This window comes from Roseomonas sp. TF40 (assembly GCF_057219975.1).
In genome coordinates this window covers 496400-551326 of record NZ_JBXVVR010000003.1, presented here as the reverse complement: position 1 = coordinate 551326, position 54927 = coordinate 496400, and the positions used below count along the sequence as shown (strand labels likewise).

Below are 54927 nucleotides of genomic sequence, written 5' to 3'. Positions count from 1 at the left end.
CCCCAGAACAGGTCGGGCTGCGCTTCGACCATGCGCGGGCCCGGCTGGATGCCCTGGATGATCAGCGCGCCGACCATCAGCGCCATCACGGCGTTGGCCGGGATGCCGAGCGTGAGCAGCGGGATGAAGCTCGACTGCGCGGCGGCGTTGTTGGCCGCTTCCGGCCCCGCCACGCCCTCGATCGCGCCGGTGCCGAATTCATGCCGGTGCGTCGAGATCTTCCGCTCCATCATGTAGGAACCGAAGGAGGAGAGCGCGGCGCCGCCGCCGGGCAGGATGCCCAGCACCGTGCCCAGCACCGTGCCGCGGAGCGTGGAGGGAACGGCGCGGCGGAATTCCTCGCGCGTCAGGAACAGGCTGCCGACCTTGTGGGTCAGCACGTTGCGGCTTTCCGGGCGCTCCAGGTTCAGCACGATCTCGGCGATGCCGAACATGCCCATGGCGATGGCGACGAAGCCGATGCCGTCCGATAGTTCCGGCACGCCGAAGGTGAAGCGCTGCTGGCCGGTCTGCACGTCGGTGCCGACCAGGCCGAGGCCCACGCCCAGCACCACCATGCCGATGCCCTTGATCACCGAGCCCTGCGCCAGCACGGCCGAGATGACCAGACCGAGGAACATCAGCGAGAAGTAATCCGCCGGGCCGAAGGAGAGCGCGACGGAGGTCAGCAGCGGGCCCGAGGCCGCCACCACGATGGTCGCCACCGTGCCGGCGAAGAAGCTGGCGAGCGCGGCGGTGGCCAGCGCAGCACCTGCCCGGCCCTTGCGGGCCATCTTGTAGCCCTCGAGCACGGTCACGACCGAACTGACCTCGCCGGGCAGGTTCAGCAGGATCGCCGTGGTCGAGCCGCCGTACTGCGCGCCGTAGTAGATGCCGGCGAGCATGATGATGGCGGTGGTCGGGCTCATGCCGAAGGTGATCGGCAGGAGCAGGGAGATGGTGGCCACCGGGCCGATGCCCGGCAGCACGCCGATGGCCGTGCCGATGAACGCACCCAGCAGGGCGAAGATGAGGTTGTCCAGCGTCAGCGCGACGCCGAAGCCGAGGATCAGGTTGCTGACAAGGGTTTCCATGGCTCGTGCCTCCTCAGCGCATGAAGGCCGGCCACAGCTCGATACGGATATCGAGCTCGCGGATGAAGACCAAGTAGCAGAGCACCAGCAGGAAGGCGATCAGCCCCAGCACGCCTTTCCATCGGTGCGTGTTGTCGGCGATGGTCGAGATGGCGATCGTGACGATCAGCGTCAGGAAGAAGCCGGCCCATTCCAGGATCAGCCCGAAGGTGGTCAGCGCCGCCAGCACGAGCAGCAATTCGCGCATCGCCCAGCGCTCGAGCTTGTCGGGCCCGTTGAACAGGCCGATGACGGCGATGACGACGCCCAGCCCCAGCAGGAGCCAGAAGGTGAGCATGGGCATGTAGCCCGGGCCCATGCGCCGGGCGGTGCCCAGCGTGTGGTCCTGGTTCAGCCAGAGCCCGGCGATCGCGATGCCGGCCAGCATAAGGCCGGCGACGACGTCCTTTGCGTTGATCTTCATTCCCACCTCGTTCCCCACCCGGCACTGCCGAGGTCAGTCTCTTCCCAAAACTCCGCGCGGACCGCCGATCGGGCGGCCCCCGCTTTTCGCCCAGCGACACGGCCGCCGCCGGTCCCCTGTCTTTGCACCCTAGGCATCGGCCGGCCCCTCACGCAATCGCGAGGCAGCCGGCTGAATGGCCGGATGACAAGCTTTCAGTCCACCGTGGCGCCGCTGGCACGCACAACGGGCGCCCAGGCGGCCACTTCGCTGGCCACGAAGGCGCCATACTGCGCCGGTGTCATGTCACCGGCCGAGCCACCGAGCTCGGCAAAGCGGGCCCGGGCCTCGGGCGTGGCGATCACCGCCATGATCTCGCGGTGCAGCCGCTCGACGATGGGGGCCGGCAGGTTGGCCGGGCCGGAAACGCCGAACCAGGAGGTACTGACCAGGTCGAAGCCCTGCTCGCGGAAAGTGGGCACGTCGGGGAAAGCGGGGTGGCGCTCCGCGCTGCTCATCGCGATGGCGCGCACGCTGCCCTGGCGGATATGCCCCGCCGCGGAGGGCAGGCTGTCCGACATCATCGGCACCTGGCCGGCGATCACGGCCGTCATGGCCGGGCCGGCGCCGCGGAAGGGCACATGGGTGTGCTCGATCCCGGCCAGGCCGCTGAAGCGCACCAGCAGCAGGTGGTTGGAGGAACCGGCGCCGGAGGAGGCCATGTCGAGCCCGCCCTGGCGGGCGCGGGCGGCCCGGACCAGATCATTGAGGTTGGCGATCTCGCTGCGCGGATTGACCACCCACACCGAGGGGTTGGTGATGACCATCGCGATATGCGTGAAGCTGCGCACCGGGTCGTAGCGCACATTGCGGTAGAGCGCGGGGCTGATGCCGTGGCTCGCGATGTTGCTCATCACCAGGGTCATGCCATCGGGCGGCGAATCCGCCACCACCTGGCTGCCCGTGGTCGCGCCCGCGCCGGGGCGGTTCTCCACCACCACCGAGACGCCGAGGCGTTGGCCCAGGCCTTCAGCCACGAGGCGCGCGGCGATGTCGGTGCTGCCGCCCGGCGCGAAGGGGACCACGAGGCGGATACTGCCCGAAGGCCAGGACTGGGCCAGGGCTGGCGTGGCGAGGCACGCGGCGGCTCCCCCCAGCAGGTGGCGACGACCCAGCATCACTTCCTGTCCGCTCCCTTTTCCTCTCAGCCCTGTCATGCAGGACCGCGCAGGCGTATGGCACGGTGCTTTGCGGAGCCGCAAGCGGCCATGCGAGGGCCGCGCCTTGCCATGACCACTTCTTCACCTATCCTGCCCAGCGAAAATGTCGCGGAGCAAGGCGCATGAGCACCAATCATGAGCATCAATGACCCTGGGCGCCTGATCCGCGAAACGGCCGCGGCGCTGGCGCCGGCGCTGGTGGCGATTCGCCGTGACATCCACGCCCACCCCGAACTCGCCTTCGAGGAGACACGCACCGCGGGCATCGTCGCCGCCGAACTCGCGCGCCTGGGGATAGCGCATCGCACGGGCGTGGGCCGCACGGGCGTGGTCGGCGAGATCGAGGGCGGGCGCCCGGGGCCGACGCTGGCCATCCGCGCCGACATGGATGCGCTGCCGATCCATGAGGAAACCGGCCTGCCCTATGCGAGCACCGTGGCCGGGAAGATGCATGCCTGCGGGCACGACATCCACACCGCCACGCTGCTCGGCGCGGCCGCCGTGCTGCGCGACATCGCGCCGCGCCTCGCCGGGCGCATCCGGCTGATCTTCCAGCCGGCGGAGGAGATTCTCGAAGGGGCGGCGGCGATGATCGCCGATGGCGCCGCCGAGGGGATCGACTACGCGCTCGGCTTCCACAACCAGCCCGATCTGCCGGTGGGCCGCTTCGGCTTCGCGCCCGGCGCCTGCCTTGCCGCGGCGGATCGCTTCGACCTCATCATCCGCGGCAAGTCGGGCCATGCGGCGCACCCCTATGCCGCGATCGACCCCATCGTCGCCGCCGCGCAATTCGTCGCCCAGGTGCAGACGGTGGTGAGCCGCGAGGTGAAGCCGCTGCACCCGGCAGTGGTCACCATCGGCATGCTCCAGGGCGGGACGACCTACAACATCATCCCCGAGCGCGTGGCGCTGAAGGGCAGTGTGCGCACCCTGCACCCGGCCGCACGCGACACCGCCGAGGCCGCGATCCGCCGCCTCGCCCAGGGGCTGGAGGCCGGGCTGCGCGTGGCCTGCCAGATCGACTACCAGCGCATGGTCCCACCTTTGCGCAATGATGCGCGGGTGCAGGACCTCACCCTCGCCGCCGTGCGCGCGCAGTTCGGCGACGTGCTGGATGAGGGCGAGGCCAGCATGGGCAGCGAGGATTTCTCCGAATTCGCGGACCGCGCGCCGGCCTTCCACCTGCGCATCGGCAGCGGCGCGCCGGGGCGCGACGACCGGCTGCACAATGCCGGCTACCAGCCCGACGAGGCCTGCATCCAGAACGGCGTCGAGGCACTCAGCCGCGCGGCGCTGGAGATCCTTTCGTGAGAATCTGTGTTTACGGGGCTGGCGCCATCGGCGGGCATATCGCCGCGCGCCTCGCCAGGGGGGGCGCCGAAGTCTCGCTGGTGGCGCGCGGGGCGCATCTTGCCGCGATCCAGGCGAATGGCCTGACCGTGCATGCGCATGACGGCACGCATCTCAGCCATCCCAAGGCGAGTGCCAACCCGGCCGATCTGGGGCGGCAGGATGCGGTGATCGTCACGGTGAAGGCGCCCGCCTTGCCCGATGTCGCCGCCGGCATCGCCCCCCTGCTCGGCTCCGACACGCCCGTCGCCTTCGTGATGAACGGCATTCCCTGGTGGTATTTCCTGGGAGAGCAGGGCCCCCATGCCGGCACGCGCCTGCCGGAGGTCGATCCCGGCGGCGTGCTGGAATCCGCCATCGGCATCAGGCGGACCATCGGCGGCGTGGTCTATTCCGCCACCGAGGTCATCGCGCCGGGCGTGGTGAAGTCCGAGCACGGCAATATCCGCGTCATCCTCGGTGAACCCGATGGGCGGATCAGCGACCGGGCGAAGGCGATCTCCGCGATCCTCGATGCGGGCGGGATGCCGAGCCCGGTCTCGCCCGAGATCCGGCTCGACGTCTGGTGCAAGCTGCTGGGCAACCTCGCCAATGGGCCGCTCTGCACCCTCTCGCGCCGCGGTGTGCGCGACACGCTGGCGGACCCGGTGCTGCGCGCCGCCGCCTGGACCAGCGCCAAGGAAGGCCAGGCCATCGCCGCCGGGCTGGGCCTCGCCGTGCCGGATGCGATCGTCGAGCGCGTGGCGAATGCGACCATGCAGCACAAGCCCTCGATCCTGCAGGACCTGGAACTCGGCCGGCCGATGGAGATCGACAGCCTCTTCACCCTGCCGCTCAAACTCGCCGCCATGACCGGCACGCCCGCGCCGCAACTGGCGCTGCTGGTGGGCCTCGTGAAGCAGGCGGCGATCGCGGCGGGGCTCTACAGGACGACCGTGTAGGGGATCGGCGCCAGGTCGGGCGCCACCCAGCCGCGCCGCGCCGCGACCGAGAACAGCAGGCCCTCCGACCAGTGGGGCGCCATCACCCGCTTGCCGGCGGCGAGCGGGCCGGTGAGCAGCGCATTCACCCGCGCATGGGCCGGCAGGCTGGCGTCGTCCTGCGCCAGCGCATCGCGCAGCGCGGCCAGGAAGAACAGCGTGATGGTGGCGTGGTAGCCGCGGCTGTCGCTGTTGGGCACGCCATGGCTGTCGTTCAGCCGGCGGATCAGGCCGGGCAGTTCGCGCTCCAAGGGCAGATCCGGGCGCAGCAGGATGAGCCCGGCCGTGGCGGCGAGGTGCCCGGCATGGGTCCAGCGCGCCTTGGGCAGGGTGGCGTCGCAGAGTGCCTGAACATGGGCCGTGAGCGCGGCGTCGTCTTCGAAGGTCATGGCGAGGCCTCCTTGGGCAGGTCCGTCTGGCCGAGCACCCAGCCCTCCCAGCGCGTGATCCAGGGGTCGTCGGGGATGAAATCGGGCTGCGCGCCCTCGATCACCGCGATCATCGCGAGCAGGCCCAGCACGCAGTCGAGGCGATCCTCCCCGGCCGCATCGGCGCCGAACCCGACCGCGATCTGCGCGGCGAGCGCCGGTTCGGGCACCACGCCAAGCCGCGCCATCGCCGCGCGCAGCGGCTCGGCCAGCGCGCGGCGCGGGCCCTCCGCCCGCTTGCTGCCCGCAAGCGTCAGGCCAAGCTGGCGCATCGCCTCGGCCGGATAGACCTCGGCCAGCACGGCGCGGCCGGGGGCGATGAGGTCGTGCAGCCGGCCCGCGAAGGGCCAGAGCGCCAGGGGCGCGCCGGCGGCCAGCGCGGGCGCGATCCAGTCGCGCCAGGCGGCGATGGCGGCCTTGCCGGATTGGTTGGCACCCAGCGTCCAGAACACCGGGGCCCCCGCCGGGCGGCGGGCCGTCGCGCGGTCGCACAGCCGCGACAGCGCCTTTGCATCGGCCAGCCCGAGCGCGGCGGCATGGGCCGCGCGGGTCATGCCCTTGATGCCGCGCGCCGGGTAGAAGGGCCGCGCCGGGCTCACCGTCTCAAGGCGGGGCGAGACCTCGAAGAAGCCGGGGTCCTGCACCCGGCCGGCCAGGAAGGCCGGGAAATCCGGCTCCGCCCGGCCGCGGGCGAAGCCGCGCGGCACGCCGAGCGGCAGGTCGAGCCCGAGCACGACAGGGGCGCCGGGCCGCAGCAGATCGGGCAGCAGGGCGCTTGTGTCCCCCGCCAGGCGCGGCGCGGCCATCCGCCAGCCGCCCTCGCGCCGCGCCAGCGCCATCCAGCGCTTGGCGGGATGCGTGCTCCAATCGGCATGGGCGGCGATCACCACGCTTTCGCTTTCAATCCGCGCCCGGCGTCATGCCATACTCGCGCGAGCCGAGAGGACCGACGCATGGATGCCACCGCCGCCACACCGCTGAAGGGCCAGGATGCCGCCCATCCGGACGGGCAGTATTCCACCGTCGCGAAGTGGTTCCACTGGCTGACCGTGCCGCCGATGTTCATCGCCATCCTCTCGGGCCTGACGCTGCGCTTCATGAAGGACGACGTGAAGTTCTCCTTCTACGCGCTGCACGAGAGCATCGGGCTGATCCTGCTGTTCCTCGCCGTCGCAAGGCTGGCCTGGCGGCTGGTGAGCAAGCCGCCGGCGGCCCCCGACCACCTGCCGGCCAACATGCGCGCGGCGGCGGCGGCGGTGCACCATGCGCTCTACGCCCTGCTGATCCTGCAGCCGCTGCTCGGCTTCTTCACCACCAATGCCTATGGCTTCCCGCAACAGGGGGCGACCGCCTTCCTGTTCTTCATCGACCTGCCGAAATTCATGGAGCCGTCGGAAGGGCTGGCCTTCGTGCTGCATTGGCTGCACAGCCTCGGCGGCTGGGCCCTGCCCTTCCTGCTGGCCGCGCATATCGGCGGCGCGGTCTACCACCACGCCCTGCGGCGCGACGGCACGCTGATGCGCATGCTGTGAGGCAGGGCGCTACTTGATCGGCTTGTGCGCCTTGTCGAGCAGCCGGCCGAACCAGCCCTTCGGGGCCTCCGCCTTGGGCTTCTCGGCCTCGGCCAGCTTGGCGGCCTCGGCCGCTTCCTGCTTGGCGCGCTTTTCCTTCTCGGCGAGCCATTTCTCGAGGCTCATGCCCGCCTTGGCGGCGCGGCGCGCCTCATAGGCGCGCTGGCCTTCGGTCAGTTCCGGTGCTTTAGCCATGGTGGTTGGTCCCCTGCGCGCCGCCTGTGATGGCGCGCCGCCGCGGCTTCCGCAATACCTTGCGCAAAGCGGCCGAGGGGCCGAGGCTGCGGCGCATGGATCCTCGTGTGAAGGCCGGCATCTGGGTGTCGATGGCGCTGCGTCTGGCGGATATTTCCGGCCGGTCGGGCGCGGTGCTGCGCAAGGGTGATGCCGATGCCGGCGGCATCCTCTGCGTGCTGCGCGGCCGGGGCGGGCTGATGGTGCTCGCCCAGGCGCGCGACTCGGAAGGCCGCGCCGCCTGGGTGCGCGGCACCGGTGATGCCCCCGTGACCGACGAGGTGGCGGATGCCTATGTCGCGCGCCAGGTGCAGCGCGACCCGGATGTCTGGGTGGTCGAGTTCGACACGCCCGACTTCAAGCCGCCCTTCGAGGCGCGGGTGATCTGACAGGCCGCGGGCCTACTCCGCCCGCGCCCCGACCGCACGGGCGATCTCGGCCCATTTCTTCAACTCCCGGCGCTGGAACGCCGCAAGCTCCGCGGGGGTGGACCCCACCGGCTCGGTCCCCGCGGCGCGCATCCGCGCCTGCACCTGCGGATCGGCCAAGGCCGCGACCAGCGCCTGGTTGAGCCGCGCCACCACGCCAGCCGGCGTGCGGGCCGGGGCGAAGACGCCATGCCAGGCCGTGCCCTCCACCCCCGGCAGGGTGGCGGCGATGGTGGGCAGGTCGGGCAGCGCCGCGCTCTGGCGCGGGCCGGCGGCCGCGATCCCGCGCAGCCGCCCGGCGCGCACATGCGGCAAAAGCCCCGCGACATCGGCGATCGCCATGCTGACATGCCCGGCGGTCAGGTCGATCAGCAACTGCCCGCCGCCGCGGAAGGGCACATGCTCGATGGAAATCCCACCGGCGGCGCGCTTGAGCATCTCGGTCAGCAGATGCGGCAGGCTGCCGGCACCGGCCGAGGCATAGGTCAGGGAAGTGGGGTGGGCGCGGGCATGATCGACGAGTTCCACCACCGTGGTCGCCGGGATCGCGGGATGGACCGCGAGCATGAACTCGATATGCGCGGCGAGCGTGATGGGGGTGAAATCGGCCACCGGATCATAGGGCATGCGCTCATAGACGGCGGCGTTGATGGCGTGGGTCGCGATATTGCCCCACACAACCTGGCTGCCATCCGGGGGCGCACGGGCCACGACCTCGCAGCCCAGCATGCCCCCGGCGCCGCCGCGATTCTCGATCAGCACGGGCTGGCCGAGCAACTCGCCCAGCTTCGGCTGGATGATGCGGCTGACGATGTCCACGGAACCGCCGGGCGGAAAGGGCACGACGATCCGCAGGGCCGACGCCTGTGCCACCACAGGGGCAGCCAGCATGGCACCGGCCGAAGCCAGCAGGACACGTCGCGCGACCCTCATGGCCGCCTCCTTCTCAGTCTTCTTCAACCTTGAAGGTATACACTTTACCGTGAGGCAGGCCCAGCGGTCAATGGACAAGCGCGGGTTGCATCTCATGCTGACGAATTGCCGCAGCGGCGAGTTGCAGGCTCGGCGCGGCACCGATCTGGGTGCCATCCGCCGCGTGGATCGTGAACACCACCGCGCCGTTCAGCACCCCGGGCCGGACATAGGCCACCGCATTGGCGCCGAGCCGGGCGAAATCGATGTGGGAAAGACCGCGCAGCGCCTCCGCGCTCAGGCGTCGGGGGAAAGACTGCTCATCGCCGTCGAAATCATCCATCACACGCTCCTATCGGCGCGGCCGGAAGCGGCCCGCGCCCAAGATGGGGCACCCTGGAACGGTCACCCCTGTTTGTCGTCCGCCCCCCCAGGAAACCCGGCATTGACCAGGGGGCGCTGCACGCCGTTGCCGCGGCCGGAAATCTGGATGGTCTTCACCCGGACCTCGGGCAGCGGGCGGCGCAGATCGACATGCAGCAGCCCGTTGTCGAGCCACGCACCTTCCACCTCGATCCCCTCGGCCAGCACGAAGGCGCGCTGGAACTGCCGCGCGGCGATGCCGCGATGCAGGAAGACCCGGCCCTCGCTGTCATCCTTCTGGCGGCCACGGATCACGAGCTGGTTGTCCTCCTGCGTGATCTGCAAATCCTCCATCGAGAAGCCCGCCACGGCCAGCGTGATGCGCAGCCGCGTCTCGCCGGTCTGCTCGATGTTGTAGGGCGGATAGCCATCGGCCGATTTCTGGACCCGGTCGAGCATCTGCTCGAGATGGTCGAAGCCCAGGAAGAGGGGCGAGCCGAACAGGGGGGAACGCGACATGTCTTGCAGTGCCTCCTCGCCAGGGAGCGAAGCGTCTCGGGAAGCGGGGCCACATGGCACCCCGCCTGCCGATGATCTTGGCGGGGTGGCCGGCCGTTGCAAGGGGGTGGGCGCGGGGCTACCTCTCCGGGCCTTGCCGGAAAGCCTCCCGATCGATGACCGACGCCACGCTGCTGCCCATCCTCTACGTCCCCGACCCGAAGCTGCGCGCCAAGGCCAAGCCCGTGGTGGCGGGCGATCCGCGCATCCCGGGCCTCGCGGCGCAGATGCTCGCGACCATGTACAAGGCGCCCGGCATCGGCCTCGCCGCACCGCAGATCGGCGAATTGCTGCGCCTCGTGGTGATCGACGTGCACCCGGACGACAAGCCCACGCCGTTGGTGCTGATCAATCCGGAGATCGTCGCCAGCAGCAAGGAAGTTGCGACGCGGGAGGAGGGCTGCCTCTCGCTGCCCAACCAGTTCGCCGAGGTCACGCGCCCGGCGCGGGTGAAGGTGCGCTGGCTGGACCTCGCCGGCGCGAAGCAGGAGGTGGAGGCCGAAGGGCTGTTCAGCGCCTGCCTGCAGCATGAGATCGACCATCTCGATGGCGTGCTGTTCGTGGACTACCTCTCGGCGCTGAAGCGCAACATGCTGCTGCGCAAGCTGGCGAAGGAATTGAAGGCGCAGCGGGAGGGGTGACCCCCATCCGATGCCCCACGGCAATATCTGAGCAGATGTCATCATCTGCTCAGATTTCTTGCCGTGAAATTCACACGTTTTGCAGCACGAGATCGGCCCGAAGAGGGCCGATCCTGCTGCCAGGTGCAGCGAAGCGAGCACCGGAGGGCTGAATCGGATGGGCAAGCTACGCATCGCCTTCATGGGAAGTCCCGACTTCTCGGTGCCCGCACTGCGTGCCCTGCATGACGCCGGGCATGAGATCGTCGCGGTCTACACCCAGCCGCCCAAACCGGCCGGGCGCGGGCAGCGCGAGACGCCCTGCCCGGTGCATCGCGCGGCGCTCGAACTCGGCTTGCCCGTGCGTACGCCCGCGCGGGTGAAGCGCGACGCGGCCGAACACGCGGCCTTCGCCGCGCTCGACCTCGATGTCGCGGTGGTGGCGGCCTATGGGCTGATCCTGCCCAAGGCGATGCTCGACGCCCCCCGGCGCGGCTGCCTGAACATCCATGCCTCGCTGCTGCCGCGCTGGCGCGGTGCGGGGCCGATCCAGGCGGCGATCCTGGCGGGCGATGCCGAAAGCGGCATCACCATCATGCAGATGGAGGAAGGGCTCGATACGGGGCCGATGCTGCTCACCGAGGCCACCCGCATCACGCCGCGCATGACCACGCCCGAACTGCATGATGCGCTCTCGGCCATCGGCGCGCGGTTGATCCTGCGCGCTTTGGCGGAAAACCCCGCACCGGTGCCGCAGCCCGAAACGGGCGTGACCTATGCGCCGAAGCTGACGAAGGAGGATGGCCGGCTCGACTGGTCGCAGCCGGCCGCGGCGCTGGATCGGCGCATCCGCGCCCTCACCCCCTGGCCCGGCTGCTTCTTCGCCCTCGGCGCGGAGGTGGTGCGCGTGCATGCGGCCGAGCCCGTGGCAGGGTCCGGCCCGCCCGGCACGGTGCTGGATGCCGCGCCCACCATCGCCTGCGGCGAAGGCGCACTGCGCCTGACGCGCCTGCAACGGGCCGGACGCGCGGCGATGCCGGCCAGCGATTTCCTCCGCGGCTTCGCGCTGCCGCCCGTGCTCGCCTGATGCCGCGCTACGCGCTGAAGCTGGAATTCGACGGCGCCGATTTCTGCGGCTGGCAGCGCCAGGGGGATCTGCCCACGATCCAGAAGGTGATCGAGGAAGCCGCCGCGCCGCTGAACCGCGGCGAGATGCCCACCGCCACCGCCGCTGGACGCACCGATTCCGGCGTGCATGCCGAGGCGATGGTGGTGGATCTCGTGCTCGCCATCGAGCTGGAGCCGCGGCGCATCCGCGATGCGATCAACATCCGCACCCTGCCCCACCCGATCGTCGCCACCGCCGCCGCGCTTGTGGCGGATGACTGGTCCGCGCGCTTCGCCTGCACCGGGCGCGCCTATCGCTACCGCATCCTCAATCGCCCTTCGCGCCCGGCGCTGGAAGCGCGCCGCGTGTGGCATGTGAAGCGGCCGCTGGATGCGGCGGCGATGCATGCGGCGGCGCAGATGCTGCTCGGCCGGCACGATTTTTCCGCCTTCCGCGCGGCCTCCTGCCAGGCGGCCTCGGCGCTGCGCACCCTCGACCGGCTGGATGTGGCGCGGCTGGATGATGTGCTGGAGATCTCGGTCGCGGCGCGCAGCTTCCTGCACCACCAGGTGCGCAACATGGTCGGCACGCTGGTCGAAATCGGCGCCGGGCGCCGGCCGGTAAGCTGGGCGCGGAGCCTGCTCGAAGGGCGGGACCGCACCAAGGCGGGCCAGACGGCCCCGCCCGATGGGCTGACTTTCGTGAGTGCGCGCTACGAGCCCGAGCCCGACTGGACGGGCGGGGCGAGAGAGTAGCGCGCCGCCAGCTTCGCCAGGGCCGGCGGGATCGAGGCATGCAGCGCCACGCCCTCGGCCAGCGCCTTCGCGCGTTTCACCATCGCCAGTGAGCCCGGCATGCGCGGCGCGCCCATGCCCGGGCGCGGCGGGTTGCTGCGCACGGCCTCCGCCATCCAGCCGGATTCGCGCAGGAACTTCTCGGCGCCGCCGAACTTTGCGGGGTCCAGCACCAGCACCAGCACGGAAGCGCCCCAGCCGGTCGGGGCATCGGCACGGCCCACCCCGGCGAGGCCGCTGGTCAGCGCCTCGACCAGCAGGCCGAGGGCGAAGCCCTTGTGACCGGCCTCGAGCCCACCGAGGGGCAGCAGCGTGCCGGGCGGGTCGGCCCAGAAGGCGTTGGGGTCGCGCGTCGGGTTGCCATGCCCGTCCAGCAGCCATTCATGGTCGAAGCTGCGCCCCTCCGCCCGGCGCCGCGCCGTCATGCCGTTGGTGGTGATCGACATCGACACATCGACCAGCACGGGCCCGTCGGGGCTGGGCCAGGCGGCGGCGACGGGGTTGGGCGTATGCGTGCGCCGCGTCCCGCCCCAGGGCGCAACCGAGGCCGTGGCCGGGTCCGAGCAGGTCAGGATCAGCATCTGCCCATCCGCCGCCACGGGCGGGCCATAGGCGGCGAGGCAGGCAATGTGGTGCGCCTGCGCGATGCTCACCGCGCCGAGGCCGAAGGTCCTGGCGGCGTTCTGGGCGAAGGCGATGGCCCGGCGCACCAGCCAGGGGCCGGGCAGCTTCTGGCCATGCCAGGCCTGCACCACCGGCGTCTCGGAGAGGATCTCGGGCTCGCCCGTCGCGCGCATGTCGCCGCTCGCCAGCGCGTCGCAATAGCCCGCGAGCAGTGCCAATCCATGCGTGTCGTGGCCCATGAGGTCACCCTCGACCAGCACCTCGGCCATGCTGGCCGCGCGATCGGGGGCGAGGCCGGCGGCGCAAAAGGCCTCGGTGGCGAAGCGGCGCAGATCGGCGGCGTCGAAGCGTGACATGTCCATTCCCTCTTCAGACCGACAGGCGCTGCACCAGCCCGCTCAGGAACAGGCCCAGCGCGAAATCCAGGCCCACCAGCGCCGCCGCCTGCAGCCCGCCAACCGAAAGCGCGCTGCGGACCACGAACCACTCGACCCAGATGGCGTAGGCAAGGCCGAGCAGCACCAGCACCTGCGCCAGCGCCGCCGGCAGGCCGAGCCCGCCGAGCAGGGCGAGCAGCAGCAGCACCAGATACTGCACGACGTTGGACCAGTTCCAGGCGACGATGAAGCGCGGCCAGGCGGCAAGCTGCCCCCAGCTCTGCAGGATCGGGCGCGAGGCGAGCGCGAAGGCGGTCCAGGCGAGGACGAAGCCGATCAACTCGGCCAGCAGCGGCCGGCCGAACAGGCCGCCGGCCTCGGGCATCTCCGCCCAGGTGAAGAAGCGCAGCGCGAGGAAGGCGGGCAGGCAGATCACCGCCGCCATGAAGCTGCGCTGCGCGCCCTCGGGCGTGTCCTCCATCAGCGCCATGCCGCGCTTGTCGCCGCGCGCGAGCAGGAAGGCGCCGACCAGCCCCGCGGTGACGGCGAAGCGCAGCGAGGGCGGCGGGGGCAGGCCGCCGCTCAACGGAGCAACGCCGCCAGGATCGCCCGATAGGTCGCCGCCAGCCGGTGCAGATCGGCGACCGAGGTGCGCTCATCCACCTGGTGCGGCGTCTCCCCCACCGCGCCGAATTCGGCGACGGGGCAGTAGCGCGCGATGAAGCGCGCATCGGAGGTGCCGCCACCGGTATCGAGCGCGGGGGTGACGCCGGTGCTCTGCGCGATCGCGTCGCTCAGCGCCTGCACGAAGGGGCCGGGCGCGGTGAGGAAGCTCTCGCCCGAGCAGGCGGTCTCCATCGTGTAGCGCGCGCCGGCGGCGCGGAAGGCGGCGTGCAGGCGCTCGATCAGTTGCGCCGATGTGTGCAGATCGTTGAAGCGGATGTTGATCATCGCCCGCGCCGATCCGGGGATGACGTTGGAGGTCGTGTTGCCGACATCGAAGCCGGTGACCTGCAAGGTGCTCGGCGGGAAGTGCGGCGTGCCATTGTCGAGCGGCGCGGCGAGCAGCGGTGCGAGGGCGGCGACCAGGCGGTGGATCGGGTTGTCGGCACCGGCCGGATAGGCGCTGTGGCCCTGCTTGCCCTCGATGGTCACCCAGGCATTGAGGCTGCCGCGCCGGCCGATCTTGATGATGTCGCCGAGCACGCGCTTGGAGGTCGGCTCGCCCACCAGCGCCATGTCCGGGATCTGGCCGTTCGCTTCCATCCATTCCAGCACCTTCGCCGTGCCATCGACGGAGCGCGCTTCCTCATCGCCGGTGATGAGCAGGGAGATGGAGCCGGGGTGGTTCGGAGTGGCGTCGAGATACTGCGAAAGCCCCGCGATGAAGGCGGCGATGCCGCCCTTCATGTCGCAGGCGCCGCGCCCGTAGAGCTGACCGTCGCGCACCACGCCGGCGAAGGGGTCATCGGTCCAGGCGGCGAGGTCGCCGGGCGGGACCACATCGGTGTGTCCGGCGTAGCAGAAATGGGGCGCGCCGCTGCCACGCCGGGCGAAGAGGTTGTCCACCCGGTAGTCATCGGGACCGAAGGGCAGGCGCGTGCAGGCGAAGCCCAGGCCCTCCAGCGCGCGCTGCACCACATCCAGCGCGCCGTCATCCGCCGGTGTCACGGACCGGCAGCGGATCAGCGCCTGGGCCAACAGAACAGGATCAACAACAGACACGAGGACCACCTTTCAGGGCCGCAAAGCGGCCCCGCGCGCAGGGCGACCGCATCACCCGGCACAGCAGTGCGTTGGCGCGTGAGCCAAGCCCGCGGAGCGGGCGCCCGGCGTCTGAGGGCACAATCAATCCCTCAACAGGTCGTTGATCGATGTCTTCGCGCGGGTCTGGGCATCCACACGCTTCACGATCACGGCGCAGTAGAGGCTCGGCCCCGGCGAGCCATCGGGCAGCGGCTTGCCCGGCAGGCTGCCTGGCACCACCACGGAATAGGCCGGCACGCGGCCGACGAAGACCTCGCCCGTCGCGCGATCGACGATCTTGGTCGTGGCCGAGAGGAACACGCCCATCGAGAGCACGCTGCCACGCTCGACGATCACGCCCTCCACCACCTCGGAGCGCGCACCGATGAAGCAGTCATCCTCGATCACCACAGGATTGGCCTGCAGCGGCTCGAGCACGCCGCCGATGCCCACACCGCCGGAAAGGTGCACGTTCTTGCCGATCTGCGCGCAGGAGCCGACCGTGGCCCAGGTATCGACCATGGTGTTGGCGCCGACATGCGCGCCGAGATTCACGAAGCTCGGCATCAGCACCACATTCGGCGCGATATAGGCGGAACGCCGCGCGATGGCGCCGGGCACGGCGCGGAAGCCGGCCTCCTTCCAGCGATTCGGGCCCCAGCCTTCCCACTTCAGCGGCACCTTGTCATAGGCGCCCGCGGCGGTGTCCATCGGCGCGCTGTCGGTCAGGCGGAAGCTCAGCAGCACGGCCTGCTTCAGCCACTGGTTCACATGCCAGCCATTCGCCGTCGGCTCGGCCACGCGCACCACGCCGGAATCGAGCAGGCCCAGCACCTCCTCCACCACCTGGCGGTCCGGGCCGTGGGTCCCGGCATTGAGCGTATCGCGGCGGGTCCACAGCGCTTCGATGCGGGCTTCGAGCCCGACAAGGCTCGGCGTCTTGTCCATGGCGGGGCGGGTATCCTGGTCTGGTTGCGGAGGCGGGCGGACCATGGGGAGAGAGCGCGCGCGATGTCAACGCGCGCTCGCTAACCGGACCTTCACCCAGGGGCAGGATGATGCGGCCATGCCTGCGATGCCGCCCCCCGACGCCCAGATGATCGCCTCGCTCCAGGAAAGCCGAAGCCGCTGGCGGGCGCTGGCGCTGCTGGAGGCGGAACTGGTCTTCGAACTGGATGCGGACGGGCGGATCAGTTTCCTCGCCCCCGAGGCGGTGCTGGGACGACCGGCCGAGGACTGGCTCGGTGAGCCGGCTGAACTGCTGCTGGGCGCGATGCCGCGCTTCACCGCGCAGCGCGGCCTGCGCTGCTGGACGACACGCGGCGATGGCAGCCCCTGCTGCCTCGACATCACCGCCATGCCCCTGCCCGAGGGCGGGCTGCGCGGCACGGCGCGGGATGTGACCCAGGCGGAGCGCGAGGCCGAGACCGCCGCCCGCGCGCTCCGCCGCGCCACCACGCTCGGGCGGCTGCTGCGCCTGGGCACACGCCAGCGCGGGGCCGAGGCCGGCGCCGCGGCGGCGCTCGAGGCCATGCTGGTCGCCCTGCCTGCTGCCCTGCCGGCGCAGGGCGTGGCGCTGCTCGCTCCCTCCGAGACCGGCTGGCGCTGGCTGGCGGGCAATCCCGCCCCCAAGCCCGACACGCATCACCGGCATGCCCTGGCCGAGAGCAGCGCCGGCCCCGCGCTCTTCGCCTGGCGCCTGCCGAGCCAGCCGCGCTTCGACCAGGATGAGCGCGACCTGCTGGCCGCACTGGCCATGCCGGTCGCCGCCCTGCAGGTAGAAGCGGCGCGGCAGGCCGCACTCGACCTCGCGGCGCGCTCGGATGCGCTGACCGGGCTGCTCAACCGCTACGCCTTCGACCAGGGCCTGGCGGATCGCCTGGCGGTGGGCGCGGCGGGATGCCTGGTGTTCCTCGACCTCGATGGGCTCAAGCCGCTGAATGACCGCTTCGGCCATGAGGCGGGCGACGCCGCGCTGCGCGCCATGGCCGAGCGCTTGCGCCAGGCGGCCGAGCCGGGCGACCTCGTCGCGCGGCTTGGCGGGGATGAGTTCTGCCTCTGGCTGGAAGGCGCGGATGCGGCGTCGGCCAGCGCACGCACCCTCCGCCTGGGTGCGCCTGGCCCGATCGCATCCCTTCCCGAGGCCGGGCCTGACGCGCTGCGCGCCAGCCTCGGCCTGGTCGAGCGCCGCACCGGGGAGGCCGCGGCCGAGCTGATCGCACGCGCCGATGCGGCGATGTATGCGATGAAGCGCCGCGGTGGGGCGGGGCGGGAGGCCCACGCCGCATGACATTGGCGCTACAGGATGCCGTCCACACCGCCCGGCATGGCGACGCCGCCGCGCGCACCGCCGTTGCCGCAGCCGAGGCGACGCCGCCGGAATTGCTGACCTACCTCGCCGCCGATCCGGACCCCCAGGTGCGCCAGGCGGTCGCCGCCAACCGCGCCACGCCGCCCCAGGCCGGGCTGCTGCTGGCCAGCGACGATGATGCGCGGGTGCGTGCGGAACTCGCCCGGCGCGTCGCCGCCCTCGCCCCGCGGCTCGACCGCCAGGCGCAGGACCGGCTGACGCGCATCTCGGCCGGCACCATGGCGATGCTCGTGGCCGATGCGGCGGTCGAGGTGCGCGCCGCCATCGCCGAGGTGGTGGCGGAACTGCCCGACGCGCCGCGCGACCTGGTGATGCGCCTTGCCGGCGATGCGGCCCTGCCGGTGGCGGACCCGGTGATCCGCCTCTCGCCCCTGCTGACCGAGGCCGACCTGCTGGCGCTGATCGCCGCCCCCCCGGCCCCCTTCACCCGCCGCGCCGTGGCCCGCCGCCCGGCGATCTCGGAGGCGGTGGCGGATGCCGTGGCCGGCAGCGCCGATACGCCCGCCATCGCGGCACTGCTCGCCAACCCCTCGGCCGCGATTCGGGAGGCGACGCTGGATCGCCTCGCGGGCGAAGCGGCAGCGCATGATTCCTGGCAGCGCGCGCTGATCTCCCGCCCCAGCCTGCCGCCCTGCACGGCGCGCACCCTGGGTGGCCTGGTCGCCGCCCATCTGCTGCAGGCGCTGCGCCGCCGCGCCGACCTGCCGCCGGATGTGGACACCGCGCTGCTGGCGCGGGTGAATGAGCGGCTGGACAGCGCCGCCGGCATCGCCGCGCGCGAGAAACCTCTCTTCCTCGCCGCCCGGGCCGGGGAGCGGGAGATGCTGCGCCTCGCCCTGGCGCAGGATGCCGGCACGACGGAGGTGCGGATCGACGCCGCCGTGGCCCTGCGCAGCGCGCGCGCCCTGGCGGCGCTGTGCCACCGCGCCGGCTGGTCACCCGCGCTGGCGGCGGCGACGCAGGCCGTCCTGGGCCGCCTGCCGCCGGGCGAGGTGATCCGCCCCAATGCCGAGGGCGGCTGGGCCCTGAGCGCCGCCGACCTCGCCTGGCAGGAGGAGTTGCTGGAGGGGCTGCCGGCTTGATTTTGCCCCCAGGCGCCGGGCGCCATTAGGCGCCTCGGCCGCCCTTGGCGGCCGAACGCCGACAGCCCTTCAGTCTTGCCTGACTTAGTCCACGGTCGCGCCGGCGGCGCGCACCACCGTGGCCCAGCGGGCGATGTCGCGCTCATGCACCGCGCGGAACTCCGCGGGCGTGCGCACCGTCGGCGGGTCGATGCCCTGGTTGTTGATCAGCCAGGAGCGGAATTCCGGCTCCTCAATCGCCTTCACGATCTCGGCGTTCAGGCGCTGCTGGATCGCCGCTGGCAGGCCGGGCGGGCCGAAGACGCCGTACCAGGTCGTGCTCTCGAAATCCGGCAGGCCGCAGGCCTCGGCGATGGTCGGCACGTCCGGCAGGGCGGGCACGCGGTTGCGCGTGGTCACGCCATGCGCGCGCACCGTGCCGGCCTGGATCATGGCGATGGCCGGGCCGGTCTGGTTGAAGAACAGGTCGATCTGCCCGCCGAGCAGCGCCGTCACCACGCCGCCCTGGCCGGTGAAGGGCACATGCACCATGTCGAGGCTCGCCGCGGTGGCGAAGCGCACGCCCGCGAGATGGGTGGAGGCGCCATTGCCGGTGCTGCCATAGTTCAGCGCGCCCGGCCGCGCCCGCGCATCGGCCATCACCGCCTGGCAATTGGTGTATTGCGGGCGATGCTGGGTGGAGGTGATCAGGATGTTCGGCACATCGCCCAGATGCGCGATATGCGTCACGTCGCGCAGCGGGTCGAAGGGCAGGCGGCGATAGAGCGCGGCGTTGATGGCATGCGTGCCCGCCGTGCCGAACAGGATCAGGTAGCCATCCGGCCGCGCCTTGGCGACGAAGTCCGAGGCGATGTTGCCGCCCGCGCCGATGCGGTTGTTGACCACCACCGGCACGCCGAGCGCGCGCGAGAGCGGGATGGCGAGGCGCCGCGCATAGATGTCCACGCCCGAGCCGTTCGGGAAGCCGCCCAGGAATTCGATGGGGCGCGAGGGCCAGGGGGCCTCCTGCGCCACGGCCGGCGCGGCGCCGAACAGGGCCAGCAGGGGCAGGAGCAGGCGGGAGAAGGGGCGCATGGGGGTCCTCCGAACGGCGGGCGACAGGAAAGCCCCCGCCGCCCGGCACCGCAAGCCCCGAGGCGTCCTCAGGCGATGATCACGAAATCCGCGGCACTCAGGGCCGGATTGCCGTTGAATTTCGCGATGAGAATGGCGCTCTCGCCCGGTGTCGGGTGGGTGCGACCATCGGGGTCGAAGTACAATTCCCCCCCGAACCTGTTCGTGTAGATGAAGCGATGGGCCGGGTGGGCCGCGAAGGAAGAGCCGTCGGGGTGCGCGTAGAACAGCGCGGCCGGCATGGCGCCGGGCGCGAGGCCCAGGCCGAAGCCGCTGGCATCGATCGCGATCAGATCCTGGCCGCGCACGAAATCGGTCACGGTGTCGCGGAGGCCGTTGTCCGGGGCATCGAAGCGGAAGATGTCGGCACCGGCATTGCCCGTCAGCATGTCCGGCCCGGTGCCGCCGGCCAGCGTGTCGGCGCCGGTCCCGCCCAGCAGCCGATCCGCGCCGGCGCCGCCCAGCAGCAGGTCATTGCCCGCGCCGCCGGCCAGGAAATCGGCCGCATCGCCGCCGTCCAGCGTATCGGCGCCACCCTGGCCGAGCAGGCGGTCGGCCCGGTCGCTGCCATACAGACGTTCCGCCCGGCCCGAGCCCGTGGCATCGATCCCCGGGACGGTGGAGCCCGCGGTGCTGCCGACACGGAACACCTCCTCGATGCCGCGCGGCACGGTGCCGGGCAGGTCGAGCCAGGCGGCATCGCCGGGTTCGGCACGCAGCATGTAGGCCCAATGCGTGAAGCCGACGGCACCGGTGCCGCTGTACATCTGCATCAGGAAGGCAGGCTCGCCCCCCACCGTGGTCAGGGTGCCCGCGCCCTGGGTCACGGTGCTGGCGGTGAGGCCGCCCGGGCCGGTCATCACCGCGCTGTCGGGCGTGAAGCCGAAGAGCACGCGCCCCTCCGGCGTGATCGAGCCGGCGATGGTCGAATAGCTCCAGGTACCGCCGATATTCGTGGCACAATCGGCGAAGACGTAGCCGAGGCCGGTCTCGCGGATGTGCCAGACCGTCTGGTCCTGCACCATCGTCACCACCGGCCCCGTAGGGCCGTTCACCACCAGCGCCGCGGGCAGGTTCGGTGCCGGGCAATACCAGAAGCTCCCCACGAGGAAGGAGAGGTCACGGGCGGCGGGCACATCGTTGTCAGGCACGGCCATGCTGTCTCTCCTTGAAGAGGTCGCGGGGATAGTGGTTCAGGCGAGGTCGACCACGACCTCCCCCAGGCCGGCGAAGCCGCCCGTCACGCGCTGGTGGCTTTCGACCCAGAGCAGGCCGGTGCAGCTGCCGGTGGTCACCACATGCCCGGCCTCGATCTGCAGGCCGACGCTGGGCAGGAAATTCGCCAGCCAGACCAGCGGCCCGAAAGGCCCGCCGGAGGGGTTGCCGCCCGCCTGCTCCACCTGCACCTGCCCGGCATAGGTCTGCCGCACCACCAGCTTCGGCAGATCGAGGCTACGCCAGTTCGCCACATCGGCGCCGCACACGAGCCCGGCATTGGCGACGTTGTCGGCGATGGCCTCGGGCAGCGTGACCTTGGCGGGGTCGATGTAGCGGCTGACGACCATCTCGATGGCGGGAAAGACGCCGCCCACCGCGTCCAGCACCTCGGCCTCGCTATAGGGGGTGGCGCGGGCCGGCAGGGGGCGGGCGAAGCGGAAGGCGATCTCGGTCTCGATGCCGATCTTCTCGCCGGGCGTGACCGACCAGCGCGTGCCGGAGGGGGCGATGGTCTGCGCGTCGATCATGGCGCCGGAGGTCGGCTTGCCGGGCGGGGCGGCGCATTTCCAGCCGCCGATCCTGGCCCCCACGCGGCGCGCCACCTCCTTCTGCACGGCCCAGGCGGTGGCGGCATCGGCCGGCGCGGCGGCGCCCAGCCCGGCGAGGCGCGGCCCGCCATGGCGCACGGCGACCAGCATCTCGGCGGCTTGGTGGATCAGGGCTTCGGACATCGGGCGTTTCCTGTCGTTGGGGTGCGGAGGATGCGGCCATGCCCGCTGCTGTTGAAGCCCCCTCGCCTGCGCCTATGCTCGCGCGCCCCGGAGGAGAATGCCCATGCCGCGCCGCTTCATCGACCTCTCGCGCCCGCTCGAGAATGGCGTGGCGGCGGATCCGCCCGGCTATGGGCCGCAGATCGACTACCAGACGCATCGCGAGACGGCGAAGGATGTGGTCGGCTTCTTCCCCGGCATCTCCGAGGACCAGCTGCCCGACTCCGAGGGCTGGGCGATCGAGTGGGTGCGGCTCTCCACCCATAATGGCACGCATGTCGATGCGCCCTGGCACTATGCGAGCACGATGGATGCCGCCACGCCCGGCGGCCGCAAGCCGGCGCTGACCATCGAGCAGGTGCCACTCGACTGGTGCTTCGGCCCCGGCGTGAAGCTCGATTTCCGGCACCTGCCGCATGGCCATGTGGTGACACCGGAGCAGATCGAGGCCGAGTTGGCGCGCATCGGCCACAGGCTGCAGCCGGGCGACATCGTGCTGGCCAATACCAGCGCCGGCGCGCGCTATGGCCAGCCGGATTATGTGGCGAGCGGCTGCGGCTTCGGCCGCGCGGCGACGCTGTGGCTGACGGAGCGCGGCGTGCGCGTGGTGGGCACCGATGGCTGGTCCTGGGACGCGCCCTTCATCCACACCAAGGCCCGCGTGGCGGCCACCGGCGATGCCTCCCTCATCTGGGAAGGCCACAAGGCCGGGCGCGAGCGCGGCTATTGCCAGATCGAGAAGCTCGGCGGGCTCGAGGCCCTGCCGGACCACGGCTTCCTCGTCTCCTGCTTCCCGGTGAGCATCAAGGGCGGGTCGGGCGGCTGGACGCGCGCGGTGGCGATCCTGGAGGGCTGAAAGCCTCCGCTTGCCACCGCCACGCGGCCCGCCTATGCCAGACAGGTCCGAGAAACAGGCCGCGCGCAACAGGATTGCGGCCAGGATCGGGGAGGAGAGTAGAAGCGGTGAAGCCCGCCCCCTTTGCCTATGCCCGGGCGAAAAGCCTGGAGGATGTCTTCGCCGCGCTTGAGGCGCATGGCGACCAGGCGCGGCTGCTCGCGGGCGGGCAGAGCCTGATCCCGACGCTGAACCTGCGCCTCTCGGCACCTTCCCTGCTGCTCGACATCAACGGTCTGGACGCGCTGCGTGGCATCACGCTGCAGGGCAACGCCTTGCGGATCGGCGCGCTGACGCGCCATGCCGAACTGGGCGCCGATCCGCTGGTGGCGCGCCATGCGCCGCTGCTGGCCCAGGCCGTGCCGCACATCGCCCACGCCGCCATCCGCAACCGCGGCACCATCGGTGGCTCCGTCGCGCTGGCCGACCCGGCGGCCGAGCTGCCCGCCTGCATGTTGGCGCTGGATGCCATGATCGTCGCAGGGGGCCGCAGCGGGGAGCGGCGCATCGCGGCGACCGATTTCTTCAAGGGCCTCTATGAGACGGATCTGCGCGCGGGCGAGCTGATCCTGGCGCTGGAGATCCCGCTGCCTGCCGCCGGGCAGCGGAGCGCGCTGGTGGAACTCGCGCGCCGGCATGGCGACTACGCCATCGTCGGCCTCGCCGCCGTGCTGCGCCCCGATGCCGCGCGGCTCGCCTGGTTCGGCGTGGGTGGGGTGCCCCAGCGCAGCCTTCGCGCCGAGGCCGCCTTCGCGCGTGGCGACATCAAGGCGGCGCAGGATGCGCTGGCTGAGGATCTCGACCCGCCCGGCGACCTGCACGGCCCGCCCGAATTCCGCCGGCACCTGGCGCGCGTGCTGCTCGGCCGCGCCTTCGCACAACTCAAGGGCTGAGGGGCGCATGCAGCACGCCATCGACATCAGCGTGACGGTGAATGGCGAGCGCGTGGATGCGCGCGTCGAACCGCGCATGCATCTCATCGATTTCCTGCGCGAGCGGCTCGACCTCACCGGCAGCCATGCCGGCTGCGAGCATGGCGTCTGCGGGGCCTGTTCCATCCTGGTCGATGGCCAGATGGTGCGCGGCTGCCTGATGCTCGCCGTGCAGGCCGATGGGGCTTCGGTGCAGACCATCGAGGGGCTGACCGAGAGCGGGGCCATCGCCGCGCTGCAGGAGGCTTTCGTCGCGCACAACGCGCTGCAATGCGGCTATTGCACGCCGGGCATGCTGGTCGCGGCGTCGGAACTGCTGCGCGCCAATCCCGATCCCTCGCGCGAGGAGGTGCGGGAAGGGATCAGCGGCAATTACTGCCGCTGCACCGGCTACCACGCCATCGTCGAGGCGGTGCTCAGCGCCGCTGCCACGCTGCGAAAGGGCTGAGCGATGGATGACGCGACCCTCTCCGCCGTCGATCGGCCGAACAGCTATATCGGGCGCTCCGTGCCGCGCCCCAATGCGAAGCGCCTCGTCGCCGGGCGCGGCAGCTATGTGGATGATCTGCGCCTGCCGCGCATGGTGCATGTGGCCTTCCTGCGCAGCCCGCACGCGCATGCGCGCATCGTCGCCATCGACGTGGCGGCGGCGCAGCGATCGCCAGGCGTGATCCGCATCGTCGATGGGCAGGAGATGGCGAAGGTCTGCACGCCCTGGGTCGGCGTGCTGCATCACCTCAAGGGCCTGAAATCCGCGCCGCAACACGCGCTCGCCGTCGATCGCGCCTGCTGGCAGGGCGAGCCCGTGGTGGCGGTGGTGGCGCGCACGCGCGCCGAGGCCGAGGATGCGGTCGCGCTGATCGACGTGACCTGGGAGGAACTGCCCGCCGCGGTGGAGATGGAGACCGCGCTCGACGCCGGCACTCCCGTGATCCACCCCGATCTCGGCGACAACCTCGCCTTCCGGCGCGACCATGTGGGCGGCGAGCCGGATGCCTGTTTCGCGGACCCCGACGCCGTGGTGGTGCAGGCCACCTTCCACACCGGGCGGCATACCGGCGTTTGCCTCGAAGGCCGCGCGATCCTGGCCGATTGGAACCCGGCCGAGGGGCGGATGGTGGTGCATCATTCGAACCAGGCGCCGCACATGATGCAGACGGTCTTCGCCAAGCATCTGGGGCTGCGCGAGGGCGATGTGCGCGTCATCTGCAAGGATGTCGGCGGCAGCTACGGCATCAAGGTGCATGTCTATCCGGATGAGGTCGCGACCGTCGCGCTCAGCAGGATGCTCGGCCGGCCCGTGAAGTTCACCGCCGACCGGATGGAGGGCATGGTCAGCGACATCCATGCGCGCGACCACCGAATCCATGCGAAGGCGGCCGTGGCGAAGGATGGCACGCTGCTCGCCATCGAGATCGATGACCTGACCGGCATCGGCCCCTATTCGGTCTATCCGCGCACCTCGGCGGTCGAGGGCAACCAGGTGGTGAACCTCACCGGCGGGCCCTATGTCCTGCGCGGCTACAAGGCGCGCACCTCGGTGGTGTTCCAGAACAAGACGCCGACCTGCCAATACCGCGCGGTGGGCCACCCCATCGCCACCGCGGTGACCGAGGGGCTGGTCGATCTCTGCGCCGAGGCCATCGGCATGGATCCGGCCGAGATCCGCCGGCGCAACCTGATCGCCGACGATGCCTATCCCTGCAAGAACCTCGCGAATCTCGCCTTCGAGGGGCTGAGCCACCAGAAGAGCCTCGCGCGGCTGCTCGACCTCATGGACTACGACCGGCTGCGCGCCGAGCAGGCGGATGCGCGCAAGCGCGGCGTGCATCGCGGCATCGGCCTCGCCTGCTTCATCGAACTGACGAATCCCTCGCCCTTCATGTACGGCATCGGGGGCGCGCGCATCTCGGCCATGGATGGCGCGACGGTGCGGCTTGATCCCGATGGCTCAGTCCAGGTCTCCTCCGGCGTGACCGAGCAGGGCCAGGGGACGGAGGCGATGCTCGCGCAGATCACGGCGAGTGCGGTGGGCGTCGATGTGTCGCGCGTGCGCGTCACCACCGGCGATACCGAGACCACGCCCTATGGCGGCGGCACCTGGGCCAGCCGCGGCGCGGGCATCGGCGGTGAGGCCGCGCTGCAGGCCGGCACGGCGCTGCGCGAGCAGATCCTGCTCATCGCGGGCGCGATGTTGCAGGCGCCGCCCGAGAGCCTCGATGTGCGCGCGGGCGTGGTGGTGGATCGCGCCACCGGAGCGGAACGGCTGCCGCTCGAGGAACTCGGCCGCATCGTCTATTTCCGCGGCGACACCCTACCCAAGGATCTGCTGCGCGAACTGGTCGCCACGCGCCACTGGACGCCGAAGGACTACCCCTTCTGCTTCACCAATGGCGCGCAGGCGAGCTACCTGGAAGTCGATCCCGAGACCGGCTTCGTCACGCTGCTCGGCCATTGGTGCGTCGAGGATTGCGGCACGGTGATCAACCCGATGCTGGTCGATGAGCAGATCCGCGGCGGCGTGGTGCAGGGCCTGGGCGGCGCGCTCTACGAGCATTGCGTCTATTCGCCGGAAGGCCAGCTGCTGACCGGCAGCCTCGCGGACTACCTGCTGCCGATGGCGGGCGAGATGCCGGACATCACGGTGGCGCATGTCGCGACCCCCACGCGTGAATCGGCGCTGGGTGCGAAGGGCGCGGGCGAGGCCGGCACCGCCGGCGCGCCGGCTGCCGTGCAGAACGCCATCAATGACGCGCTGCGCCCCTTCGGCGCGCGCGTCTTCGCGCAACCCTTCACCCCCGCGCGCATCCTCGGCGCGCTGGGCAAATTCTGACACGAACCCAGGGAGATCCAGGAAAGATGAGCATCCTCACCCGCCGCGCGCTGCTCGGCACCGCCGCCGCCGCCCCGCTCGCCGCCCCCAATGTCGTCGGCGCCCAGACCCAGATCAACATCACCATCGCCGCCTCCCACCCCACCACCATCGCCTGGATCTGGGCGATGCAGCAGGCGCTGATGCCCAAGGTGAATGCCGAGCTCGAGAACACGCGCTTCCGCATCCGCTGGCGCGAGGCTTTCGGCGGCACGCTCTACCGCTTCACCGAGACCCGCAGCGCGGTGCGCGATGGCATCACCGATGTCGGCTTCGTCGGCACGCTCTGGGAAGGCAGCGCGATGCCGCTGCAGAACGTGACCTATTTCGCGCCCTTCGCCACCGACAATCTGCGCCTGCAGATCGACGTGATGGAGAAGATGCACGCCGAAATGCCGGAGATGCAGCGCGCCTGGACCGAGAACAACATGGTCAATCTCGGCAGCTGCGGCACCGAGACCTATGACCTGTGGACCACCTTCCCGATCCGCACGCTGGATGACCTGCGCAACCGCAAGATCAGCGCGCCGGGTGTCTCCGCCACCTGGCTGGGTGGGACCGGCGCGGTGCCGGTGAACGGCGCGCTCACCACCTACTACACCGACATCCAGACCGGCGTCAGCGAAGGCGCACTCTCCTTCGCCTCGGGCATCTTCCCGGTGCGCGTGCATGAGGTCGCGCGCTTCATCACGAAGGTGAACGTCGGCTGCATGTATGTGGGTGGCATCGGCATGAACCGCACCACCTTCAACCGGCTCGACCCCGTGGTGCAGAACGCCTTCCGCGCCGGCGGCAAGGCCTATACCGAGGCGCTGACCAACCGCGTGATCGAGACCAGCACCGCGAACATGGCCGAGATGGGCCAGCGGGGCGCGCAGATCTCCGAACTGCCGGCCGCCGAGCGCGCGCGCTGGATCGCGGGCGTGCCGGACATCGCCGGCGACTGGGTGCGCACCAATGAGGGCCGCGGCCAGCCCGCGCGCAAGGTGCTTGGCGCCTACATGGACGGGCTGCGCGCCGGCGGCGCACAGCCGGGCCGCCCCTGGACGGCCTGAGGCGTGTCGGAACTCGACAGCGTCAACGAGGCCGCGCAGGAAGCTGCTGCGCGGCCGCCGAAGGACCCGCTCGGCCTGGTGCTCTGGCTGCTGAACAGCCTGGGCACGGTGATGATCGCGCTGATGATGGCGCTGATCGTCACCGACGTGGCCGGGCGATCCTTCTTCAACGCGCCGCTGAACGGCGTGGCTGAGATCTGCGCGATGATGATCGTGGCCATCGTCTTCCTGCAGTTGCCGGCCACCATCCATGCGCAGCGCATGACGCGCGCCGACATGTTCCTCGCACGGCTGCAGGCCCGGGCGCCGCGGGCGGCGGAGGTGCTGGAGGCGGTCTTCGCCGGCATCGCCGTGTTCATCTTCTACGTCATCTTCACCGCCACGCTCCCGCAATTCGAGGATGCCTGGCAGCAGAACGAGTTCTTCGGCGTGCAGGGTGTCTGGACGCTGCCCACCTGGCCGATCCGCATGGCGATCCTGGTCGGCTGCGCCGGCGCCATGGCGGCCGGCGTGGTGCAGGTGGTGATGTCGCTGAAGCGTGCCGTGACGGGAGTGCCCGCGTGATCGAGATCGAGATCGGCCTTGCGCTCATCGGCATCATGGCCGCCCTTGTGCTGTCGGGCATGCCGATCGGCATCGCGCTGGTGTTCCTCAGCTTCATCGGCATCGGCCTGATCCGCGACAATTTCGAGCTCGCCGGGCGGCTGCTGGCGCTGGCTTCCTACGCCGCGATATCGGACTACCTCTTCGCCACCATCCCGCTCTTCGTGCTGATGGGCCTGCTGGTCTCGGTCAGCGATGTCGGCAAGGACACGTTCGAGGTCGCGCAATACCTGCTGCGCCGCGTGCGCGGCGGGCTGGGCATGGCAACCGTGGCGGCCAATGCGGTGTTCGGCGCGGTCACGGGCATTTCCATCGCCTCGGCCGCGGTCTTCACCAAGGTCGCCGTGCCGCAGATGATGCGCTTCGGCTACACGCCGAAATTCGCGGTGGGCTGCGTGGCGGGCAGTTCCATCCTGGGCATGCTCATCCCGCCCTCCCTGCTGATGATCATCTATGGCGTGCTGGCCGAGGTCTCGATCGGCAAGCTCTTCCTGGCGGGCATCGTGCCGGGGCTGATCATGGCCGCGGGCTTCATCGGCATGATCTACTGGATGGCGACCTACCGCCCGGAATGGGTGCAGCCCCGTGCCGCCTTCGCGGAACTGCCGGTGCAGGAGGAGACGACGGCGAGCCTGCTCGCCAAATCCGTGCCCATCGCGACGCTCATCGCCCTGGTGCTGGGCGGGCTCTACACCGGCTTCTTCACCCCAACAGAGGCCGGCGCCATCGGCGCCTTCGGCGCGCTGGTCATCGCGGTGGTGCGGCGCCGGCTGAACCTGCCGCGCTTCTGGCGCATCCTGATGGAGACCGGATTCGTCTCGGTCGGCATCCTGTTCCTGCTGATCGCGGCGAGCATGTATTCGCGCATGCTGACCATGGCCGGCATCCCGGCCTCCATCGCCGACCTGATCGAGGCGATGGGGCTTGGCGTCTATGGCTTCCTCTTCGTCTACATCCTGTTCGTGCTGCTGCTGGGGATGATCATCGACAGCTCCTCGATCCTGCTGATCGTCACCCCCATCGCCGCACCCATCGCCAAGGAATTCGGGCTCGACCTGATCCACTTCGGCATCATCACCGTGATCGCCGTGGAGGTGGGGCTGTTGACACCGCCCTTTGGCATCAGCGCCTTCGCGGTGAAGGCGACCTTGAACGACAAGCGCATCGGGCTCGAGACCATCTTCGCGGGGGCGATGCCCTTCGTTTTCGTGATGCTCGCGGTGCTGGCGCTGCTGGTGGCCTTCCCGGGACTTTCGACGATGGTCTCCGGCCCGGGCTGATCAGGCGTCGATCGCGCGCTCCACCGCGAGCGCCACGCGCAGCGCGCGCAGCCCGGCCTCGGCCGGGACCTCGGGCGGGGCTTCGCCGCGGCAGGCGCGGGCGAAGCCGGCCTGCTCGGCCTCCAGGCTGTCATGGTCGGTCCAGCCGGCGCGGTCGATGCCGTAGCCCGGCATGGTCGCCACCGGCTCCGCGCCCCCGCGGCGCAGCACGGCCAGCGACCGGCCGAGGAAATCCACGCTCATCTCGCCCTCGGTGCCGAGCACCCGCAGCCGCCGCTCCATGGCGAGCGAGATGCGCGACGCGGTGATCGTCGCCGTGCGCCCGCCGGGAAAGCTGAGCTGGGCGACGGCGAAATCCGCATGGTCGGACATCACCCGCGCCCCCGTCGCGCGCACTTCTACAGGGTCGTCCCCGGCCAGCGTCAGCACCAGGTCGATGTCGTGGATCATCAGGTCGAGCACGACCGAGACATCCAGCGAGCGCGGCCGGAAGGGGGCGGCGCGCACGGCCTCCCAATGCAGGGCGCGGCCATTGGCGGGGGCGGCGACCACGGCGCGGAAGGCGGCCGAGAAGCGCTCGATATGGCCCACCTGCAAAACCTTGCCCCTGGCGGCGGCCAGGGCGGCCAGCGCCTCGCCCTCCTCCAGGCTGGCGGCGATGGGCTTTTCCATGAAGAGGTGCCGCCCGGCCTCCAGCACCTGGCGGCCCAGCGCGGCGTGGAAGCGGGTGGGGGCGGCGACGATCACCGCCTCGGCCGCGGCGATGGCCTCCGCCACCGGCAGGGCCGGCACGCCGAGTTCGGCCGCGACGGCGCCCGCCCGCGCGGGGTCCGCATCATGCAGGGCCACGAGGCGCAGCGGGCCCGCCTTGGCCGCCTTCAGCGCATGAAACCGCCCGAAATGGCCCACCCCGAGCACGGCAACCGGCACCGACATGCGTTCAAGCCCCCTGATCCATCGCCTTCCTTCATACAGTCAGAGGCCTGGGCTTGCATCGGGGGGGGCTGCCGCGCATGTTCCGGCCTCAAAGGCCGCCGCGACGCCGCAGGTGGCCCCTACACGGTTCAGGGTCGGCTCTCTCCATGATGTATTTCGCCCGCTGGAAGGCGCTCGCGGTGATCGGCGTGTGCCTGTTGGGCGTGCTGCTCTCGGTCCCCAACCTGCTCCCGCGCGAGGTGCTGCCAAGCTGGGCGCGGCAGATCAGCCTCGGCCTCGACCTGCGCGGCGGCAGCTACCTGCTGCTCGAGGTCGATACCTCGCAGATGGTGCGCGAGCGGCTGGAAGCGCTGGTGGACACGACACGGCGCGGCACGGCGGCGGCCAATCCGCGCATCCTCTACACCGGGCTCAACGCCAATGCCGGCGAGCGGCGCGTCTCGCTGCGCGTCTCCGACCCCGCCCGGGCGGCGGATGTGGCGCGGTTGCTGCGCGAGGCCGCCATCGCGGTGCCCACCGGCGGCGGCGCGACGCAGCCCGATATCGAGGTCACCACCGCCCCGGACGGCACCGTCACCGCCACCATCACCGAGGTCGGGCTGCGCGCGAAGGCGACCGGCGCGGTGGAACAGTCGCTCGAGATCGTGCGCCGGCGCATCGATGAGACCGGCGTGGCCGAGGCGCTGATCGCCCGCCAGGGCCAGAACCGCATCCTGGTGCAGTTGCCGGGTGTGGAGGATCCGGGCCGGATCAAGGACCTGCTCGGCCGCACCGCGCGCATGACCTTCCACCTGCTGGATGAGAGCGCGAATGTGCTGGCCCCGACCCCGCCGCCGGGCACCATGTTCCTGCCGGGCGATCGCGGGGCGGAGCGCTATGCGGTGCGCCGGCGTGTCGAGGTGGACGGCGCCAACCTGAACGATGCCCGTGCGGGCCAGGACAACCGCACCGGCGAGTGGGTGGTGAATTTCGCCTTCGATTCCATCGGCACGCGGCGCTTCGCCGAGGTGACGCGCCAGAATACCGGCCGGCCCTTCGCCATCGTGCTCGACGACAAGGTGATCACCGCGCCCGTGATCCGCGAGCCGATCACCGGCGGGCGCGGCCAGATCAGCGGCAGCTTCGACGTGCGGAGTGCCACCGACCTCGCCGTGCTGCTGCGCGCCGGCGCCCTGCCCGCACCGCTGACCGTGGTGGAGGAACGCACCGTGGGGCCGGAGCTCGGGGCGGATGCGATCCGCGCGGGGCTGATCTCGCTGGCGGTGGGGACCAGCTTCGTCTTCCTCTACATGGGCCTCGCCTATGGCTTCTTCGGCTGGCTGGCGAATATCGCGCTGGTCGCCAACGTGGTCATCATGATCGGCATCCTCAGCGTGCTGGGGGCGACCCTGACGCTGCCCGGCATCGCCGGCATCGTGCTCACGCTGGGCACGGCGCTCGACGCCAATGTGCTGATCAATGAACGCATACGCGAGGAAACCAAGCTCGGGCGAAGTCCGATCAGCGCGCTGGAGGCCGGGTTCAGCAAGGCGTCGGGCACCATCCTGGACAGCAACCTGACCAACCTGATCGCCATGGCCTGTCTCTATGCCTTCGGCAGCGGGCCGGTGAAGGGCTTCGCCGTCACCGTCGCCATCGGCACGGTGGTGCAGATGTTCACCGCCACCGTGGTGGTGCGCCTGATGGTGGCGAGCTGGTATCGCCGCCGCCGCCCGCAATCGCTGCCGGTCTGAGAGGGAGACGCACCGATGTTCCGCCTGCTCTCCCGCCCGCTGTTCCGCCTCGTGCCGGACAACACCACCATCCCCTTCATGAAGGGGGCGGTGATCGGGCTGATCGTCTCCGCCTTCCTGTCCACCGCCTCGGTGATCCTGGCCTTCTATCCGGGGCTCGAGCGCGGCATCGACTTCAAGGGCGGCATCGTCATGGAGGTCCGCACGCCGGGCCCCGCCAATCTCGGCCAGCTCCGCACCGCGGTGGGCGGGCTGGGGCTGGGCGATGTCGGCGCGCAGGAATTCGGCGCGGCCGACCAGGTGTTGATCCGCCTGCCCGTCCAGGCCGATGAGGCCGGCACGCAGCGCGCCGTGAACGCGGTGCGCGCCGCGCTCGAGACCGCCGCACCGGGCACGCGCGTGCTGCGCGTGGAGGCGGTGGGCAACCGCGTCTCGGCCGAGCTGTTCCAGGGCGGCATGATCGCGCTCGGCATCAGCCTGCTGGCGATGCTGATCTACATCTGGCTGCGCTTCGAGTGGCAGTTCGGCATCGCCGCCATCATCACGCTGATCCTGGACGCGACCAAGGTGGTGGGCTTCCTGGCGCTGACGCAGATCGAGTTCAATCTCCAGACGGTCGCGGCGATCCTGACCATCATCGGCTTCTCGGCCAACGACAAGGTGGTGGTGTTCGACCGGATGCGAGAAAATCTGCGCAAATTCAAGCAGATGCCGCTGCGCCAACTGGTCGACCTGTCGATCAATGAGACGCTGAACCGCTCGCTCGGCACCTCGGCCACGCTGTTCCTCTCGGCGGTGCCGCTGGCGCTGTTCGGCGGCGATGCGCTGGGCGGATTCGCCTGGACCATGCTGTTCGGGATCCTGGTGAGCGCCGGCTCCTCGGTGTTCATCGCCGCGCCCATCGTGCTGTTCACCGGCGCCAAGTCGCTGCGCCCGAACGAGGCCGCCCCGACATCGGCGGTGGCGGCACCGTGACCATGCGGCTCGGCCGGCGCGGGAGCCTCGCTCTCGCTCTTGGGCTGGCGGCGCCGGCCTTGCGGCCGACATCGGCCGTGGCGAGCCGGCGCAATGCGCTGGAATTGCTGGTCGGCGCCCCCCCCGCCTCGCCGGCCGATCTCTGGGCGCGCAGCGTCGCCCCCTTCCTCGAGCGGCACTGGACGCGGGTCGCGGTGGCTGTGCGCAACCATCCCGGGCGCGGCGGCCTCGATGCCATGGCCGTGCTCGCGGCCAGCCCGCCGGACCGCAAGCTGATGGGCGTGGTCACCGCGCCGCTGCTGCTGACCCGCGCCATCGAAGCCGGCGAAGCCAGCCCGCTGTCGCGCATCACCCCGCTTGCCGCGGTGCTGGAGGAAAGCATGGTGTTGGTCGGCCCGCTCGACGGACCGACCGATCTGGCCGCGCTGCGCGGCATCGCCGCCGGCCGGCCGCTTGGCACCCCCGCCCCCGGCAGCGCGGGCCATGTGGCGGCGCTGCGGCTGGACAGCCGGCTCGACCTTGCCGTGCTGGCCTTCCCCTCCGCCGCCGCCGCGCGGCAGGCCGCCCTGTCGGGCCATGTGCCGGCAGCGATGCTCGCGCTGCCCGACGCGATCCAGGCGCTGCGGGAGGAGAAGGTCATCGCGCTCGCCATCGCGTCCGCACGGCGCAGCCCGCTGCTGCCGCAGGTCGCCACCTTCCGGGAGCAGGGGATCGACCTCGTCGCCTCGGCCCAGCGCGGCTTCGCCCTGCCGCCTGGCGTTCCTGAAGAGCTGCGTGACCGGTTGCTGACGGGGCTGGAGGCCCTGACCCAGGATCCTGATTTCATCGCCGCCGCCGCGGCCCAAGGGCAGAATGCGCGCTTCCTCGGCCCGGCCAGCTGGATGCGCCTGCTGGGCCGCGTCGATGAGGAAATGCGCCGGCGCTGGCAGGAGGATCCCTGGCTGCCACGCCGCGTCTGACCTCGCTTCCCGGGTCCTGACGTCGGGCCAAACTCACCCGATCGTTAAGACAATTATCATCTTTGAGACAAAACGGCGTTCCCTCCGCCGAGACTGCATGATATATCCCTTGTGGCCACGTCGTTGTCGGCATGGCCCAGGAATCGTCCGACCGGCGGCCATGAGGGAGCCCCAGATCATGGTCCGGCGCCCCAGGCGCACCGACACCAGCCCCGCAACCCTGCTGCTCGTGGCCCGTGACCCCCAGGTCATCGCCACCACGCGCGCGGCCGCGCGGCGCATGGATGGCCGGCCCGTGGTGCAGGTGGCCTCGGGTGCCGAAGCGCTCTCCCAGCTTGTCGGTCCCGGTCTTGGTCCACGCCACCTGGTCCTGGAAGGCGGCGCCCCGGATTGCATCGGGGCGGCACTGCTGGATGCGGCGCTGGATCGCTTCAGCGGCACGGCGGTTGTCGTCGTGGCACAGCCGGGCATCACGCCGCCCCAGGGCCTGCGCGCCGTGCCAGCCGAGCCCAAGCGCCTGGCCGATGCCCTGGCGGCCCATGCCGCCGCGCACGATGCGAGCCGGAGCGAGAACGGACCCGCCGCCCTGGCCGCGGGGCTGCAGCGCGGCGAGATCACGGTCCGCTTCCAGCCCATCGTGCGAATCATCGACCGCATGCCCGTGATGCTGGAAGCCCTGGCGCGTTGGGAGCGGCCCGACGCGGCGCTCGGCGCGGGCGCCTTCGTGCCGATGGCGGAGCGGGCCGGCCTCGCCGCGCAGCTCACCGCCGCGGTGGCGCATCGCGCGCTGAGCGAACTCGCTTCCATGCCGCGCGCCCAGGGGCTGCGCCTGTCCTTCAACGTGCCGCTGGCGGTGCTGCTGGAACCCGGCCTGCCAAGCTGGCTCAGCGCTGCGGTCGCCGCGGCGGGGCTGCGGCCAACCAATCTGCTGCTGGAACTGACCGAAAGCACCGCGGTGCGCGACATCGACACGCTGCGCCGTGCGCTGCGCCGCATGGCGCGGGCCGGCTTCGGCGTATTGCTCGACGATCTGGCGCTGGATGACGGGCGGCGCCACCTGCTCGGCCTGCCCTTCACGGGCGTGAAGCTGGATCGCGGGCTGGTCATCGCCATGCCCCGCGATTTCCGGGCCCGGGCCGAGGTTCGACGGATCGTCGAGATGGCCCATTCCAAGGGCATGCTGGTGATCGCCGAGGGTGTGACCGACCCGCATGTCTGGCGCGCGGCCTCCGCCGCGGGTTGCGATTTCGCGCAGGGCTTCGGCGTGGGCAGGCCGCTGCCGATATCGGCCCTGCCGGCCTGGATCACCGCCTGGCGGGCGGCCGCACTCGGGACGGTCTGAGGCCGCGCGCGGCCTATCCGCGATAGGTCTCCCGGTAGAGCGCGACGATCTGATCCGCGTCGGGCACGCGCGGGTTGTTGCCCGGGCTACCGGAGGCCAGCGCCTGCGCCGCCATGGTGGGCAGCACGGCCTCCCATTTCGCGGCCTCGATGCCATAGGCGGCGGGGCTGGGCACCTGCAGGTCGCGGTTCAGCGCGCGCAGCTCCTCCAGCAGCTTCACCGCCGCGGATTGGTCGCCCTCCGCCGCGCTGGCGAGGCCCATGACGCGCGCGGCCTCGGCATAGCGGGCGCGCCCGGCCTCCAGCCCGAAGGCGGTGACGGCGGGCAGCAGCATGGCGTTGGACAGGCCATGAGGGACATGGAAATGCGCCCCCACCGGGCGGCTCATGCCATGCACCAGCGCGACCGAGGCGTTGCTGAAGGCGAGCCCGGCCAGCGTCGCGCCGCGCATCATCGCCTCACGCGCAGCGACATCGCGGGGGTCGGCCCAGACGCGGCGCAGGTTCGGCGCGATCAGGCGCATGGCGGCGCGCGCGTACTCGTCCGAGACCGGGTTGGCGCGCTTGCTGACGAAGGCCTCCAGCGCATGGGTCAGGCTGTCGATGCCGGTATCCGCGGTGATGCGCGCGGGCAGGCCGTAGGTGAGTTCGGGATCGACAATGGCGGCCAGGGGCAGGGCGCCGAGGCCGGCGATCAGCATCTTCTCGTCATGCGTGGTATCGGTGACGATGGTGAAGCGCGTGGCCTCGCTGCCTGTCCCCGCCGTGGTGGGCACGCAGATGACCGGCAGCGCCGCGGTATTGGCCGCCATGGGCACCTTGAAGGCGCGGATATGCACGCCGGGCGGTGCTGCGGCCAGGATCGCCATGGCCTTCGCCGTGTCCATCGGGCTGCCGCCGCCGAAGCCCACCAGGCAGTCATGGTCGCCCGCACGCAGCACCGCCACACCGGCCTCGATGACCGTATCGGTAGGGTCGGGCACGGTGTCCGCGAAGATCGCGGCTTCGATCCCCGCCGCCCGAAGCGGGCCAAGCGCGCGCTCGAGCAGGCCGGAGGAGACCATGAAGGGGTCGGTGACGATCAGCGGATGCTTCAGGCCGAGCTGGGCGAGCATCTCGGGCAGCTTCGCCACGGCCCCTTCCCCCATCATCATCAGCCGGGGTGCGACCAGCGATACCACCATTGTCGAGCGTCCTTCCCTTGTCAGTCGGAAGTTTAGGCGCCCTGATGCGGCGCGGCCAGACGCCGAAGGATACCGGACCATGCCCGAAGACCCCCTCGCCGCCTGGTATGCCGCCATCCGGGCCGGCGATGCGGCGGCGCTGGCCGCTGTCGCCACGCCCGATCTGCGCATCGCCTATCGCGGCCGGCCGGGTCTGCTGCCCTGGAGCGGCGTCTGGTCGGGGCTGGACGCCGCGCGCACCTTCTTCGCCCAGGTCGCCGCGAACCTCGAGGTGCTGGAGGTCACGCCGCTGCGGCGCATCGATGCCGGCGATGTCGTCGTCATCGTCCTGTCCGGGCGCTGGCGCGCCCGGCGCACCGGAAGCGAGGTGGCGGCGGAGGTGGTGAACATCTTCACGCTGCGGGCGGGGCGCGTCGCGGCCTATGAGGTCTTCCACGACACCGCCGCGCTGTGGGAAGCGCTGCGCGGCGAGACGCTGCCCGATGCGTGAAGGTCCTTGCGCGCTCTACTGCAGGCGCAGCGGCCGGTAGCCCTGGAAGGTGAAGCCTTGCTCGCGCATGCAGGTGCGCCGCCAGGCCTCGCGCGCGCCGGTATTGACGTCCACATGGCCCCAGCGGGCGGGGCGCCAGCGGTCATAGATCCGGCAGCGCTCGCGCCCGCCTTCCACCCAGCAGCGGCGGTCGCGCTCGATCCGCGCCGGCTCGACGATCTGCCAGGCGAGTTGCACCGGCACGGCCAGCAGCGCCTGGTCGGCGCAGGCGGCGTTGGCGGCATCGCCATCGGCCTCCGTGCTGCCGGGGCGTTCCCAGCGTTCGGCGCAGGCGGCGGTCAGCAGCAGGAGGCAAAGGGCCAAAGCGCGCATGCCGCGAATATGGAACCGGAGCGTGGAAAAATCAGGGCGATCCGTCGCGCCCTGGCGCCAGCCGCAGCACCACCAGCAACGCGGCCGCCACCGCCACCAGCAGCAGCGTGGCCAGCGCATAGAGTTCCGGCGTCAGCCCCAGCCGCACGGCGGAGAAGATCACCATCGGCAGGGTCGAAGCGCCGGGGCCGGAGACGAAGCTCGCGATCACGAGGTCATCCAGCGAAAGGGTGAAGGCCAGCAGCCAGCCCGCCGCGACGCCGGGGGCGATCAGCGGCAGCGTGATCAGCGCAAAGACCTTCCAGGGCCGGGCGCCGAGATCCATCGCCGCTTCCTCCAGGCTGGCGTCGAAATCGGCGAGGCGCGACTGCACGACCACCGCGACATAGGCCGCGCCGAAGGTGGCGTGCGCGATCGCCACCGTGTCCGCCCCGCGCCCGGCGGGGAAGCCGAAAAGGGATTCGAGCCCGACGAAGAGCAGCAGCAGCGACAGCCCCGTGATCACCTCGGGCATCACCAGCGGCGCGGCCATCACCCCGCCGAACACGGCGCGGCCGCGAAACCGCGCGAAGCGGGCCAGCGCGAAGCCGGCCAGCGTGCCCAGGATCGTTGCCATGGTGGCCGAGATCGCGGCGATGCGCAGCGACAGGAACAGCGCCTGCATCAGCGCGTCATTGGCGAAGAGCGCGGCGTACCAGCGCCAGGAGAAGCCGGTGAACTCGGTCACCATGCGGCTGTCGTTGAAGGAGAAGACGACCATCAGCAGGATCGGCAGATAGAGGAAGGCGAAGCCGAGCCCGAGCGGCACGAGCAGCTTGAGGTGCCTCATGCGCGGCCTATTCTGGCCTGGAACAGCCCGATCGGCACGACCAGCGCCAGCAGCAGCACCACCGCCAGCGCCGAGGCCAGCGGCCAGTCGCGGTTCTGGAAGAACTCGGTCCAGAGCACGCGCCCGATCAACTGCGCGCCGGGCCCGCCCAGCAGTTCCGGGATCACGAACTCGCCCACCGCCGGGATGAAGACCAGCAGGAAGCCCGCGAGGATGCCCGGCAGGGACAGCGGCAGCGTCACGGCCAGGAAGGCGCGCCAGGGCCGCGCGCCGAGATCCGCCGCGGCCTCGAGCAGCGCGGGGTCGAGCCTGGTGAGCGTCGCGTAGATCGGCAGCACCATGAAGGGCAGGTAGCAATAGGTGATCCCGAGATAGAGCGCGAGGTCGGTGTAGAGCAGCGTCAGCGGCTCCGCGATGATGCCGCTCGCGAGCAGCACGCCGTTGATCCAGCCCTGGTCCTGCAACAGCCCGATCCAGGCGGTGACGCGCAGCAGGAAGCTGGTCCAGAAGGGCAGCACCACCAGCATCAGCAGCGTCGCGCGCCAGCGCGCGGGCGCACGCGCGATGGCAAGCGCCATCGGATAGCCGATCAGCAGGCAGAGCGTGGCCGAGACCGCGGCGACGCCGAGGCTGCGCAGATAGGCCTCGATGTAGAAGGGATCATCGAAGAGCAGCCGGAAATTCTCGAGGTTGAGCTGCAGATAGGGCGAGCCATCCTCGCGCCAGCGCAGCAGGGGCGCGTAGGGCGGCACGCCTTCCGCACTCTCCGTGAAGCCGATGGCCGCGACGATGGCGAAGGGCGCGGCGAAGAACAGCGCCATCCAGGCGACCGGCAGGGCCAGCACCAGCCAGCGCAGGCCGTTCATTCCGGCAGCACCACGCCGGCATCGGCATCCCAGCTCAGCGCCACCACATCCTCCCAATCCACCGGGCGCTCGGTGATGCGGCGCAGATTGGGCAGGCTGGCGCGCAGGGTGCGCCCGCCTTCCATCTCCACATGCACCATGAAGAAATCGCCGTAATAGGCGATGTCGCGCACGCGCCCGACCAGGCGGTTATCCGCATGTTGCGTCCCGGGATCGACGCGCGCGATGCGCAGCCGCTCGGGCCGCAGTGCGACGAAGACGCGGCTGCCCGGCGGCTTGGGCGCCGGCGTGGCGGTGACGATGTCGAAGGCATATTCGGCGGAGGCGATGCGCACGCCCTCGCCCTCCACGCGTTCGATCACGCCTTCGAGGATGTTGGCGGTGCCGAGGAACTCCGCGGTGAAGCGGCTGTTGGGGTATTCATAGACCTCGCCCGGCGTGCCGATCTGCGCGAGCGTGCCGCGATCCATCACCGCGAGGCGGGTTGCCATCGTCATCGCCTCCTCCTGGTCATGGGTGACGATGATGAAGGTGGTGCCGGTGCTCTCCTGGATGTTCACCAGCTCGAACTGCGTCGCCTCGCGCAGGTTCTTGTCGAGTGCGGAGAGCGGTTCGTCCAGCAGCAGCAGCTTGGGGCGTTTGGCCAGCGCGCGCGCCAGCGCCACGCGCGCCCTCTGCCCGCCGGAGAGCTGCGCGGGGCGGCGATCGCCGAAGCCCTCCAGGCGGGTGAGTGCCAGCATCTCCGCCACCCGCGCGGCGATGCCAGCCTTCGCCATGCCTTCCTGCTTCAGGCCGAAGGCGATGTTCTGGGCCACGCTCATATGCGGGAACAGCGCGTAGGACTGGAACATCATGTTCACCGGCCGCGCATAGGGCGCAACGCCGGCCATGTCCTGCCCGTCGAGGATGATGCGCCCCACATCGGGTTCGAGAAAACCCGCGAGGCAGCGCAGCAGCGTGGACTTGCCCGAGCCCGAGCCGCCGAGCAGCGCGAAGAGCTCGCCGCGGTAGATCGGCAGCGACACGTCATCGAGAGCGACGAAGCCGCCGAAGCGCTTGGTCACGCCCTCGATGCGCAGGAAGGGCACGGCATCGGGGTCGCGCCAGGGCGTGTTGTCGTGCCGCGACCGATTCAGACCTCCGCGCCCTTCGGCGCTGCGGTCATCGGGCGCGGGGCTCACCGCCCCGCCTTGAAGCGCGCCCACATGCGGTTGCGCGCGCGGTCGGCGGCCTGCGGCACGGGGCCGATGGTGAAGAACTGCGCGCGCGTCGCGGCATCGGGGAAGATGCTCGGGTCGTTCGCGATCTCGGGCGCGAGCAGCGCGCGGCTCGCCGGCACCGCATTCGGATAGCGCACATGCGTGGTGATCGCCGCCATCACGTCGGGCTGCAGCAGGAAGTTGATGAAGGCATGCGCGTTCTCGGGATTCGGCGCATCGGCCGGGATCGCCAGCACGTCGAACCAGAGTTGCGCGCCCTCCTTCGGTGCGATGTACTGCACGACCACGCCGCGCCCGGCCTCGCGCGCCCGCGCGCCGGCCTGGATCGCGTCGCCCGAATAGGTGAAGGCCAGGCAGGACTGGCCCGAGGCCAGCGTCTCGATCGTGCCGGCGGAGGAGAAGTTGCGGATGAAGGGGCGGATCGCCATCAGCGCGCGCTCGACCTCGCGCAGATCATCCGCGCTGGTGCTGTTGGGATCGCGGCCGAGATAGCGCAGCACGGTCGGGATCACGTCGCTCGCGCTGTCCATCATGGTGATGCCGCAGCGCGCGAGGCGCCGCGCATGTTGCGGGTCCATCAGCAGCGCGAGGCTGTCGAGCGGCGCATCGGGGGCAAGGGCGCGCACACGCTCGGCATTCACGCCCAGCCCCACCGTGCCCCAGAGATAGACCGCGCCATGGCGGTTGCCCGGATCCGAACTCGCCACCTGCTGTTGCACCTGCGGGTCGAGGTTGCGCAGATTGGGAATGGATGCCGCATCCAGCGGCCGCAGCGCATTGGCGCGGATCAGCCGTGACAGCGTGGGCTCGGCGGTGGGCACGATGATGTCGAAGCCCGAACGCCCGGCGGAAAGGCGCCCCTCCAGCGTCTCCAGGCTGTCATAGACATCGTAACGAACCCGGATTCCGGTCTCGCGCGTGAAGCGCTGGACCATGTAGGGGTCGATGTAGTCGTTCCAGTTGAACACGTTCACCAGGCGCTCAGGCGAAGCGGCCTGTCCCTGGGCCTGCCCTTGGGCCGGAAGCGGCACGGCCAGCATCGGCAGGGTGGCAAGGACAGCGCTCAGCAGCAGGCGACGCAGCATCGGATCGACCTTCGGCAAGGGGCGGGAAGCGCTGATCTTACCACGCCCGACGCCGAGCGCACGGGGATCGGCTTCGCCGCGCGACTAGGATTTTGTTCTTGACTTGTTCTTGCCCCCCGGGCTATCCAGCACGGGCCAAGGGGCGAGTTGCGCCCTCAGCCCTCCCCCCCATCCCGAGCATTCGACGCCCTCACCCGGGACGCGCCGCCGCGCGTCCTCAGCCCTGCCGCGCGACCGGAGCCCGACCATGCCCTTCATCGATGCCGCCCTCACGCCCCTGCTGACCGGCAGCGGCTTCACCCTTTGGCTGTACCGGACCGCCGATACCCGCGCGACCGCGCTGGGCGCGGGCTATTTCGCGCCCGCCGCGGCGCGGCTCGAAACCGGGGACCTCATCCTGCTCCAGGCCTCGGATGCGGTGGCGCTGCTGCCGGTACGTACGGGCGACATCGTCGCCGCCGGCGTGACGGTGGACACCTCCGCGGCCCCCTTCCGCGTCAACCGCACCGCCGCGCCGCGCTTCTCCGTGCGCCTCGCGGCGAGTGCCGCGGCGATCACGGTGGTGCTGGCACCGATCGCGGCCGGCATCGTCTCCAACGGCACCGTCGCAGCACAGGCGAATGTGGCCGGGCCGATCACCCAGGTCGTGTTCAGCCTGCGCGATGCCAGCGGCAATGCGGTGCGCGGGCCGACCACCGCCCCCGTCTCGGCTGGCGCGGCGAGCGTGACCTTCCCCGCCCCGCCGGTCGGTACCGGCTACCGGATGCGCGTCGAGGCCACGATCGACCCCGCAGCGGTGGATACCTCGCCCGCCTTCTCCGTCACCGCGCCCTTCGCCCTGCTGGCGCAGAACCGCGGCGCGCTGCTGCTCGAGACCAGCGGGCGCATCGTTCTCTGAACGCAGCGGCCACCCCTCCCCCGCCCCTATCCCCGACAGGACGCCCCATGGCCGATGCCCGCATTTCCGACCTGCCCGCCGCCAACGCTCTCGGCCTTGCCGACATCGCCCCGGTGGTTCAGGGCAGTGGCGCGACGGCGCAGACCCGCCGCGCCACCTTCGCGCAGATCACCGCCGGCGTGCATGCCGAGCGCATGTTCCATGTCCGCGACCATGGTGCCATCGGCAACGGCACGACCGATGATGCCGCCGCGATCCAGGCCACGATCGATGCGGCCTCGGCCGCCGGAGGGGGCATCGTGCGGCTCGGCCCGCGGCGCTACCGCGTGGCGGCGGCGGATCTCACGGTGCGCGAGAATGTCTGCCTCGAAGGCATGCTCTTCCCGGGCGGTCAGCGGACCAACGGCGATTACCGCGCCATTCCGGGCACCATCCTGCTCGACGGCGCGCGCACCATCCGCGTGTTGCGCGCGGGTACGCTGCGCCGGCTTGCGGTGATCCGCGACGGCATGGGCGCACCGCCCACCACGCTGCGTGCGGGCGTGAACCTGCGGGCCGCCCTGGCCGGCACCGCCATCACCATCGGCGACGGCGCGGGCGGGCATCACGACGCGCTGTGCGAGGACCTGCTGATCCTGGGCTTCGACCTCGCCATCCGCTCCGACAACAACCAGCGCCTCAACGTGCGGCGCGTGCGGGGGGACAATCGCAACGGCATCTGGCTGTCGCGCACCTACGACATCTCGCGCGTCCATGACGTGCATTTCTGGCCCTTCCTGACCGGCAACCTCGCCGGCGTATCGCTGGTCCAGAACGGCATTGCCGCGGTCGCCAACAACGGCGGCGGGCTCGTGCGGCTCACCAGCGCGGGGGCACATGGCCTCGTCACCGGCGACCTCGTGAACGTCACGGGCGTGAATGGCGTGCCGGGGGCGAATGGCCGCTTCACCGCGACCGTGATCGATGCGACGCGCATCGACCTCCAGGGCAGCGCCTTCACCGGCAGCTGGAGCGGCGGCGGCACGCTCACCATCTGGAACAACCGCCGCTCCGGCACCGCCTTCCGCATCGAGAGCAGCGATGTCGCCGAATTCGTGAACTGCTTCTGCTACGGCTACGACATCGGCTTCGACCTGGGCAATGGCAGCGCTTCGATCCAGTTGCACAATTGCAGCGTCGACGACCTGCTGAGCCTGCGTGACCCGCAGACGACCGGGGCCTGGATCCGCGGCACGGCCTTTCGCACGAAGTGGGTGGGCGGGTTCATCAGTTCCATGTCCACCGCCATCCGCGTCGATTCCAACGCCTCCAACCAGGGCGACAACCAGTTCGTGGGCGTGATGGTGGGCGGCGGCGGGATGGGGCGCACGGTCGAGGTGCTCGATGGCGGGCTGACCCTGGTGGCCTGCGACCTGCCGAACTCGGTCGTTCATCTGGCCTCGGCGGGCGACAGCCTCTCGGTCATCGCCTCGGATACGCGCAGCACCACCTTCACGGGCGAGACCTCGGGCGACGTGTCGCGCATCGTGCTGGTCGGCAATCGGCGCCAGGCCCTGGCCTCCTCCCCCGATGAGAGCCGCGCGGTGCTCCAGCGCCGCTCTTCCACCGAGGGCGGCGAACTCGACATCGAGAACCAGGACGCCACGATCACCTACGGGATCAGCATCGGCACCGGTCCGCTCGCCCCGCTCGAGATCGGCGGCGATCCGGTGGCGAATCCCGACGGCAAGGTGGTGCTGGGCGCAGCCTCGGGCATGACCCAGCCCATGGCGCTGACGCTGCGCCGCAGTTCCGCCAGCCCCGCAAATGGCCACACACTCGGCCAGCTGGAATTCAGCGGCGGCAACGCGGTGGGCGCGCAGACCGTCTACGCCCGTGCCGCCGGCATCGGCGAGACCACCACCGCCGGTGCGGAATCGGGCGCTTTCATCATCGAGACGCGCAGCGGCGGCACGCTGGCGGAACGTGTGCGCATTGGCCCGTCCGGCACCGTGACGCTGCAGGCGCCGCTCGTTCTGCCGGGCGATCCCAGCACCGCCGCCCAGGCCGCGAACAAGGGCTATGTGGACAGCCAGTTCACCGCCCGGCGGCTTGCGGTCGTCGCCACCTCGGGGGCGACCGCGCTGAGCCTCGCCGCGCACAATGCCCGGCTGGTCGCGGCCAATGCCGGCACCACGCTGTCCATCGATTGGGGCGCGACGGGTGATGGCTTCTCCTGCCTCATCATCAACCGCACGGGCGCGGACCTCGCGATCGGCATGACGGGCTTCACCGGCACCACGCCATCGAACCAGGACGGTCTGACGAAGATCCGCCCCGATGGCCTGGCCACGCTGCTCGCCTTCAGCCCCGACGGCGGCACCACGAAGCTGCTGCTGCTGGCCGGCGCCGCCGCGCCCTGACGACTTCCCCCCAAAGCCCGGAGAAACACCGCATGAGCGAATGGGTTCAGCATTTCTGGTATGGGCCGACGACCGCCGCCGAGGCCGCGCTGCGGGCCCTCGGCTGGCACGCGCCCGGCGAGGCACCCGGGGCGCTCGACCCGCGGATCGGCGGCCTCGTGCCGCCGCCCGGCGTGCCGCTCTTCGCCCTGGATGGCGATGCGATGGTGGCCGTCGTCGCCAGCGAGCCCCTGCCCGTGCCCCCGGGGCTGTCGGCCGACCGCCCGCAGCTCGGCGCAAGGTTGATCGGCTCCTTCTGAGGCCCGCCTCGCCCCCCGAAAATCCTCACACCGTCAAAAGGATTCAGCCATGACCGACCTGACCGATCACGCCAAGAACCTGCTCGCCCGCGCGCTGTGCGGGCGCGTGCCTGCCCTGCCGAGCGCGGTCTGGGCGGCACTCGGCACCGGCGGCGCCGATGCCACCGGGGTGACCGGCGAGCCCGCCGGCACCGGCTATGCCCGCCAGCGCGTGACCTTCACCGGCACCGGCGTGCAGCGCAATGTCGAGGCGCTGCGCTTCACCTTCACCACCGCCGCCGGCACCATGAGCCATCTCGGCCTGTTCGATGCCGCGACGGGGGGCAATCCGCTCAGCTGGGGCAGCCTCAACCAGGCCGTCACCGTCGGCGGGCCCGGCACGGTCACCATCGCGGTCGATGCGCTGACTGTCACGCCAGAGTGACACTTATGCCCTTCTGACCCTTGAACCCGACGCGGTGGGTCGGATACCCTTCCCCTGGGTAACTGGGGAGCTACTCACGTGAATCCTTTGGACGCCGCAAGGCGCCCGACACGGAACCTGTCGGGCGACTCCGAGGTTTGCGAGACCTGTGGTTCCCGCGTGACGGGCATCTGCCGCCCCTTGAGCGAGGCAGCGCTGGACGAGGTGGTGGGCGAGGCCGAGCAGATGGCGCTCGGCCCGCGTGCCATTCTGTTCCAGGAGGGCGAGAAGGCGGGCCATGTCTTCACCCTGGTGCAGGGGACCGCCAAGCTCACCCGCCTGCTGCCCGACGGGCGCGAACAGGTGCTGGGTTTCCGATTCGCCGGCGACATCATCGGCTACACCACCGCCGAGACCTATCCCTTCGCCGTACAGCTGCTGACCCCGGCGAAGCTGTGCCGGATCGAGCGGCCGAAGCTGGAGGCGCTGATGCGCCGCCTGCCGGCGCTGGAACGCCGGCTGCTCGATTTGTGCATCCAGGAACTGGCCGCCACGCAGGACCAGCTGGTCAGCGTCGGTCGCCGCCCGGCCGAGGCGCGCCTCGCCGCCTTCCTGTTGCAGCTCGGCGAGGCCGGCAAGCGCCGCCTGCAGGTCGGCACGCAGCTCGACATGCCGATGACGCGCGCCGACATCGCCGATTTCCTCGGCCTGACGCTGGAGACGGTGAGCCGCGGCTTCACCGCCTTCCGCCGCCGCGGCTGGGTGCGCGAGCCGGCGCATAATGTCGTGGAGATCCTGCAGCCCCAGGCGCTGCACGAGTTGATCGAGGGCGTGCCCTTCGACTGACGCTCAGGCGGTCGCCGCCAGGGCGCGGCCGCCGAACAGGCGATAGATCCGCTGCGGGCGCTCCACCCCGATCAGCCGGTGCACGATCAGGATCACCGTCCGCCCTGCCGTCGCCTCGCCCAGCGTCTCGAGGAAGGCGCGCTCGGTCTCGGGGTCGAGGCCCGAGGCCGGCTCATCCAGGATCAGCACCGGCGCCTCGGTCAGCAGCGCCCGCGCGAGCGCGAGCCGCCGCGCCTGGCCGCCCGAGAAGCGCGCCCCGGCCTCCCCGCAGCGCGTCGCCAGCCCCTCGGGCAGGGCGCGCACCACCTCCCCGATCCCGGCGCGATCCAGCGCCTGCCAGAGATCGGCCTCCGGCGCCTCGGGCCGGGCGAGGCGCAGATTGGCCTCGATGCTGTCATCGAAGAGCCGCGCATCCTGCGTCAGGCAGGCGATGCGGCTTCGCACCGAATCGGCGCTCAGCGTCGCGATGTCGACGCCGCCGAGAGTGATCCGCCCTTCCTGCGGCGCGGCCAGCTTCAACAGCAGCGAGGTCAGCGTCGATTTGCCGATGCCCGAGGGGCCAAGCAGGGCGATGCGGGCGCCCTCCGGCACCTCCAGCGTCAGGCCGTCGAAGACCGGCGCGCGATCCGCCGCCCAGCGGAAGCCCACCCCCTCCAGCCGCAACGCATGCCCGGTGGGCAGGGCAGCAGGCGCGCTCGGCTCGGCCACCGGCGCGGGCGCATCCGCGGCCTCGAACAGCCGGCGGGCACTGGCCGCCGCCGCCGCCAAAGACGCACCGGCGCGCGGCATGAGGCCCAGCGCCTCGGCCGCGGCGATGGCGAGGAACAGGCCGAGCACCCCGCCCGCCACGCCCAACTCCCCCATCGCGAGCCCGAAGCCCAGCGCGCCGAGCATGGCCGCCTGGGTCAGCACCGACCCGGCCGCCCCGCCCCAGGCGCTGCGCCGCGCCAGGCCGCGCTGCGCCGAATCGAGCGCCGCCCCCTCGGCCGCCATGCGCGCCAGGGCGCGGGGCTCGGCGCCGGCCGCCAGCGTGTCCTCGATGCCGGTCAGCGGATCGACCACCGCGGCACGCAGCGCCCCCTGCCCGGCCGCGACATGCGCCCCGGCCGCCGCCGCACCAGGCGCGAGCAGCGGCGGCAGCGCCAGGGCCAGCGCCAGCGGCAGCGCCACCAGCGCCGCCAGCAGGGGCGAGAGCGCGCCCAGCACCAGCGCGATCACCACCACCGCGCTCAGCGCCGCCACGCCGGGCACCAGCGCGCCGAGATAGACGCGGTCCAGCGCATCGATGTCGGAGACCAGCCGCCCGAGCAGGTCGCCCGCGCGGCGGAAGCCCATGCCGGCCGGCAGGCGCTCGGCGAGGCGGCGGAAGAACCAGACCCGCGTATCGGCGATGGCCCGAAAGGTCGCGGCATGGGTGACCAGCCGCTCGAAATAGCGCGCGACGGGGCGCAGCACGACGACCGGGCGCAGCCAGAGCAGCGCCACCCCGCCGCCGGCGAAGATCGTCGCCGCCGTCACCCCCTCCACCACCCCCTGCCCGGCCAGGCCCAGCAGCGCGAGGCCCGCGAGCGTGGCGGCGACGGACACCGCGATGCCGGCGAGCAGCCAATTCGTGCGGCTGCGCCACAGGCCCAGCACGCGCGCCATGTCGCGGATCATTCGCCCGCCATCCTCTGGCCCACGGCGCGCCCGGCCTCGATCTCGATCACGCGCCCGAGCACGCGCTGCGCGGCGCGGGAATGGGTCGCGATGATGGCTGTGCGCCCGGCGCAGAGCCGGCGCAGGCTGTCCAGCACCTCGGCCTCGGTGCCCGGATCCAGATGCGCGGTCGGTTCATCCAGCAGCACCAGCGGGCAGTCGCGCAGGAAGGCGCGGGCCACCGCCACGCGCTGCGCCTGCCCGCCCGAGAGGCCGAAGCCGCCCTCGCCCAGCAGCGTGTCCAGGCCCTGCGGCAGGTCCTTGGCGAAATCCATCACCCGCGCCGCCTCGGCCGCGGCCTCGACCTGCGCGGCGCTGGCCTCGGGCCGGGCGAGGGCGATGTTCTCGCGCAGCGTGGCGCGGAACAGATGCGCGCGCTGGCCGACATAGGCGGAGAGCCGGCGCAGCTCGGCGGGGGCGAGCGCCGTGGCGTCCTGCCCGTTCAGCGCGATCCGCCCCGAATCCGGCCGCCGGAAGCCCATCAGCAGCCGCAGCACGGAGGATTTCCCCGCCCCCGAGGGCCCGGCCAGCACAAGCGTCTCGCCCGGCATCACCCGGAAGGAGAGGCCATCCAGCGCCGGCGGGCGGGAGGGATCGTAGGTGAGGCGCACATCCTGGAAGGTGACCACCAGCTTGGGCGGCACTTCCTCGAGCAGCAGGCCGGGCGGGCCCTCCGGCTCGGCCAGCAGGGGGGCCAGTTCCGCCGCCGCGCCGCGTGCCGAGAGCCTCTCCTGATAGGCCTGGGAGAAGCTGCGCAGCGGCGTGAAGAAGGCGGGCACCAGCAAAAGGCAGAAGATCGCCCCGATCGGGTCCGGATGGGTCAGCCCCAGCACCGCGCCATGGCGGATGGCGAGGCAGGCGATGGCCGCGGCCGCCAGCGCCTCGAGCGAGGCGGAAGAGAGGAAGGCGACGCGCAGCACCCGCATGGTGCGCCCGCGCAACTCCTCGGCCGCGAGGCGCAGCGACTCGGCCTCGTCCTGCTGGCGGCGGAACAGCACCAGGGTGGGCAGGCCGCGCATGCGGTCGAGGAAACGGCCCGAAAGCTGGCCCAGGGCGGCGAATTGCCGGCGGCTGGCCTGGGCGGCGCCGATGCCCGTCACCGCCATCGCCACCGGCACGAGCAGCCCGGCGAGCAGCAGGATCAGCCCGCTGGTGACATCCACCGCGAAGGCCGCGCCCACCACCAGGGCCGGGCCGATCAGCGCCAGCGCCGCGGCCGGCACCCAGCGTGTGAGAAACCCTTCCAGCGCCTCGATGCGATCCACCACCAGCGCCGCGCGTTCGCCCACCGGGCGGCCATCCTCGGCGCCGATGGCGAGCAGGCGGGCGAAGACGGCGCGGCGCAGCCGGGCCTTCGCGGCCTCGCCGGTCGCGATCAGGGCGCGTTCCTGGGCGATGCCGAAGGCGGCGGAGAGCAGCGCGAGTGCGGCCGCCAGCGCCAATTCCCCCCAGCCCGCCGTGCCGAAGCCGAGCAGGCTGCCCAGCAGGCTCGCGATCAGCCAGGCCTGGGCGATGCCGATCGCCACCTGCGCCGCGCCGAGCGCCACGGGCAGCGCCAGATGCGCGCGCGCCGCCCCAGCCTCCTGGCGCAGCAAGGCGCCGGCGCCATCGGCCTTCCCCTTGGTCCCTCTCTCCATCCCGGAACCTTAGGGCAGCGCCGCGCGGCGGTCATCCCACCCCCGCCCGGCCGCGCCCGGCCCGGACTTGCGCACAAGCCGCCTTGGCCCGACATCGCGGGCAGGACGGAGACCTCGCGCATGCTGCCCACCCATGGACGCTACGACTATGCCGGCTGGCCCGGCCGCACCCCCTATGCCTGGCCGAACGGGGCGAAGCTCGCCGTCTATCTCGGGGTGAATCTCGAGCATTTCGCCTTCGGCGAGGGGCTGGGCGCGGAACTCGCCCCCGGCGGGCCGCAGCCCGACGTGCTGAACTATGCTTGGCGCGACTACGGCAACCGCGTCGGCGCCTGGCGCCTGCTGGAGTTGCTGGACGAGTTGCACTTCCCCGCGACGGTGCTGCTGAACAGCGCGCTCTACGCCTACGCCCCCGCCCTGGTCGCCGCGCATCGCGCCCGGGGTGACGAGATGGCCGGCCATGGCCGCACCAATTCCGAGCGCCAGTCCATCCTGCCCGAGGCCGAGGAGGCCAGGCTCATCGCCGAATCGGCCGCGGCCATCCGGCAGCAGGAGGGCGTGGCCCCGCGCGGCTGGCTCAGCCCCTGGATCGCCGAGAGCCGCACCACGCCGGACCTGCTGGTGGAGGCCGGCTATCGCTACACGCTGAACTGGTGCGCCGATGACGCCCCGGTCTGGATGCGCACCCGCGCCGGAAGGCTGCTCGCCGTGCCCTATCCGCAGGAGGTGAACGACATCCCCGCCGTGGTCGCCCGCAAGGATGGCGGGGATGCCTTCGCGGCCATGATCGTCGACGATTTCCACGAAAGGCTCCGCCAGCTGCGCGACGGGCTGCCGCAGGTGATGGGCATCGCGCTGCACCCCTACATCGTCGGCCAGCCGCACCGGCTGCGGCATCTGCGCCGCGCACTCAGCGAGATCGCGCAGCATCGCGACGCCATCTGGATCACCACCGCGGGCGGCGTCTTCGACCATGTCGCGGCGCTGCCCGAGGGGGTGGTGCCATGAAGCGCCTTGCCCTGCTCGGCCTGCTGCTGCTTGGCGCCTGCGCCACCCAGCCCGCGCCGGGCCTGCCGGCGACGGTGCCTGCCGTCGATCTCCCCCGCTATCTCGGCACCTGGTACGAGATCGCGCGCCTGCCGAACTCCTTCCAGGATGGCGCGGGGCGGGTCTGCGAGGGCACGACCGCGACCTATACGGCGCGGCCCGATGGCCAGATCGGCGTGACGAATCGCTGCCTGGGCCCGGCGGGCGAGCGCATCGCCACCGCCACCGCCTATGCGGTCGAGGGCAGCGGCAATGCCCGGCTGCGGGTGAGCTTCTTCTGGCCCTTCTACGGCGATTACTGGGTGATCGGGCTCGACCCCGACTACCGCTGGGCGGTGGTCGGCGCGCCGGGGCGGAACTTCCTGTGGATCCTCTCACGCACGCCGGTCCTGGCGCCGGCGGACCTCGCCGCCGCGACCGGGATCGCGCGCGCCCAGGGCTTCGACGTGGCGGGGCTGCGGCCGACGCGGCAGTAGCTATCCGAGTTCGAAGGTGGTGATGCCGAAGATCCGCGTCAGATCCAGCGCGGGCGCCGGGCCGGTGTACATGCGCGCCGTCTCGAAGACCGGCTTGAGGCCACAGGATTCCGCCAGCGCCACGCCGGCGCGGTGCGGTTCCGGCAGGTCGAGGAAGATCTCGCCCGCGCCCGAGGCCTGGACCAGCGCGGCGAGCAGCACCTGCGCATCCGCGGCGTTCTCCGCCACCAGCGGGCCGATCTTGTGGCCCTGCCGGGCGGGGCGGATCACGCCATAGCCCACCGCCTCGCCATCGCGCAGCAGCGCGAGGGCGACATGGCCCGGCGCGCCAAGCCAGCACTGCAGGAAGCCCGGTCGGGGGGCGGGAAAGACCATCGCGTCCAGCGCGCTCAGCCTTTCGAAGGGCACGGCGGAGGCCGGCACCAATCGCCCTTCTGGCGCAGGAAGCCCCTGCACCACGCCGCCGAAGCGGATGTTGTTCCAGGCGAGGTGGAAGCCCGATTTCCGGTAATTCGCCTGCTGCGCCACCACGCCATCCAGGCCGATCAGGCGCCCCTCAAGCCGCGCCATCGCCGCCTGCCAGACGGCGATGCCATGGCCCTGGCCGCGCGCTTCGGGACGGGCGATGTAGAAGCCGATGAAGCCGAACTGGCCGAGATAGCGCGTGGCCGCGATCACCGACTGAAGCTGGCCGTCCTGCTCCACCGCCAGGAACAGCCCGCGATCCTGGGCCAGGAAACAGGGCAGGTCCGACAGGCCGGGATTCCAGCCCTCGGCGGCGGCCCAATCGATGGCGGTCTGCGCCTGCTCGGCGGTGAGCGTGCGGATCAATGCATGATGTCCCCGCCATTGGGCGAGAGCGTCGCGCCCACGAAGAAATCCCCGCCGGGGGAGGAGGCCAGCAGCAGCGCCGCTGCCGCGATCTCCTCCGGCTCACCGATGCGCCCGATCGGCAGCTTCGCGCCGGTATTCGCCGCCCAGTCGGGGCCAAGCTGCGCGGTGAGCTCGCTGCGCACCGGGCCCGGCGCGATGGCGTTCACCAATATGCCCTTCGGCGCGCCCTCAAAAGCCAGCGCGCGGGTGAAGCCGATCAGCGCGGCCTTCGCCGTGCAATAGGGCACGATGTTCGGCGCGCCCTTGAACCCCAATTGCGAGGCGGTGGTGATGATGCGCCCGCGGCCGCGCGCCGCCATGCCCTCCCACACCGCCTGGGCGGCGAAGAAGCTCGCCTTCACATGCACGTCCAGCACGCGGTCGAACATCTCTTCCGTGATGGTGGCAATGGGGCCGCGCAGGTTGAGCCCGGCATTGTTCACCAGGATGTCGCAGGGGCCGAGTTCACTTTGCGCATCGGCGATGAAGCCGCGCAGCGCCGGCAGGTCCGCGACATCCAGCGCACGCGCGAAGGCGCGGCGGCCGAGGGCTTCGATGCCCGAAACCACCCCCGCCGCGCCCGCCTCATCGTTCAGGTGGCAGAAGGCGATGTCGGCGCCTTCGCGCGCGAAGAGCAGCGCGATGGCACGCCCGATGCCGCTGCTCGCGCCCGTGATGATCGCAACCTGGCCCTTCAGGGCCCCCTCGCGGGGCCGATTCAGCTCTCCGCGCCCTTCGGCGCTCCGACCATCGGACCCGTTCACGCCATCAGCCTCCGCATCGCCTGGGAAAACGCATCGCGGATCGCCATGGCGTGCACATGCCGCCCGGCCTCCACCATCACCCTGCCACCGACCGCGACACGGCGCACCACACTGCCCTGCCCGCTGAACACCCAGGCATCGAGCGCGGCATCGCCCATGCGGCCCAGCAGCAGCGGGTGCTCGCCATCCAGCTCGACGAAATCCGCCCGGCAGCCCACCGCCAAGGCGCCGAGCTTGCGCCCCGAGGCCTGCGCGCCGCCGGCCAGCGCGGCATCGAGCAGCGTGCGGCCGGGATGCGGGTTCTCCGCCCCCGTCGCCACGGCGCGCGCATGGTCGCGCAGCCGCTGCGTGGTCTCGAGCTGCCGCAGCTCGAAATTCGGCGCGGTGCCGACATGGCTGTCCGTGCCCACGCCGAATCGCCCACCCGCGGCGAGGTAGGCGGGCAGCGCGAAGATGCCGTCGCCGAGCGAGGCCTCGGTGGTCGGGCAGAGCCCCGCCACGGCGCCGCTGGCGGCCAGGCCCGTGATCTCGGCCGGGGTGAGGTGCGTGGCATGGATCAGCACCCAGCGCGCATCCACGGGCAGGTGCTCCAGGATCCACTCGACCGGCCGCTGCCCCGTGGCGGCGAGGCATTCCGCCACCTCCTTGGGCTGCTCGGCGGCATGGATGTGGATCGGCCCGTCGAAGCCCGCGATCTTGCGCAGCATCGCCGGCGTGCAGGCGCGCAGCGAATGCGGCGCCAGGCCCACCGCCATGCGCGGATCATCGCCGATCTCGCTGCGCACGCCCTCGACGATGCGGGAGAAGCCGTCGAGGTCGTTGAGGAAGCGGCGCTGGCCCTCATGCGGCGCCACGCCGAAGATCCCGCCATGGCGGTAGAGCGAGGGCAGCATCGTGAGCCCGATCCCCGTGGCCCGCGCCGCGGCGATGTGGCGCTTGGCCATCTCGGCTGGGTCCGCATAGGGCGTGCCGTCGGGCTGGTGGTGCAGATAGTGGAATTCGCAGACGGAGGTGAACCCGGCCTCCAGCAGCTCGACATAGAGCTGCGCGGCCACGGCCTGGGCATCTTCCGGCGTGAAGCGGCCGACGAAGCGGTACATCGTCTCCCGCCAGGTCCAGAAACTGTCCTGCCCGGCGGCACTTCGGCGCTCCGCCCCGCCGGCCATGGCGCGCTGGAAGGCGTGGGAGTGCAGATTCGGCACGCCCGGGATCACCGGGCCATCGAGGCGCCGTGCCGTCGGGCCGGGGGGGCTGTCGGGGGTGATGGCGATGATGTCGCCGGCCGCGTCCACGGCGATGCGGACCTGTCGTGCCCAGCCCTGCGGGAGCAAGGCGGCCTCGGCCCAGAATTCGGTGCCTGTTGTCATGCGGTGCCGCTTGCCCTCCGCCCCTGTCGCGGTGTGTTCTGGCAGGCATGACCCATCCCACGCGCCTCCGCAACGCCCCCGCCATCCGCAGCCCCCGCGGGCTCGAGATCTCCTGCCGCCATTGGACCACCGAGGCGGCGATGCGCATGCTGATGAACAACCTCGATGACGAGGTGGCCGAGAAGCCCGGCGAGCTGGTGGTCTATGGCGGCATTGGCCGCGCCGCGCGGGACTGGGACAGCTATGAGCGCATCGTCCACACGCTGAAGCGGCTCGAGGAAGACCAGACGCTGCTGGTGCAATCCGGCAAGCCGGTGGGCGTGTTCCGCACCCATGCCGATGCGCCGCGCGTGCTGCTGGCGAACTCCAACCTCGTGCCGCGCTGGGCGAATTGGGAGCATTTCGCCGAGCTCGATCGCAAGGGGCTGATGATGTACGGCCAGATGACGGCCGGCTCCTGGATCTATATCGGCACGCAGGGGATCGTGCAGGGCACCTACGAGACCTTCGTTGAGGCCGGGCGCCAGCATTATGCGGGCAACCTCGCGGGGCGCTGGATCCTCACCGGCGGGCTCGGCGGCATGGGTGGGGCGCAGCCGCTCGCGGGCGTCTTCGCGGGCGCCTGCGTGCTGGCGGTGGAATGCCAGCCCTCGCGCATCGAGAAGCGGCTCGAGACGCGCTACCTGGACGAGAAGGCCGAGGATCTCGACACCGCGCTCGCCATGATCCGCAAGGCCTGTGCGGAGAAGCGCGCGATCTCGGTCGGCCTGCTCGGCAATGCGGCCGAGATCTTCCCCGAACTCGTGAAGCGCGGCGTGGTGCCCGACATCGTCACCGACCAGACCAGCGCGCATGACCCGGTGAATGGCTACCTCCCCGCCGGCTGGACGCTCGGCGAGTGGGAATCCAGGCGCGAGAGCGACCCGGCGGCCGTCGCCGCCGCGGCCCGGCGCAGCATGGTCGCGCAGGTGCAGGCGATGCTGGATTTCCAGCGGATGGGTTCGGCCGTGCTCGACTACGGCAACAACATCCGCCAGGTGGCGAAGGAGGAAGGGCTCGCCAACGCCTTCGATTTCCCGGGCTTCGTGCCGGCCTATATCCGCCCGCTCTTCTGCCGCGGCATCGGCCCCTTCCGCTGGGCCGCGCTCAGCGGCAATCCCGAGGACATCGCCAGGACGGATGCGAAGGTGCGCGAGCTCATCCCGGAT

General features: G+C 71.3%; 57 protein-coding genes (2 of these 57 only partly in view). 29 read left to right on the top strand and 28 right to left on the bottom strand.

All coding sequences use genetic code 11. The features are described from left to right. The 3 genes from AC2D9U_RS12575 to AC2D9U_RS12565 all read right to left on the bottom strand — a co-directional run. Positions 1–1073, bottom strand: partial view of a tripartite tricarboxylate transporter permease gene (locus AC2D9U_RS12575; RefSeq protein ID WP_484749411.1) — the 5' portion only. Its footprint begins 436 nt before the window's first position; only the first 1073 of its 1509 coding nucleotides appear in the window; the start codon lies at positions 1071–1073; the stop codon falls past the left edge of the window. Positions 1074–1086: 13 nt separating this feature from the next. Then, positions 1087–1536 carry a tripartite tricarboxylate transporter TctB family protein gene (locus tag AC2D9U_RS12570; protein ID WP_484749410.1) on the bottom strand — a complete coding sequence of 150 codons (450 nt, stop codon included), beginning with the start codon at positions 1534–1536 and terminating at the stop codon, positions 1087–1089. Positions 1537–1730: 194 nt separating this feature from the next. Continuing rightward, entirely contained in the window at positions 1731–2693 is a 963-nt protein-coding gene (locus AC2D9U_RS12565) for a Bug family tripartite tricarboxylate transporter substrate binding protein (protein ID WP_484749409.1), read from the bottom strand. Positions 2694–2870: 177 nt separating this feature from the next. On the opposite strand from AC2D9U_RS12565, the gene AC2D9U_RS12560 reads away from it, so the two are divergent. Further along, a complete protein-coding gene (locus AC2D9U_RS12560) occupies positions 2871–4046 on the top strand; it encodes a M20 metallopeptidase family protein (protein ID WP_484749408.1) in 1176 nt (391 codons plus the stop codon). Next, on the top strand, positions 4043–5026 hold the full coding sequence (locus AC2D9U_RS12555; protein WP_484749407.1) for a ketopantoate reductase family protein: 984 nt from the start codon (positions 4043–4045) through the stop codon (positions 5024–5026). Before AC2D9U_RS12560 ends, AC2D9U_RS12555 begins: the two co-directional genes overlap by 4 nt. On the opposite strand, the gene AC2D9U_RS12550 is transcribed toward AC2D9U_RS12555, so the two are convergent. Then, on the bottom strand, positions 5008–5454 hold the full coding sequence (locus tag AC2D9U_RS12550) for a hypothetical protein (protein ID WP_484749406.1): 447 nt from the start codon (positions 5452–5454) through the stop codon (positions 5008–5010). The two genes, AC2D9U_RS12555 and AC2D9U_RS12550, sit on opposite strands and share 19 nt — an antisense overlap. Beyond that, positions 5451–6380: a hypothetical protein gene (locus AC2D9U_RS12545; protein ID WP_484749405.1), complete on the bottom strand. Its 930-nt coding sequence runs from the start codon at positions 6378–6380 to the stop codon at positions 5451–5453. The genes AC2D9U_RS12550 and AC2D9U_RS12545 overlap by 4 nt, the downstream gene beginning before the upstream one ends. A gap of 66 nt (positions 6381–6446) precedes the next feature. Here AC2D9U_RS12545 and AC2D9U_RS12540 point away from each other — a divergent pair, with 66 nt between their 5' ends. Continuing rightward, complete coding sequence (locus AC2D9U_RS12540) at positions 6447–7025, top strand: cytochrome b (RefSeq protein WP_484749404.1); 579 nt, start codon at positions 6447–6449, stop codon at positions 7023–7025. Positions 7026–7034: 9 nt separating this feature from the next. On the opposite strand, the gene AC2D9U_RS12535 is transcribed toward AC2D9U_RS12540, so the two are convergent. Then, on the bottom strand, positions 7035–7259 hold the full coding sequence (locus tag AC2D9U_RS12535) for a hypothetical protein (protein ID WP_484749403.1): 225 nt from the start codon (positions 7257–7259) through the stop codon (positions 7035–7037). 95 nt (positions 7260–7354) lie between these two features. Between AC2D9U_RS12535 and AC2D9U_RS12530 the strand changes: the two genes are divergently transcribed. Next, entirely contained in the window at positions 7355–7687 is a 333-nt protein-coding gene (locus tag AC2D9U_RS12530; protein ID WP_484749402.1) for a DUF1491 family protein, read from the top strand. 12 nt (positions 7688–7699) lie between these two features. Here the strand turns inward: AC2D9U_RS12530 and AC2D9U_RS12525 are convergent, their stop codons facing one another. From AC2D9U_RS12525 to AC2D9U_RS12515, 3 genes are all read right to left on the bottom strand, one after another. Continuing rightward, positions 7700–8659, bottom strand: a complete 960-nt coding sequence (locus tag AC2D9U_RS12525) for a Bug family tripartite tricarboxylate transporter substrate binding protein (RefSeq protein WP_484749400.1) — start codon at positions 8657–8659, stop codon at positions 7700–7702. A gap of 67 nt (positions 8660–8726) precedes the next feature. Then, positions 8727–8981, bottom strand: a complete 255-nt coding sequence (locus tag AC2D9U_RS12520) for a DUF1150 family protein (RefSeq protein WP_484749399.1) — start codon at positions 8979–8981, stop codon at positions 8727–8729. Between the two features lie 62 nt (positions 8982–9043). Beyond that, entirely contained in the window at positions 9044–9520 is a 477-nt protein-coding gene (locus AC2D9U_RS12515) for an Hsp20 family protein (RefSeq protein ID WP_484749398.1), read from the bottom strand. A 155-nt stretch (positions 9521–9675) separates the two neighbouring features. On the opposite strand from AC2D9U_RS12515, the gene def reads away from it, so the two are divergent. The 3 genes from def (at position 9676) to truA (ending at position 12042) form a co-directional block, all read left to right on the top strand. Beyond that, positions 9676–10200 (top strand): peptide deformylase, encoded by a 525-nt coding sequence (def, locus tag AC2D9U_RS12510; RefSeq protein WP_484749397.1) that lies wholly within the window; start codon positions 9676–9678, stop codon positions 10198–10200. Positions 10201–10357: 157 nt separating this feature from the next. Then, positions 10358–11266, top strand: a complete 909-nt coding sequence (gene fmt / locus AC2D9U_RS12505; protein WP_484749396.1) for a methionyl-tRNA formyltransferase — start codon at positions 10358–10360, stop codon at positions 11264–11266. Then, a complete protein-coding gene (gene truA / locus AC2D9U_RS12500; RefSeq protein ID WP_484749395.1) occupies positions 11266–12042 on the top strand; it encodes a tRNA pseudouridine(38-40) synthase TruA in 777 nt (258 codons plus the stop codon). The genes fmt and truA overlap by 1 nt, the downstream gene beginning before the upstream one ends. On the opposite strand, the gene AC2D9U_RS12495 is transcribed toward truA, so the two are convergent. The 4 genes from AC2D9U_RS12495 to dapD all read right to left on the bottom strand — a co-directional run bounded on the left by AC2D9U_RS12495 (position 12000) and on the right by dapD (position 15776). Continuing rightward, on the bottom strand, positions 12000–13061 hold the full coding sequence (locus tag AC2D9U_RS12495) for an Ldh family oxidoreductase (RefSeq protein WP_484749393.1): 1062 nt from the start codon (positions 13059–13061) through the stop codon (positions 12000–12002). The genes truA and AC2D9U_RS12495 overlap by 43 nt on opposite strands. A gap of 13 nt (positions 13062–13074) precedes the next feature. Further along, positions 13075–13668 (bottom strand): hypothetical protein, encoded by a 594-nt coding sequence (locus tag AC2D9U_RS12490; protein ID WP_484749391.1) that lies wholly within the window; start codon positions 13666–13668, stop codon positions 13075–13077. Further along, the gene (gene dapE, locus AC2D9U_RS12485; RefSeq protein WP_484749389.1) at positions 13665–14783 is read right to left on the bottom strand and encodes a succinyl-diaminopimelate desuccinylase; all 1119 of its coding nucleotides are present in this window, start codon (positions 14781–14783) and stop codon (positions 13665–13667) included. Before dapE ends, AC2D9U_RS12490 begins: the two co-directional genes overlap by 4 nt. A 147-nt stretch (positions 14784–14930) precedes the next feature. Beyond that, a complete protein-coding gene (dapD, locus tag AC2D9U_RS12480; protein ID WP_484749387.1) occupies positions 14931–15776 on the bottom strand; it encodes a 2,3,4,5-tetrahydropyridine-2,6-dicarboxylate N-succinyltransferase in 846 nt (281 codons plus the stop codon). A gap of 127 nt (positions 15777–15903) precedes the next feature. Between dapD and AC2D9U_RS12475 the strand changes: the two genes are divergently transcribed. Further along, complete coding sequence (locus AC2D9U_RS12475) at positions 15904–17118, top strand: GGDEF domain-containing protein (RefSeq protein ID WP_484749384.1); 1215 nt, start codon at positions 15904–15906, stop codon at positions 17116–17118. Beyond that, entirely contained in the window at positions 17115–18281 is a 1167-nt protein-coding gene (locus AC2D9U_RS12470) for a DUF2336 domain-containing protein (RefSeq protein WP_484749383.1), read from the top strand. Before AC2D9U_RS12475 ends, AC2D9U_RS12470 begins: the two co-directional genes overlap by 4 nt. 84 nt (positions 18282–18365) lie before the next feature. Here AC2D9U_RS12470 and AC2D9U_RS12465 read toward each other — a convergent pair whose 3' ends face one another. From AC2D9U_RS12465 to AC2D9U_RS12455, 3 genes are all read right to left on the bottom strand, one after another. After that, positions 18366–19355 (bottom strand): Bug family tripartite tricarboxylate transporter substrate binding protein, encoded by a 990-nt coding sequence (locus AC2D9U_RS12465; RefSeq protein ID WP_484749381.1) that lies wholly within the window; start codon positions 19353–19355, stop codon positions 18366–18368. Positions 19356–19423: 68 nt separating this feature from the next. Continuing rightward, positions 19424–20551 carry a calcium-binding protein gene (locus AC2D9U_RS12460; RefSeq protein WP_484749379.1) on the bottom strand — a complete coding sequence of 376 codons (1128 nt, stop codon included), beginning with the start codon at positions 20549–20551 and terminating at the stop codon, positions 19424–19426. A gap of 36 nt (positions 20552–20587) precedes the next feature. After that, on the bottom strand, positions 20588–21343 hold the full coding sequence (locus AC2D9U_RS12455) for a 2-keto-4-pentenoate hydratase (protein WP_484749377.1): 756 nt from the start codon (positions 21341–21343) through the stop codon (positions 20588–20590). Positions 21344–21446: 103 nt separating this feature from the next. Between AC2D9U_RS12455 and AC2D9U_RS12450 the strand changes: the two genes are divergently transcribed. The 7 genes from AC2D9U_RS12450 to AC2D9U_RS12420 all read left to right on the top strand — a co-directional run bounded on the left by AC2D9U_RS12450 (position 21447) and on the right by AC2D9U_RS12420 (position 29019). Beyond that, complete coding sequence (locus AC2D9U_RS12450; protein WP_484749375.1) at positions 21447–22238, top strand: cyclase family protein; 792 nt, start codon at positions 21447–21449, stop codon at positions 22236–22238. A gap of 107 nt (positions 22239–22345) precedes the next feature. Beyond that, positions 22346–23170: an FAD binding domain-containing protein gene (locus tag AC2D9U_RS12445; protein ID WP_484749373.1), complete on the top strand. Its 825-nt coding sequence runs from the start codon at positions 22346–22348 to the stop codon at positions 23168–23170. 7 nt (positions 23171–23177) lie between these two features. Next, positions 23178–23657 (top strand): (2Fe-2S)-binding protein, encoded by a 480-nt coding sequence (locus AC2D9U_RS12440; RefSeq protein WP_484749371.1) that lies wholly within the window; start codon positions 23178–23180, stop codon positions 23655–23657. Between the two features lie 3 nt (positions 23658–23660). Beyond that, positions 23661–26042 (top strand): xanthine dehydrogenase family protein molybdopterin-binding subunit, encoded by a 2382-nt coding sequence (locus AC2D9U_RS12435; protein ID WP_484749369.1) that lies wholly within the window; start codon positions 23661–23663, stop codon positions 26040–26042. Positions 26043–26068: 26 nt separating this feature from the next. Further along, entirely contained in the window at positions 26069–27136 is a 1068-nt protein-coding gene (locus AC2D9U_RS12430) for a C4-dicarboxylate TRAP transporter substrate-binding protein (RefSeq protein WP_484749366.1), read from the top strand. Positions 27137–27139: 3 nt separating this feature from the next. Continuing rightward, complete coding sequence (locus AC2D9U_RS12425) at positions 27140–27700, top strand: TRAP transporter small permease subunit (RefSeq protein ID WP_484749364.1); 561 nt, start codon at positions 27140–27142, stop codon at positions 27698–27700. Next, positions 27697–29019: a TRAP transporter large permease gene (locus tag AC2D9U_RS12420; protein WP_484749363.1), complete on the top strand. Its 1323-nt coding sequence runs from the start codon at positions 27697–27699 to the stop codon at positions 29017–29019. The genes AC2D9U_RS12425 and AC2D9U_RS12420 overlap by 4 nt, the downstream gene beginning before the upstream one ends. Here AC2D9U_RS12420 and AC2D9U_RS12415 read toward each other — a convergent pair whose 3' ends face one another. Further along, on the bottom strand, positions 29020–29955 hold the full coding sequence (locus AC2D9U_RS12415; protein ID WP_484749361.1) for a Gfo/Idh/MocA family protein: 936 nt from the start codon (positions 29953–29955) through the stop codon (positions 29020–29022). A gap of 146 nt (positions 29956–30101) precedes the next feature. Between AC2D9U_RS12415 and secD the strand changes: the two genes are divergently transcribed. From secD to AC2D9U_RS12395, 4 genes are all read left to right on the top strand, one after another. Next, positions 30102–31688, top strand: coding sequence for a protein translocase subunit SecD (gene secD / locus AC2D9U_RS12410; protein WP_484749360.1), 1587 nt, complete (start codon positions 30102–30104; stop codon positions 31686–31688). A gap of 24 nt (positions 31689–31712) precedes the next feature. Next, complete coding sequence (secF, locus tag AC2D9U_RS12405; protein WP_484749692.1) at positions 31713–32663, top strand: protein translocase subunit SecF; 951 nt, start codon at positions 31713–31715, stop codon at positions 32661–32663. A 77-nt stretch (positions 32664–32740) separates the two neighbouring features. Further along, positions 32741–33622: a tripartite tricarboxylate transporter substrate-binding protein gene (locus AC2D9U_RS12400; protein ID WP_484749359.1), complete on the top strand. Its 882-nt coding sequence runs from the start codon at positions 32741–32743 to the stop codon at positions 33620–33622. A gap of 160 nt (positions 33623–33782) precedes the next feature. Continuing rightward, positions 33783–34964 (top strand): EAL domain-containing protein, encoded by a 1182-nt coding sequence (locus AC2D9U_RS12395; RefSeq protein ID WP_484749358.1) that lies wholly within the window; start codon positions 33783–33785, stop codon positions 34962–34964. 13 nt (positions 34965–34977) lie between these two features. On the opposite strand, the gene AC2D9U_RS12390 is transcribed toward AC2D9U_RS12395, so the two are convergent. Continuing rightward, a complete protein-coding gene (locus AC2D9U_RS12390) occupies positions 34978–36147 on the bottom strand; it encodes an iron-containing alcohol dehydrogenase (protein WP_484749356.1) in 1170 nt (389 codons plus the stop codon). A 79-nt stretch (positions 36148–36226) separates the two neighbouring features. Between AC2D9U_RS12390 and AC2D9U_RS12385 the strand changes: the two genes are divergently transcribed. Further along, a complete protein-coding gene (locus AC2D9U_RS12385) occupies positions 36227–36637 on the top strand; it encodes a nuclear transport factor 2 family protein (protein WP_484749355.1) in 411 nt (136 codons plus the stop codon). A 15-nt stretch (positions 36638–36652) separates the two neighbouring features. Here the strand turns inward: AC2D9U_RS12385 and AC2D9U_RS12380 are convergent, their stop codons facing one another. The 5 genes from AC2D9U_RS12380 to AC2D9U_RS12360 are packed head-to-tail and all read right to left on the bottom strand — an operon-like array spanning position 36653 to position 41009. Beyond that, a complete protein-coding gene (locus AC2D9U_RS12380) occupies positions 36653–37009 on the bottom strand; it encodes a hypothetical protein (protein WP_484749354.1) in 357 nt (118 codons plus the stop codon). 31 nt (positions 37010–37040) lie between these two features. Continuing rightward, positions 37041–37838 (bottom strand): ABC transporter permease subunit, encoded by a 798-nt coding sequence (locus AC2D9U_RS12375; RefSeq protein ID WP_484749352.1) that lies wholly within the window; start codon positions 37836–37838, stop codon positions 37041–37043. Further along, entirely contained in the window at positions 37835–38704 is an 870-nt protein-coding gene (locus tag AC2D9U_RS12370; protein ID WP_484749351.1) for an ABC transporter permease subunit, read from the bottom strand. The genes AC2D9U_RS12375 and AC2D9U_RS12370 overlap by 4 nt, the downstream gene beginning before the upstream one ends. Beyond that, positions 38701–39885 (bottom strand): ABC transporter ATP-binding protein, encoded by a 1185-nt coding sequence (locus AC2D9U_RS12365; RefSeq protein WP_484749350.1) that lies wholly within the window; start codon positions 39883–39885, stop codon positions 38701–38703. The genes AC2D9U_RS12370 and AC2D9U_RS12365 overlap by 4 nt, the downstream gene beginning before the upstream one ends. After that, on the bottom strand, positions 39882–41009 hold the full coding sequence (locus tag AC2D9U_RS12360) for a polyamine ABC transporter substrate-binding protein (RefSeq protein ID WP_484749349.1): 1128 nt from the start codon (positions 41007–41009) through the stop codon (positions 39882–39884). Before AC2D9U_RS12360 ends, AC2D9U_RS12365 begins: the two co-directional genes overlap by 4 nt. Positions 41010–41256: 247 nt before the next feature. Here AC2D9U_RS12360 and AC2D9U_RS12355 point away from each other — a divergent pair, with 247 nt between their 5' ends. From AC2D9U_RS12355 to AC2D9U_RS12335, 5 genes are all read left to right on the top strand, one after another. Beyond that, positions 41257–41907, top strand: a complete 651-nt coding sequence (locus AC2D9U_RS12355; RefSeq protein WP_484749347.1) for a hypothetical protein — start codon at positions 41257–41259, stop codon at positions 41905–41907. A gap of 47 nt (positions 41908–41954) precedes the next feature. Then, positions 41955–44309 carry a hypothetical protein gene (locus AC2D9U_RS12350; RefSeq protein ID WP_484749345.1) on the top strand — a complete coding sequence of 785 codons (2355 nt, stop codon included), beginning with the start codon at positions 41955–41957 and terminating at the stop codon, positions 44307–44309. A 32-nt stretch (positions 44310–44341) separates the two neighbouring features. Further along, positions 44342–44608, top strand: coding sequence for a hypothetical protein (locus AC2D9U_RS12345; RefSeq protein ID WP_484749344.1), 267 nt, complete (start codon positions 44342–44344; stop codon positions 44606–44608). Positions 44609–44657: 49 nt separating this feature from the next. Next, positions 44658–45032 (top strand): phage tail fiber protein, encoded by a 375-nt coding sequence (locus AC2D9U_RS12340; protein ID WP_484749342.1) that lies wholly within the window; start codon positions 44658–44660, stop codon positions 45030–45032. Between the two features lie 180 nt (positions 45033–45212). Next, on the top strand, positions 45213–45857 hold the full coding sequence (locus AC2D9U_RS12335; protein WP_484749340.1) for a Crp/Fnr family transcriptional regulator: 645 nt from the start codon (positions 45213–45215) through the stop codon (positions 45855–45857). 3 nt (positions 45858–45860) lie between these two features. Here the strand turns inward: AC2D9U_RS12335 and cydC are convergent, their stop codons facing one another. Further along, positions 45861–47516, bottom strand: a complete 1656-nt coding sequence (cydC, locus tag AC2D9U_RS12330) for a thiol reductant ABC exporter subunit CydC (protein ID WP_484749339.1) — start codon at positions 47514–47516, stop codon at positions 45861–45863. Beyond that, complete coding sequence (gene cydD / locus AC2D9U_RS12325) at positions 47513–49192, bottom strand: thiol reductant ABC exporter subunit CydD (protein ID WP_484749337.1); 1680 nt, start codon at positions 49190–49192, stop codon at positions 47513–47515. The genes cydC and cydD overlap by 4 nt, the downstream gene beginning before the upstream one ends. Positions 49193–49312: 120 nt before the next feature. On the opposite strand from cydD, the gene AC2D9U_RS12320 reads away from it, so the two are divergent. Next, positions 49313–50200: a polysaccharide deacetylase family protein gene (locus AC2D9U_RS12320; RefSeq protein WP_484749335.1), complete on the top strand. Its 888-nt coding sequence runs from the start codon at positions 49313–49315 to the stop codon at positions 50198–50200. After that, on the top strand, positions 50197–50715 hold the full coding sequence (locus tag AC2D9U_RS12315) for a lipocalin family protein (RefSeq protein ID WP_484749333.1): 519 nt from the start codon (positions 50197–50199) through the stop codon (positions 50713–50715). The genes AC2D9U_RS12320 and AC2D9U_RS12315 overlap by 4 nt, the downstream gene beginning before the upstream one ends. Here the strand turns inward: AC2D9U_RS12315 and AC2D9U_RS12310 are convergent, their stop codons facing one another. From AC2D9U_RS12310 to AC2D9U_RS12300, 3 genes are read right to left on the bottom strand one after another with little or no spacing between them, the layout of a single operon-like run. Then, complete coding sequence (locus AC2D9U_RS12310; RefSeq protein ID WP_484749331.1) at positions 50716–51546, bottom strand: GNAT family N-acetyltransferase; 831 nt, start codon at positions 51544–51546, stop codon at positions 50716–50718. Further along, a complete protein-coding gene (locus AC2D9U_RS12305; RefSeq protein ID WP_484749329.1) occupies positions 51543–52352 on the bottom strand; it encodes an SDR family NAD(P)-dependent oxidoreductase in 810 nt (269 codons plus the stop codon). The genes AC2D9U_RS12310 and AC2D9U_RS12305 overlap by 4 nt, the downstream gene beginning before the upstream one ends. Beyond that, entirely contained in the window at positions 52349–53719 is a 1371-nt protein-coding gene (locus AC2D9U_RS12300) for a formimidoylglutamate deiminase (RefSeq protein ID WP_484749328.1), read from the bottom strand. Before AC2D9U_RS12300 ends, AC2D9U_RS12305 begins: the two co-directional genes overlap by 4 nt. Positions 53720–53766: 47 nt before the next feature. On the opposite strand from AC2D9U_RS12300, the gene hutU reads away from it, so the two are divergent. Beyond that, positions 53767–54927, top strand: partial view of a urocanate hydratase gene (gene hutU / locus AC2D9U_RS12295; RefSeq protein ID WP_484749326.1) — the 5' portion only. The gene runs 513 nt beyond the window's last position; only the first 1161 of its 1674 coding nucleotides appear in the window; it begins with the start codon at positions 53767–53769; the stop codon falls past the right edge of the window.

Coding starts and splice junctions, on each gene's coding strand:
- AC2D9U_RS12460 (WP_484749379.1), bottom strand. CDS start 20,551: ATGGCCGTGCCTGACAACGATGTGCCCGCCGCCCGTGACCTCTCCTTC.
- AC2D9U_RS12390 (WP_484749356.1), bottom strand. CDS start 36,147: ATGGTGGTATCGCTGGTCGCACCCCGGCTGATGATGATGGGGGAAGGG.
- AC2D9U_RS12450 (WP_484749375.1), top strand. CDS start 21,447: ATGCCGCGCCGCTTCATCGACCTCTCGCGCCCGCTCGAGAATGGCGTG.
- AC2D9U_RS12520 (WP_484749399.1), bottom strand. CDS start 8,981: ATGGATGATTTCGACGGCGATGAGCAGTCTTTCCCCCGACGCCTGAGC.
- AC2D9U_RS12470 (WP_484749383.1), top strand. CDS start 17,115: ATGACATTGGCGCTACAGGATGCCGTCCACACCGCCCGGCATGGCGAC.
- AC2D9U_RS12560 (WP_484749408.1), top strand. CDS start 2,871: ATGAGCATCAATGACCCTGGGCGCCTGATCCGCGAAACGGCCGCGGCG.
- cydD (WP_484749337.1), bottom strand. CDS start 49,192: ATGGAGAGAGGGACCAAGGGGAAGGCCGATGGCGCCGGCGCCTTGCTG.
- secD (WP_484749360.1), top strand. CDS start 30,102: ATGATGTATTTCGCCCGCTGGAAGGCGCTCGCGGTGATCGGCGTGTGC.
- AC2D9U_RS12515 (WP_484749398.1), bottom strand. CDS start 9,520: ATGTCGCGTTCCCCCCTGTTCGGCTCGCCCCTCTTCCTGGGCTTCGAC.
- AC2D9U_RS12465 (WP_484749381.1), bottom strand. CDS start 19,355: ATGCGCCCCTTCTCCCGCCTGCTCCTGCCCCTGCTGGCCCTGTTCGGC.
- AC2D9U_RS12345 (WP_484749344.1), top strand. CDS start 44,342: ATGAGCGAATGGGTTCAGCATTTCTGGTATGGGCCGACGACCGCCGCC.
- AC2D9U_RS12550 (WP_484749406.1), bottom strand. CDS start 5,454: ATGACCTTCGAAGACGACGCCGCGCTCACGGCCCATGTTCAGGCACTC.
- AC2D9U_RS12565 (WP_484749409.1), bottom strand. CDS start 2,693: ATGCTGGGTCGTCGCCACCTGCTGGGGGGAGCCGCCGCGTGCCTCGCC.
- AC2D9U_RS12395 (WP_484749358.1), top strand. CDS start 33,783: ATGAGGGAGCCCCAGATCATGGTCCGGCGCCCCAGGCGCACCGACACC.
- AC2D9U_RS12385 (WP_484749355.1), top strand. CDS start 36,227: ATGCCCGAAGACCCCCTCGCCGCCTGGTATGCCGCCATCCGGGCCGGC.
- AC2D9U_RS12350 (WP_484749345.1), top strand. CDS start 41,955: ATGGCCGATGCCCGCATTTCCGACCTGCCCGCCGCCAACGCTCTCGGC.
- AC2D9U_RS12495 (WP_484749393.1), bottom strand. CDS start 13,061: ATGTCACGCTTCGACGCCGCCGATCTGCGCCGCTTCGCCACCGAGGCC.
- fmt (WP_484749396.1), top strand. CDS start 10,358: ATGGGCAAGCTACGCATCGCCTTCATGGGAAGTCCCGACTTCTCGGTG.
- cydC (WP_484749339.1), bottom strand. CDS start 47,516: ATGATCCGCGACATGGCGCGCGTGCTGGGCCTGTGGCGCAGCCGCACG.
- AC2D9U_RS12525 (WP_484749400.1), bottom strand. CDS start 8,659: ATGAGGGTCGCGCGACGTGTCCTGCTGGCTTCGGCCGGTGCCATGCTG.
- def (WP_484749397.1), top strand. CDS start 9,676: ATGACCGACGCCACGCTGCTGCCCATCCTCTACGTCCCCGACCCGAAG.
- AC2D9U_RS12375 (WP_484749352.1), bottom strand. CDS start 37,838: ATGAGGCACCTCAAGCTGCTCGTGCCGCTCGGGCTCGGCTTCGCCTTC.
- AC2D9U_RS12570 (WP_484749410.1), bottom strand. CDS start 1,536: ATGAAGATCAACGCAAAGGACGTCGTCGCCGGCCTTATGCTGGCCGGC.
- AC2D9U_RS12300 (WP_484749328.1), bottom strand. CDS start 53,719: ATGACAACAGGCACCGAATTCTGGGCCGAGGCCGCCTTGCTCCCGCAG.
- AC2D9U_RS12475 (WP_484749384.1), top strand. CDS start 15,904: ATGCCGCCCCCCGACGCCCAGATGATCGCCTCGCTCCAGGAAAGCCGA.
- AC2D9U_RS12370 (WP_484749351.1), bottom strand. CDS start 38,704: ATGAACGGCCTGCGCTGGCTGGTGCTGGCCCTGCCGGTCGCCTGGATG.
- truA (WP_484749395.1), top strand. CDS start 11,266: ATGCCGCGCTACGCGCTGAAGCTGGAATTCGACGGCGCCGATTTCTGC.
- AC2D9U_RS12430 (WP_484749366.1), top strand. CDS start 26,069: ATGAGCATCCTCACCCGCCGCGCGCTGCTCGGCACCGCCGCCGCCGCC.
- AC2D9U_RS12360 (WP_484749349.1), bottom strand. CDS start 41,009: ATGCTGCGTCGCCTGCTGCTGAGCGCTGTCCTTGCCACCCTGCCGATG.
- AC2D9U_RS12320 (WP_484749335.1), top strand. CDS start 49,313: ATGCTGCCCACCCATGGACGCTACGACTATGCCGGCTGGCCCGGCCGC.
- dapD (WP_484749387.1), bottom strand. CDS start 15,776: ATGGACAAGACGCCGAGCCTTGTCGGGCTCGAAGCCCGCATCGAAGCG.
- AC2D9U_RS12340 (WP_484749342.1), top strand. CDS start 44,658: ATGACCGACCTGACCGATCACGCCAAGAACCTGCTCGCCCGCGCGCTG.
- AC2D9U_RS12455 (WP_484749377.1), bottom strand. CDS start 21,343: ATGTCCGAAGCCCTGATCCACCAAGCCGCCGAGATGCTGGTCGCCGTG.
- AC2D9U_RS12415 (WP_484749361.1), bottom strand. CDS start 29,955: ATGTCGGTGCCGGTTGCCGTGCTCGGGGTGGGCCATTTCGGGCGGTTT.
- AC2D9U_RS12540 (WP_484749404.1), top strand. CDS start 6,447: ATGGATGCCACCGCCGCCACACCGCTGAAGGGCCAGGATGCCGCCCAT.
- AC2D9U_RS12355 (WP_484749347.1), top strand. CDS start 41,257: ATGCCCTTCATCGATGCCGCCCTCACGCCCCTGCTGACCGGCAGCGGC.
- AC2D9U_RS12380 (WP_484749354.1), bottom strand. CDS start 37,009: ATGCGCGCTTTGGCCCTTTGCCTCCTGCTGCTGACCGCCGCCTGCGCC.
- AC2D9U_RS12315 (WP_484749333.1), top strand. CDS start 50,197: ATGAAGCGCCTTGCCCTGCTCGGCCTGCTGCTGCTTGGCGCCTGCGCC.
- AC2D9U_RS12530 (WP_484749402.1), top strand. CDS start 7,355: ATGGATCCTCGTGTGAAGGCCGGCATCTGGGTGTCGATGGCGCTGCGT.
- AC2D9U_RS12435 (WP_484749369.1), top strand. CDS start 23,661: ATGGATGACGCGACCCTCTCCGCCGTCGATCGGCCGAACAGCTATATC.
- AC2D9U_RS12535 (WP_484749403.1), bottom strand. CDS start 7,259: ATGGCTAAAGCACCGGAACTGACCGAAGGCCAGCGCGCCTATGAGGCG.
- AC2D9U_RS12440 (WP_484749371.1), top strand. CDS start 23,178: ATGCAGCACGCCATCGACATCAGCGTGACGGTGAATGGCGAGCGCGTG.